This window comes from Pseudomonas sp. TSO6 (genome assembly GCF_056098905.1).
This window is the reverse complement of sequence record NZ_JBLZWV010000033.1, coordinates 397,595-454,676: the sequence shown is the minus strand read 5'-3', so window position 1 is coordinate 454,676 and position 57,082 is coordinate 397,595. Positions and strand designations below refer to the sequence as shown.

Genomic DNA, 57,082 nt, shown 5'->3' with positions numbered 1-57,082 from the left:
TGAACAAATGACGTCCTGTAGTGCACCCACCCCAAAACTTAAACCGACGCTGAGCGTCGCAGATGTAGTCGCCATCACCGTGTCATCGGTGACACCCGCAAGCTCCGTCTTCGTCATTGCGCCCTTTGCTATCGCCCAGGCAGGTACAGGTGTGATCTGGGCCTTCGTGCTAGGTGGTGTGCTGGCGCTGATGTTTGCGCTTTGCTATGCCGAACTGGGCCGCGCGCACAGTGCGGCAGGGGGTGAATACGTGTTTGCCAAGCGGGTATTTGGCGGGATGGCCGGTTACGCCACTTTCCTTACCGTGCTGGCGATGCTGGTGTTCATTCCACCGGTCTTGGCCACGGGGGCAGCCACTTACCTGAATGCAGCGCTCGGCACCCAGCTTGACGGGCAGACGGTGGCCTTGGTGATTGTGGCATTGGGCTATTTGCTTGGCATTCTCAACATCAAGCTCAATGCGTGGGTCACCGGCATTTGCCTGTTCCTTGAGGTGGCGGCACTGATGGTGATCGTGGTGTTGGGCTTTGGCCACGCCCAGCAACCGGTTAGCAGCCTTGTCAGCCCGCTGGTACTCGATAACGGGATACTGCACGCGGCGCCCTGGGCGCTGGTGATTGGTGCGGTGGGCACTGCGCTGTTCTCTTTCAACGGTTATGGCGGCGCCGTGTTGCTGGCCGAAGACATGAAATGTGGCGGGCGTGGGATCGCCAAGGCAGTGCTGTGGTCGCTGGTGCTGGTGTTGGCCATCGAAGTGGTCCCGCTGGTGGCGCTGCTGGTAGGGGCACCCTCGCTTGAGGCGATGCTGGCCAGCCCGGACCCTATCGGCTACCTGCTGACGGCCCATGGCAACGAAACACTCTCGCGCCTGGTCAGCGCCGGGATTTTCCTTTCGGTGTTCAATGCCATCATTGCCCTGGTCATCCAGAGTGGGCGGGTGATCTACAGCAGCGGGCGGGATGCGTTGTGGATGCCGACACTGAACCGCGCCTTCATCCGCATTCACCCCAAGTGGGAATCGCCCTGGCTGGCCACGCTGTTCCTCGCAGTGCCTTCCGCTGCCTTGACGTTCAGTTCCAACCTGTCGGAGCTCACGTCCTTCACCGTACTGCTGATCCTGTGCGTGTACCTGGTGGTCGGGATGTGCGCGCTGTTCAGCCGCGTGCTGCGCCGCGACCGTGAGCACCCTTACCGGATGCCGCTGTGGCCACTGCCGGCCTTGGCTGCGGTGACCGGGGCCGGGTACCTGTTGACGACCCTGTTGAGTACGGCTTCAGCCCGGGACATTTTCATCATTCTTGGCATTCTGCTTACCTCCGTGTTGCTGTACGGCACGTATGGCAAGTTGAGCCCGGCCTTCCAGAAACTTTGAGCGAGAGACAAGATGCGAGCACGCGATTTCGGTATCACGCTGGGCCTTGGTCGGCCTGGTCCTCACAACGCCATTACCGATGTGCCGGGTGTGCGGGTTGGCCACGCCACCCTGGACAAGCACCACAATGGCAAGCCTGTACGCACCGGTGTCAGTGTCATCGAGCCCCGCGAAGGCCCGGCGCGCCATCAACCGTGCTTTGCCGGCTGCCATGTGCTCAATGGCAATGGCGACGCCACAGGCCTGGAGTGGATTCGTGAAGCGGGCCTGTTGACGACAGCCATTGCCACCACCAACACGCACAGCGTGGGCGTGGTGCGCGATGCACTCATCGCCCATGAGCATGCAACCCTGGCGGACGCGTCGACCTACTGGTGCATGCCGGTGGTGATGGAAACCTACGACGGCGTGCTGAACGACATCTGGGGGCAGCATGTGAATGCGGACCTGGTCCAGCAAGCGCTGGCGGTTGCCTGTGGCGGGCCGGTGACCGAGGGTGCGGTAGGCGGCGGTACCGGCATGATCTGCCATGAATTCAAAGGCGGCATCGGTACCGCGTCGCGGGTGTTGCCGGCAGAGCAGGGTAGCTGGACGGTGGGGGCCTTTGTCCAGGCCAACCATGGCCAGCGCCGCGAGCTGCGGGTGGATGGCTATCCCGTAGGCCGGGTGTTGCTTGACCTGCCCACGCCATTTGACCAGCAGGACACCCCTGGCATGGGCTCGATCGTGGTGGTACTGGCCACCGATGCACCGTTGCTGCCGCACCAGTGCCAACGCCTGGCGCAACGTGCTGCGCTGGGTATTGCCCGCACAGGCGGCGGCACCGATGACTCCAGTGGCGATATCTTCCTGGCATTCTCGACGGGGAACATCGGGCTGGCGACTGCCGACTACAATCGCCGCGATCTGCCGATGACAGCGCAAGTGGCTATGGTCAACAACGACCATATATCGCCGCTGTTCGCGGCGGCGGCCGAGGCGGTAGAAGAGGCCATCGTCAACGCGATCCTGGCAGGCAGGACCATGCAGGCAGAGGATGGGCGAGAGGTGCCAGGCCTGCAGGGTAAGCGGCTGCTGGCGGCCCTTGAGCAAGTGGGTTGGAAGGCTCAGGGTTGACGTAGAAAGAGATTCGCTTGAAGCCGAGCCACGATCAATGGTCTCATCCCGCGCCTGAACCAACTGGTATTGAACGATGAACCGCCCGCTGTTTGTTTCCATTGATGGGCCCAAGGGTACCGGCAAGACCACGCTGCTGGAGGCCGTCACTCAAGCCTTGCGGCTGGACGGGAACAAGGTGATCCGCCTTTGTGAAAGAAAGAACGACCCTTGCCGGGGCGAGACCATGGCCCTGGTCAACCAGCTTGCCAGAAGCCCATGCCGGGACCTGGAGTTCAAGGTGTGCGAGCGCTTTGCCGAGAGCCGCGCCTGGATTTCCCGGCATGTGCTGCCCAGGCAGCCAGCTGACAGCATCATCCTGATTGATCGCTGGTACCCCTCCGATGCTGCGTTCCGCCGCACGGTGCCGTTCGACCAGATCTTGCGCCTGAACCTCGAACGTAAGGTGCAAGTGCCCGATTTGCATGTCGGGGTTGTCACAGCCGCTGAAACCTCATGGGCACGGGCCGCGGCGCGTACGCGTGGGCTGGGCAGTACGGTGATCCACAACCTGGATGAACAGGTGGCCTGTACCGAGGCGTTCGAGCGTGCCGTTGCAGCGCACGGCTGGGTGCTGTGCCGTAATGAAGGGACGATCGACGAGGCAACCCGGCAGGTGGTTGGCGAGATTCAGGGCGTGCTTGCACGCATGCGCGCTGTGCCAGCAACGTGATATGGCTGTTACAGCCCGGTGTCCTCAAGGGCCCATCGGGCTGCCAGCTGGTCAATGAAAACGCGTGTTGCCGCAGGTACATACATGCTGTTGCGGTACAACGCATGAATGGGTTGCCGTGCAAAGTGTTGTGGGTCAAGCGCGGCGCAGAGCTTACCCTTCGCGATGGCGTCGTCTACCAACCAGCTTGGCAGAAGCGCAACCCCGAGCCCGCGCAAGGCCATGTCCAGCAACGCCTCTGCGCTATCTGCCTGAAAGCGGGACGGGCGCACGAACTGGCAGCTTTCGGTCATGGACTGTGAGTTGAAGAAGCGCCAGGGCGCATCGCTCAGGTGCGTATGAGCCAGCCAGTGCACGTTGACCAGCGCCTCCGCTGAGCCAACCGGGTGCCGTAGCAGATACGCCGGGCTGGCGACCAGCTGCAAGGCATAGTCGCCAATCCTGGCGGCCTTGTAATCGGAGTCCGCCAACTCGCCTAGCCGGATTGCCACGTCGAAGCGTTCAGCAACCAGGTCACAGAGGTGCGATGACGCTACGTGCTCGATCGACAGATCGGGATGAGCTTCTGCCATGTCGGCCAGCACCGGCAGCACTGCACGCTGGGCAAAGGCGGAGGTACTGGTGATGCGTAACCGCCCGCCAAGCCCCGCGGATGACTGCTGCACGCTGGCTGTCGCGCGCTCCACCTGGTCAAGCAGCTGACGCGCTTCAAGCAGAAACCGTTCACCGCAGTCGGTCAGCACGCTGCGGCGGGTGTTACGGGCCAGCAGGCTGGCGCCCAGTTCAGCTTCCAGACGCCGTACATTGAAGCTGATCCGCGCCTTGGACTGGCCCAGCAACTGGGCAGCCTTGGTAAAGCTGCCGCTATCTGCAACGGCGACAAAGCTGGCAACGCGATTGAGGTCGAGCATGATTGTCAAAAATCAGTTAACAGTCTGGGCGATATTACAGCACTTATGTCGCTGTCGGTGCAGGGGTACAGTCACGCTCGCTGACTGGAGTTCACCGTGGCCTTACTCAACCTGCGTCGTCGTATCACGCTGTTCTACTTGCTGGGTTTCTTTGTAGACCTGATCAATACCTTCATCACCGCCGTGGTTTCACCGAAAATAGGTGAAGCACTGCACGCTGATGTCGCCACGCTGGCTTGGGTGAGTACGGCCTATCTACTTGGGCTGATGCTGGGAATGTTGCCCAGCCGATGGCTGGGGCAGCGCATGGGCGAGCGCCCGGTGCTGCTCGGCTCACTGGTGTTTTTCTCAGGCGCCACACTGCTGATCGCCTGGTCGGGGCAGATGGCAACGCTGTTACCTTTACGCGGCCTGCAGGGTTTTGCCGCCGGGCTGTTCATTCCTCTGGGCCAGGCACTGGTCTACCGCCTGTATTCGGCGCATGAGCGGCCAAGGGTGACCATGGCGATCATGGCCATAGGCTTGCTGGCGCCAGCCATATCACCCCTGGCAGGCGGTTGGTTGTCGCAACGCATGCCCTGGCAGTGGGTGCTGCTCGCCAGTCTTCCCATGGCACTGCTGGCCTTGATCCTGGGTGTTTGCTGGTTACCGCGCCCACCGGCAGCCGCGCGCAATGAACCCTTTGATGGCAAAGGCTTGCTACTGGCTGGGGGAGGGGTGGCCAGCGGCTTGCTGGGTATGACTGATGCGGGTGATGGCCAGGGTGGCATGGCTATGGCCTGGGCCGCACTGGCGGCCACCTTGCTCGGCAGCTACCTGCGTCACTCACGGCGTATCGCTGCACCCCTGTTGGACTTTTCGGTAATGCGCGAGCCCGTTTTCGCCGGATCGATGATGTTGTATCTGGCTGTGCCGGGCCTGTTCATCGGGGTGAATCTGTTGGCCATGCTTTACCTTCAGGCCGACCTTGGATGGACCGCAAGCGCAGCAGGCAGCCTGATGTTGCCCTGGACCGTGGGGGCAGCGCTGGCGATCGCGTGCACCACCTGGTGTTACAGATCATTCGGGCCCACCCCGTTACTGCTGCTGGGGCTGGCCCTGCAGGTCCCGGGTTATGCGCTGCTGGCGCTGGCTTACAGCACGTCTTCACTGATGATTGCCTACGCGCTGCTCGGTGTCGGGGGGAGCTTATGTACCAGCGTCGCGCAAAGCGCTGCCTTTTCAGCATTGGCATCATCGGAACTTGGCCAGGCCAGTACCTTGTGGGCCCTGAACCGGCAGTTGAGCTTCTGCCTTGGCGTGACAGCCGTCAGCCTGTTCTTCAGCTTGCTGACCATGCTCTTGGGGACTCGGCAAGCCTACGAAGCCACATTCATGCTGGCAGGAGGGGGGCAGGCAACCTGCCTGGCCGTCCTGTTCTGTCTGCGGATACGCTCACTTGTCAAACGAAAGGAACGCCATGAATCGGTATCTGAAAGAAGTCATTGATCTGCACGTATTGATCGAGGCGCTCTTCGCCCGGGGGGAGGGTTCTGTTGCAGCCATGGTCGAGCGGTTTCACGCGGATTTTGCGATGGTGACACCTGCCGGTGCTCAGGTAGGCCTGGGCGATGTTTCATCCCTGTTTGCTCAGCGTGCAGGGTCTCAGCCAGGGTTGAGCATTGAGGTCGCCGAACTGAAAACCATCGCACAATGGTCGGAGGGTGCAGTGGTGTGCTATCGCGAGACGCACCATTTGCCCGGCCAGAAAGCGAAGGCACGGATCTCGACCGCACTTTTCAGTGCTGTAGAGGGACGCGTGTTATGGCGCCATCTTCAGGAAACCTGGGCGGCTTGAGGCTGCGCGATGATGGGTTGGAAAAGCCGCTTTCCCTGGACCGAAAGCGGCTTTTTCTTACTTGGCAGTAAAGCCTGCAAACCGCTTGTTGAAGCCCGCCACCCGGCCCTCGGCCTTGGCTTTGCGTTCCTGGCCGGTGTAGATCGGGTGCGAGGCACTGGAAACGTCGAGGGTGACGTAGGGGTAGCTGACGCCATCGGTATGCACGTGGGTCTTGTCTGTTTCGATGGTCGAGCGGATCAGCCAGAAGGCACTGGCAGCCACATCGTGAAACAGAACGGGGCGGTAGTCGGGGTGAATGCCTGGTTTCATTGTAGAACTCCTTAGCGAATGTTATAAAGTAACAACTTAAGCCAAGTGACGAGTCATTTGCAACCTGGGCCGACCTTCGAATGCTGCCGCGAGCGTAATAGACATGACCGAACAAGACCTGCTTTGCATGCCTGCAGAGGCCTATATGGATGCTCGGCAGCAGGGGTTCTTCCGCGACCTGTTGTTGTCGCAGCGCAATGAGCTGCAAGCGCGAATATCCAGCGAGTTCGAGCTGATGCGCGCATTCGAGCCGAGCAGCGACCCATCTGACCTGGGGACCATGGAAGAGCAACGGCAATGGCAGCTGCGCCTGCTTGAACGGGAAAAGAAGCTGCTGGACAAGATCGACGAAGCCCTGGAGCGCATTGCACGGGGTGAGTACGGGTGGTGCAAGGACACCGGCGAGCCCATCGGCCTCAAGCGCTTGCTGCTACGGCCAACGGCGACACTGAACATTGAGGCCAAGGAGCGGCAGGAACGCCAGGAGCGGCATATACGCGAAACTTGATACACCCGGCGTGGATGGCACCGGTGAAGCCCGTGCCATCCTGCAGGTCGTCAGGCACCCTGGCGGTCGATATCACGGCGCAGGACTACCGACGTGGTAATGTCATCCACGGATTCGTGGCGTGCGACGTTGTCGCGTACCTGGTTGAGGTCGTCGATGGTCCGGGTCTCCACTTCAACCACCAGGTCAAGCTGACCGCTCACCGAGGAAACCCGCCGCACGCGTGCGTCAGTAGCCAGCTGGTCAAGCAGCCCCATGGCAGGGGTGCGCTGTAACGTTACCAGCAAGATCGCGCGTATGACATTGGCGTCTATCTCGCCGATATCCGCCCGATAACCGCGAATGATCCCGCTGCGTTCAAGGTTGGCAACGCGCTCGGTCGTGGCGCTTCTGGAAAGGCCTATGCGGCCGGCTAATGCCTTCAGCGCAATGCGCGCGTCCTTCGAAAGTACTTCAAGAATCTCACGATCTTTTGCATCCAGCTCACGCATTGCAGCACCCGATTAGCTCGCCGTCTTTATGCCGGTCAGAACCGGCATAATGCCTGTTGATCCCGACCGTATGCAGGGTGTCGGTTTCGGTGGTGCATGACAAGCTATTGAAAAAACAATTTGCTCGCTCGGAACGTGATGATATGACAGACCTTTCCCACCCGGCACCTCGGTTTTCGGCAAGCGATGCAGAGGGCCTCGCAAAAGATTTCTTCAATGTCTCTGGCACTGCCACGCCGCTGGACGGGGAGCGTGATCGCAATTACCGGCTGCAGACGGGCCTGGATGCGGGCTGGATACTGAAAATCGTCAATGCCAGCGAGCCCAGAGTAGAAAGCGAGTTTCAAACCGCGCTGCTCGATCACCTGGCCGTGCACGGCGGGCATCTGGGCGTGCCTCACTTGCGGGCCAGCGTGGCTGGCGACTACCTGCCGTCGGTGACCGGTGCCACAGGTGAAAAGCACGCAGTGCGCCTGGTCAGCTGGTTGGCCGGCACGCCACTTGCCGAGGCCAGGCGCTCATTTGCACTGATGAGCAACTTCGGCCAGGCACTCGGTGAACTCGACCGCGCGCTGCAGGGCTTCATGCACCCGGGCGCCGTCCGCGACCTTGACTGGGATCTGCGCCATGCTGCGCGCTCCCGTTCGCGCCTGCACTTCATCAAGAATCCTGAACGCCGGGCCATTGTCGAGCGTTTCATCACCCAGTTCGAACAGTCTGTACAGCCAAGGCTGGCTTCCCTGCGGGCCCAGGTGATCCACAACGATGCCAACGACTGGAACATTCTGGTCGATGCCGAAACTACCAGTACCGTGACTGGCTTCATCGACTTTGGCGATGCCGTGCATACCGTGCTGATAGCCGAGGTTGCGATCGCCAGTGCCTACGCCATTCTCGACATGGACGACCCAATCGGCGCCGCTGCTGCGCTGGTCGCCGGTTTCCATGAAAAGTACCCGCTGCAAGCGCAAGAGCTTGATGTGTTGTTCAACCTGATCGCCATGCGCCTGGTGATCAGCGTCACCTTTTCCGCTTCCCGGCATGACCAGACAGACGACAACCCCTACTTGGCGATCAGTGAAGCGCCTGCCTGGCGCCTGCTGGAACAGCTTGATGCGATGAACCCACGGCTGGCCACCGGCATCCTGCGCAAGGCCTGTGGTTTTGATGCCATCGAAGGCGCGGGTGATGTCCGCCGCTGGATTGCGGGCAACCACAAATCCTTCGCCGACCTGGTACGCCCGTCTGCCGCCATCCTGAACAAGGTGATTGCCCCGTTTGGCGACGCCACCCACGAGATGACCATCGCCTCGGCTGAGCAACGCCCCGCAGATGCAACCCGTTGGTGGGATGAGTTCTCTGCTGCTCACCAGGTGCCGTTGGCCATCGGGCCTTGGGGTGAGTTGCGCAGCATCTACACCGACAGCGCGTTCGAGTCCCGCTTCATCAAGGGGCAACGCCGCACACTGCATGTCGGTGTCGACCTGGTGATGCCAGCGGGTACGCCGTTGTACGCGCCGGTCGCCGGCACTGTCAGAAGTGTGGAGGTTGAACCAGACCCGCTGGGGTATGGTGGCCTGGTGATGATCGAGCACACGCCACCCGGTTGCCCGCCATTTCTGACCCTGTGGGGGCATATGGCCCATGAAGCGCTCAGCCGCCTGAAAGCCGGTGACAAGCTCGAAGCTGGCGACCTGGTCGGCTACATGGGCACCGATCATGAAAACGGCGGCTGGATTCCCCACCTGCACCTGCAGATGACCACCGATACTCGGCTGAGCGCGAGCGAGGTTATTGGCGTGGGTGAGCCAGAGTACCGCGAAGTGTGGGCCGACCTGTTCCCCGATGCTTCGACCTTGGCGGGTATCCCGCCAGAGACCTATACCCAGCAAGGGATGACCAAGGCCCAGATCATCGCCAGGCGCAAGGAACTGCTGCTACCGAACCTGTCGATTTCGTACAGCGACCCGATCAAGTTCGTGCGCGGTGATGGCGTATGGCTGATCGACAACTTCGGGCGCGCCTACCTGGACTGCTTCAACAACGTGTGCCACCTGGGCCATAGCCACCCCGACGTGGTCGAGGCCTTGACCCGCCAGGCTGCGCTACTCAACACCAACACGCGCTACCTGCACGACAACATCGTCGAATACGCCGAACGCCTGACGGGTACGCTGCCAGAGGGACTTTGCGTAGCCTCCTTTGGTTGTTCGGGCAGCGAAGCCAACAGCCTGATGCTGCGCATGGCGCGCAACTACACAGGCAGTGACCAGGCGATCGTGCTGGACTGGGCCTACCACGGCACTACGCAAGAACTCATCGACCTTAGCCCTTACAAGTACAAACGCAAGGCCGGCAAGGGCAGGGCAGCGCATGTATACGAGGCGGTGGTCCCGGACAGCTACTACGCGCCTGAGCACTGGCCAGTGGAACAGCACGGCAAGCGCTTTGCCGAGTCGGTAGCAGAGCAGCTGGATGCCATGCGCAAGGCAGGCAAGGGCCCCGGGTTCTTCCTTGCCGAGTCGATCCCCAGTGTGGCGGGCCAGGTGTTCCTGCCTGACAACTACCTCAAGGAGGTCTACGCCATGGTTCGCGCCGAGGGTGGGCTGTGCCTGGCCGATGAAGTACAGGTCGGGTTCGGCCGCGTCGGTAGCCACTGGTGGGCATTCGAGACCCAGGGCGTGGTGCCGGATGCCGTCACCATGGGCAAACCGATTGGTAACGGCCACCCGATGTCGGCGGTTGTGACCACCCGTGAGGTTGCCGATGCCTTCAACAACGGCATGGAGTATTTCAATACCTTCGCCGGCAACCCCGTGTCGTGCGCGGTAGGCCTGGCGGTGCTCAATGCAATCGAGCGCGACCATTTGAAAGAAAACGCCTTGAACGTCGGCAATTACTTGCTCGAGGGTTTCCGCAAGCTTCAGCAGCAATTTGACGTGATTGGTGATGTGCGCGGGCTGGGGCTGTTTCTCGGCATCGTCCTGGTCACCGACCGCAAGTCGAAGGCGCCGGCCACGGCCCTGGCCCGGAAAGTGGCTGATGGCGCCAGGGAACGCGGCGTGTTGATCGGCACTGAAGGCCCGCATGACAACGTGCTGAAAATGCGGCCATCGATGATTTTCAGCCGGGCCAATGCCGACTTCCTCCTCGACGTGCTGAAAGACAGCTTTACCGCAGCACTGAAGTAGCTTTTGCAGACTACGCGGTCTTTGTAGGAGCGGCCTTGTGTCGCGATAGGGCTGCGCAGCAGCCCCGGCAATTAGTGCCTCAGCACTGAAACCTGGGGCTGCTTCGCAGCCCTGTCGCGACACAAGGCCGCTCCTGCATCACGCCTTCTGCCGGTCTATGTCACGCCGCAGCACTACCGCCGTAGTAATGTCGTCTACAGAGTCGTGGCACGCCACGGCGTCCCGTACACGGTTCAAGTCATCAATCGTCCTTGCTTCGACCTCGACTATCAGGTCGAGCTGCCCGCTGACCGATGAAACCCGTTTCACTTGGGCGTTCTGTGCCAGAAGGTCCAGCAACCCAAGCGCCGGTGTACGTTTCAGCGCTACCAGGATGATTGCCCGTATGACATTGGCATCGATTTCACCGATGTCGGCGCGATATCCGCGAATGACCCCACTACGCTCCAGTTGCAAAACCCGCTCGCTGGTGGCACTTCTTGACAGGCCAACTCTTGCAGCCAGCGCTTTGAGTGCCACACGTGCTTCCTTGGAGAGTATTTCGAGGATTTCCCGATCTTTGACGTCTAATTCGCGCAATGCTGGCACTCCCGCCTGATCACCGGTAAATGACCGGCTGCCCCGGTAAAGTGCAGGGGGCAAACCAGCCGAGTACTCGCTTGTTTTTAGTGCATCGCCAGACACTACTCCAGTTATTCCAAAGCCCGAAGTAGCGCCGACACTATGTCGGCCGATTCCGGCAATGTGCCACCCGAACACGCACATTGCAGGGTGATTTCAAGGTTTCAGTGTGCAAAGCTCTCAGTGAAGGTTGGGACTTCAGCGCCCAGGACAATAAGAAATAGAAACTTTCAAGGAGTGCCTCGATGCTGGCAAGAAAAACCAGGATGCTACTGGCTTCCACCGCTGTTGCAGCGGCTGCATTATTTTCTCACGGCATGGCGCACGCCGATGATCTGCAGGCCGTTCAACATTCAAAAGTACTGCGCGTGGCAATGAGTGGCCAGTACTCCCCCTTCAGCTTTGCCAATGAAAAGAATGAAATTGTCGGTTTCGATGCCTCTATTGGTGAAGCACTCGCTCAGCGTTTGGGCGTGAATATAAAAATTATTACCACACCGTTTGACGGCATTATCGCCGGGCTGTTGGCCAAGAAATATGACGCGGTCATCGCCTCGATGACCATTACGCCTGAGCGGCTGAAAGCCGTTGACTTTGTGGGCCCTTATTACCACGCAGGCCGTACCATCGGCGTCAAGGAAGACTCTCCGATCAAGGGGCTTGATGACCTCAAGGATGTCACCGTCGGCGTCACGCTGGGCGACTCGCATGACAAATGGGCGCGTAATCGCGGCAATCTTAAAGTGCGCACCTATAAAGGCCTACCGGAAATGCTGGTGGACCTGGAAGCCGCTCGTATCGACGCGGTAGTGATGGACAGCATTCCGGTCATGGTTGCGGTAAAGGAAACCGGGCAGAAAGTACGCATCATCAGCTTGCCGGACGAGCAGGGTGGCCGTGAAGGCCTGGGCATTGCCATTCGCAGAAACAACCCTGAACTCAAGGCCCAGTTGCAGAAGGCCCTGGACGAGATCCTGGCCGATGGCACCTATAAAGAAATCTCCATGAAATGGGTGGGTAGCGACATTCGTTGATGCACGCCTGAAGTGGCCCGGCCGACAGGCTGGGCCGGGTTGGCTGAATTTTGTGAGTGGTTTTTATGGACCTGTCATTGATCCATCGCACCTACCCGTTCTTCCTGGAAGCCGCCTGGGTAACTGTGCAGATCTCGTTGCTATCACTCTTACTGGGTTTACTCCTTGCAATCGTTCTGGTGGCGTGCCGGTTATCGCCATTTATTATCTTGCGGTGGGCAGCCAAGATTTACGTCAGCGTATTTCGCGGCACACCCTGCCTGGTGCAGTTGTTCATTATCTATTTTGGTGGGCCACAGATAGGTATTGAGCTTGAGCCGTTTGCTGCTGCGGTGATCGGTTTAGGCATGAATATAGCGGCGTATATGTCGGAGTCCATTCGAGGGGCTATCGATAATGTCGACCCAGGCCAGGAGGAGGGCGCACGGTCGATTGGCTTCAGCCGCAGCCAGACGCTGTTGTTTATCATCATTCCCCAGGCAATGAAGCTGATGATCAGGCCGCTTGGCGTAAATGCTATCGGGCTGATCAAGGGTTCTGCCCTGGTGTCGGCCATTTCGGTGGTCGAACTGACTTACACCGCGCAGCGCTTCATCAGTTCAACCTACAAACCATTCGAGATATTCATGGTGTCGGCGCTGCTTTATATCGTCATGGTCTACGCGGTCAAGTACCTGGTGGAAGTGCTGGACCGGCGCTACGCAACCCAGTGAGGAGTGCCAGTGGAAGGGTTCAACCTGAGTGTTATCACGCCTTACTATGAAATGCTGGCAACCGGCCTGTGGTGGACGGTTGTCATGTTTCTCTGTTCCAGCGTCATCAGCCTGACGGTGGGTGTGCTGTTTGCCCTGATCGACCTGTATGCGCCGAAAGCCATGGCATTGCCGGTGCGTTTCGTGACCTGGCTGTTGATGGGCACGCCATTGTTGCTGCAACTGTATCTGATCTATTACGGGCTGGTTCAGGTCGGTATCGACATCCCGGCCCTGGCTGCGGGGATAATCGGGCTAAGCCTGCATTTTGCGGTGTACAACGCCGAGGTGATCAAGTCCGGGATCGAGGCGGTGGACCCAGGCCAGATAGAGGGCGCGCGCTCGATTGGCCTTAGCAGGGCCATGACCCAGCGCTACATCATTGTTCCGCAGGCGCTCAGAAAAACCATTGCGCCACTGGGGAACAACCTCATTGTGTTACTGAAGGACACTTCACTGGTATCGATCATCGGTATTGCCGAACTCGTCTACAGCGCCCAATTGGCTGTCAGCGAAACGTATAGCCCCTTTGAGTTCTATATTGCCGTCGCAGTGATCTACTACGTGGCCAATCTGGTACTCGAGGCTGGGTTGCATCTTATTGAAGCCAAGGTCGAGATGTCACGATGAACACCAACGCTATGGTAGAAGTGAAGGGCGCTCGCAAAGCCTACGGCACACTTGAGGTGCTCAAGGGCATCGACCTGTCGGTGTCGCGTGGGCAGATCTACGCTATCATCGGCCCGAGTGGCTCTGGCAAAAGTACCCTGCTGCGATCGATCAACCATCTCGAAGTGCTCAATGGCGGTGAAATCTGGCTGGATGGTGCTCAGGTCAACCGGCCCTTGAAAGGCCGCGCCTTCGAGCAGCACATCAACCGGGTGCGCCAGCAGATGGGCATGGTGTTTCAACACTTCAATCTGTTCCCGCACCTCACCGTCTGTGAAAACGTCGCGATAGGGCCTGTGAAGCTCAAAGGCTACTCGAAAAGTGCGGCCAGAGCGCTGGCCCTGGAGTACCTGCAAAAGGTCGGGCTGGAAAACAAGATTGACGAATATCCGTCGCGCTTGTCCGGTGGGCAGAAGCAGCGCGTTGCCATTGCCCGGGCGTTGGCCATGCAACCCAAGGTGATGTTGTTCGATGAAGCGACCTCAGCCCTGGACCCGGAGCTTGTGGAAGAGGTGAACCTGGTAATGAAGCAACTGGCGGCGGAGCACATGACCATGTTGATCGTCACGCATGAGATGCGCTTTGCCGGCGAGGTTGCTGACCAGATCGTATTCATGGATGGCGGGGTTGTTGTGGAACAAGGGGCTCCGGGGGAAATACTGAGGAACCCGGTGCAGGATCGTACCCGGGCTTTTTTGAAGAAGCATTTGCAAGCCGACCCTTTGTAAGAGGGCCGGACTTGTTCAAAAACCAGGCAGGCGGGTCAGGCCAGCTTTTCCAGCTCTGGAACCGCTTCGAACAGGTCGGCAACCAGGCCGTAGTCAGCCACCTGGAAGATCGGCGCTTCTTCGTCCTTGTTGATCGCAACGATCACTTTGGAGTCTTTCATGCCGGCCAGGTGCTGGATCGCGCCGGAGATACCGACGGCGATGTACAGCTGTGGCGCAACGATCTTGCCGGTCTGGCCGACCTGCATGTCGTTCGGCACGAAGCCTGCGTCGACCGCAGCGCGCGAAGCGCCGACGGCCGCGCCGAGCTTGTCGGCCAGGCTGTACAGGTGCTTGAAGTTGTCACCGTTGCCCATGCCGCGGCCGCCGGAAACGACGATCTTGGCAGCGGTCAGCTCTGGGCGGTCGGACTTGGCCAGCTCTTCACCGACAAAGGCCGAGATACCGGCGTTGTGCGCAGCGCCAACGGCCTCAACAGCGGCCGAGCCACCTTCGGCGGCCACGGCGTCGAAGCCAGTGGTACGCACGGTGATGACCTTGACCGCCGCGCTCGATTGCACGGTGGCAATGGCGTTACCGGCATAGATCGGGCGCTTGAACGTGTCGGCGGACTCGACCGAGATGATCTCGGATATCTGGTCGACGTCCAGCAGCGCGGCAACGCGCGGCAGGATGTTCTTGCCGTTGGTGGTGGCCGGGGCCAGCACGTGGCTGTAACCCTTGGCCCCGCCTTGTTCAACAAGAGCAACGATCAGCGGCGCGACGTTTTCCGGCAGCGCGTGGGCGTAGGCGGCGTTATCGGCAACCAGCACCTTGGCCACACCAGCGATCTTGGCAGCGGATTCAGCAACGCCACCGACGTTCTGGCCTGCGACCAGCACGTGCACATCACCACCGATCTTGGCGGCTGCAGCGACAGTGTTCAGGGTGGCCGGGGCTACGGCGCCGGCTTCCGGACCTTCTAGAAGGTCAGCGACAACCAGGATAGTCATATCAGATTACCTTCGCTTCGTTCTTCAGCTTCTCGACCAGTTCGGCCACCGACTTGACCTTGATGCCAGCGCTGCGGGCAGCCGGCGCTTCAACTTTCAGGGTCTTGTTGGTGGAGGCGAGGGAAACGCCCAGCGCGTCTGGAGTAACGGTCTCCAGCGGCTTCTTCTTGGCCTTCATGATGTTCGGCAGCGACGCATAGCGTGGCTCGTTCAGGCGCAGGTCGGTGGTGACGATGGCTGGCAGGTTCAGCGACACGGTCTGCAGGCCGCCATCGATTTCACGGGTGACGTTCAGCTTGTCGCCAGCAACGATGACCTTGGAGGCGAAGGTGCCCTGGGCGTAGCCGGTCAGCGCAGCCAGCATCTGGCCGGTCTGGTTGTTGTCGCTGTCGATGGCCTGCTTGCCCAGGATGACCAGCTGAGGCTGCTCTTTGTCGACAACGGCTTTCAGCGCCTTGGCCACCGCCAGGGAGTTCAGCTCGTCAGCGGCTTCTACCAGGATGGCACGGTCGGCACCCAGGGCCAGGGCGGTACGCAGTTGCTCCTGGGCAGTGGTCGGGCCGACGGAAACGACGACGATCTCGGTCGCAACACCTTTTTCCTTCAGGCGTACGGCCTCTTCCACGGCGATTTCGCAGAAGGGGTTCATGGACATCTTGACGTTAGCAAGGTCGACGCCGGAGTTGTCCGCCTTGACGCGAACCTTGACGTTGTAGTCGACCACTCGTTTGACGCTTACCAGTATCCTCATAAGCTCTCCAGTCATTGATATTGCGAACGCAGGGCAGCGGGTGTCTGACAATGACGGTAACGTAGGGAGTGTGCGGGTGGATCGTCCGTTTCAACTAGTTGATCGGCGATTCTGCGCCAAGTTCAGGTTTCAGGCATAGGCAGAAAGCCGCGAGGGCGCGGCCAGGTGTTGATAGGTCCGCCAGAGCAGCACGATCGGTATGACAATGATAAGACTCACCAACAGCAGGGCGTAGCGCAGCGACTCGTCCGCCAGAAATGGCATCAGTACATCGCTCAGTAGCCCGGTTGCCAATGGGCCGATACCGACCCCGCACAAGGTCGAGATGATGGTCTGCAGGGCGACGGCGGTAGCCCGGCGGTGGGCGGGCACCAACTGGGTCAACAACGAGAAGCACGGGCCCACCCACCATACCGAGAAAAAGCTTCCCAGCGCGCACCAGAGCATCGCGCTGGGTACCGGAACCGGACCCGCATGCAGCAGGATGTCACGTGGCCAAAGCAGGTAAATGACCAACGCGCAATTGCCGAGCACATGGCCGATGAGCGGAATGCCGATTTGCCACTGCTGGCTCCTGATCACCAGGCGGTCAGTCAGCCACCCACTGAACAACGCCCCTAGCCCGGCAAAGGTGCCGCCGACCAGGCCGGCCAGGAGGCCGGCGTAGTGCAGGGGCAGGTCATGGGATCGCACCAGGAAGCTGGCATTCCACATGGCAAAGGCGTAGGCGCTGAAGGTGGTGATGCCGCAAGCCAGTACCAGGCAACGGTAGGCCGGTTGTGCCATGAGTGCACGAGCACTGCCCAGCAGGCTTTGAATGGGCGGTGCAGCCTGGCTGGCGTGGCTATGGGGGAGGTCGAAGCGACCACGTACCGGGTCGCGCATCACAAAGGCAAACACCGCGCTGGTCAGCAGGGAAGGCAGGGCGACAGCAAAAAAAGCGCTGCGCCAGCCATATTGGTCGACCACCCAGGCGCCGGCACTGAGAGCAACGATGGTCGAAAACGTCGGCGCGGCGGTGTAGCAACTGATGGCAAAAGAACGCCGGTGTGGTGGGTAGATATCGGCAATGATCGACATCGAGGTCGAGGTGCTTGGTGACTCGAAGACTGCTACCGCCATGCGCGCGATCACCAGCATCGCAAAGCTGGTAGACAGGCCGCAGGCCACCGTTGCCAGCGCCCACAACGAGCAGGTGATGGCCAGCAGGCGTGTGCGTGGCAGGCGGTCGGCCAGGCGCCCGGCAGGCAGGCCCAGCAGCACATAGACGGCAGCGAAGGCCAGGCCCGAAACCAGGCCCATGGCGGTGTCGCTGGCACCGAACTCTTGTTTGAGCGGTTCGATCATCACGGCAATGATCTGCCGCCCGACAAAGTTATCGGCGTACATCATCGCGAGCACAAACAGCAGACCATGGCTGCGCCAGCCGATGGGTTGAGGGTGCGTACTGCTCATGGATGACTCCCGGTCAAACCGCAGAGATGGGCAATGGCCCAAGCTGTGCCTGGGCCTCGTGAAGCGGTCAGGCGCTGGCTTGGCGTTGCCTGGCCAGGGTCATCGCGGTGTCTTCGATCATGTCCTCCTGGCCGCCGACCATGCCGCGCCGGCCCATTTCGACAAGAATTTCCCGCGCCGGGATGCCGTACTTTTTCTCAGCACGCTTGGCAAACAGCAGGAACGAGCCGTAGACACCGGCATAGCCCATGGTCAGGGCATCGCGGTCGCTGCGGATCGGGAAGTCCATGATCGGCACCACCAGGTCCTCGGCAACGTCCTGGATACCAAACACACTCACGCCGGTTTCGATGCCCATGCGGTCGCAGACGGCCACCAGCACTTCCATGGGGGTATTGCCGGCACCCGCGCCCAAGCCTGCGCAAGCGGCATCGATACGGGTGGCGCCAGCGGCAATGGCCGCGATCGAGTTGGACACGCCCATCGACAGGTTGTGATGGCCATGGAAGCCGATTTCAGTCTCGGGCTTGAGCGCTGCACGCAGCGCCGCGACCCGCGCGCTGACGTCATGGGGCAGCAGGTAGCCGGCCGAGTCGGTGATGTAGATGCAATTGGCGCCGTAGCTTTCCATCAGCTGGCCCTGGGTGACCAGGCCTTGCGGGCTGTTCATATGCGCCATCATCAGGAACCCGACGCTGTCCATGCCCAGCTTGCGGGCCGCGCCAAGGTGCTGTTCGGACACGTCTGCTTCCGTGCAGTGAGTGGCGACGCGAATCGTGCTGACGCCCAGTTCGTAGGCCATCTGCAGGTGATCGACCGTGCCGATGCCCGGTAGCAGCAGGGCGGAGACCTTGGCATTTTTCATCAGCGGGATGACCGCCGACAAATACGCCTCGTCGCTGTGCGCCGGAAAACCATAGTTCAACGAACTGCCACCCAGGCCATCGCCATGGGTCACCTCGATCAACGGCACACCGGCGGCGTCGAGGCCACAGGCAATGTCTTTCATTTGCTGCAGGGTGATCTGGTGGCGTTTGGGGTGCATGCCGTCACGCAGGCACATGTCGTGGACGGTGATGGATTTGCCGTGAAGGTCCATGGTGCGCTCCTTAGGCGATGGCAGGTTGTGGGGTGCTGGCACGCAGGGTCAAATCGCCTTTGAGCATTGCTTCGGCAAACATCTCGGCGGTGCGCGCGGCGGCGGCGGTCATGATGTCGAGGTTGCCGGCATACTTGGGCAGGTAGTCGCCCAGGCCTTCGACTTCCATGAAAATCGATACCCGGTTACCGTCGAACACCGGGCCGTTGACCAGCTTGTAGCCGGGCACATAGCGCTGGACTTGCTCGATCATGTCGGCAATCGCGGCGGTGATGGCTGCCTGGTCAGGCTCGGTTTCGGTCAGGCAGTGCACGGTGTCGCGCATGATCAGCGGCGGCTCGGCGGGGTTGACGATAATGATTGCCTTGCCCTTTTTTGCGCCGCCAACCTGTTCCACGGCCGCCGCGGTGGTGCGGGTGAATTCATCGATGTTCTTGCGCGTGCCCGGGCCGACCGATTTCGAGGCCGCCGTGGCAATGATCTCGGCATAGGCCACCGGCTGCACGCTGGACACCGCGGCCACCAGCGGGATGGTCGCCTGGCCGCCGCAGGTCACCATGTTGACGTTCATCGCGCCCAGGCCAAGGTTGTGTTCCAGGTTGACCGGTGGCACGCAGTAGGGGCCGATGGCTGCCGGAGTCAGGTCGATCATCAGCACACCCAGGGCATTGAGCTTGCGGCTGTTTTCGGCATGCACATACGCGGAGGTAGCATCGAAGGCGATCTGGATGCCGTCTTCCAGTACATGTGGTAGCAGGCCGTCGACGCCCCCGCTGGTGGTTTTCAGGCCCAGCGCGGCGGCGCGGGCCAGGCCTTCGGAGGTGGCGTCGATACCCACCATCCAGACGGGCTCCAGTACTTCACTGCGCTTGAGCTTGTACAGCAGGTCGGTACCGATGTTGCCAGGCCCGATGAGGGCACATTTGATCTTTTTACTCATGGCATTGTTCTCGATCGGAAGAAGGAACGGCCGCAGGCTCAGGGCACGAAGTTCAGGTGCATCTCGCCCATGCCGCTCAGCGACAGGCTGACGAAGTCACCCGGTGCGACCGGTACCAGTGGCGCGAGGGCGCCGGACAGAATGATTTCGCCCTTGCGAAACGGGATGCCCAGTCGGCCCAGGGTGTTGGCCAGCCAGGCCACGGCGGCGCAGGGGTGGCCTTGCACCGCCGAGCCCAGGCCGCTGCCCACCGGCAGGCCGTTCTTGAACAGGTGCAACTGGACCTCGGCCAGGTCCAGTTCACGCGGATCGACGCGCTGCTGGCCCAGGGCGAAAACACCGCATGAAGCGTTGTCGGCAACGGTGTCCTGAATGCGGATCTGCCAGTTCTCGATACGCGAGTCGACAATTTCGAAGCACGGCATAACCCACTCGCTGGCCGCCAGCACATCGTTGGCGGTGATATCGGTACCTTGCAGGTCTTCGCCCAGTACAAAGGCAATCTCGCCTTCGGCCCGTGGCTGCACAAGATGGTGGGCAGCAAAGCTGATGTCGTTGCCATCGGCAACCTGCATACGGTCGGTTAGAAAACCAAAATCGGGCTGATGCACATCGAGCATTTCTTGCACGGCGCGGCTGGTCACCCCGATTTTCTTGCCGATCACTTGCTCGCCCACCGCTTGGCGACGCGCCAGAAATCGCCGGGAAATCCGGTAGGCGTCGTCAAGGCTGATGGCCGGGTAACGCTGGGTCAGCGGGGTAAGGCTCTGGCGTGCGTTCAGGGCGTGGAACAGCTCGTCGCCCAGTGTTTCAATCAGTTGCGCATCCATAGGGAGGTCGCTCTGTGGCAAGTGGATAACAGGCCGGGCCAGCTGCAGGCACGCCCGGCAAAAAGGCCTCAACCCGGCCAGACACTGGAATCGGCGCCGCCATCGACATCGATGATCTTGCCGGTGACCCAGGCCGAGGCGGGGCTTGCCAGGTAAAGGGCCGCGGCGGCGATGTCCTCTGGTTGGCCCAGGCATTTGAGCGGGGTGTTGCTTTCCATCGTCTTGCGCATGGCATCGGGCATGACCCCGGCCAGGGCGTCGGTCAGGATTGGCCCCGGCGCCACCGCATTGACCCGTATCTGCGGCGCAAACTCTTGTGCCAGCAGGCGCGTCAAGTGAGTCAGGGCAGCCTTGGCGGTGCCATAGGCGCTGAAATGGCGCTGGGCATAACGGGCGGCGACCGAGGTAATGTTGATGATGTTTCCGCCCCCGGCGTCGCGCATCAGGGGTACGCACAGCTGTGAAAGGGCATAGGCGGCGCTGACGTTGAAGCTCAATACCTGCTCGAAGTCTTGCGGGCTCATCTTCAGCGGGTCATTGGGGCCGCCGCCCCCGGCATTGTTGACCAGATGGGTGATGCGCCCCAGCTGTCCGGCGGCGTTGGCGACCAAGGCGCAGCGCTGTTGGCTGTCGGTGACATCGCAGCTCAGGGCCAGGGCGCGCCGCCCTCGGCTGCGTACCTCTTCGGCGACGGCCTCGACATCTGCCAGCGAACGGGCGCTGCAGACCACATCAGCGCCAGCATCGGCGTAGGCCAAGGCAATGGCGCGACCGATGCCGCGGCCGCTGCCGGTGACAATGGCGACACTGCCAGTGAGGTTGAAGCGGTGCAGAATGCTCATGGCTGTCCTTGTTGTTCTAAAGGTTCAGGGAAGTCACAGTGCTTAGCGCGGCGCCCACAGGTCCGGCAAGCCCGGGTCGGAGGTGGCGATCAGGCGCTTGAGCAACACCTTGAGTGCCTGGCTGTCACCGGCGCCGAGACGGGCAGCGATACCCTCCTCGACGGCTTTGGCCAGGGCCACCTCCTGCAACGAAGCCTCCCGCCCGTCGGCTGTGAGTACATAGCGGACCTGCTCATTATCAAGCTCACGGGCGACCAGGTTCTGGCGTTCCAGGAAGCGCATGCTGGTGGCGCTGACCACATGGCCGGTGTAGCCGACAAAGGCGTTGATCTCGTCCAGGGTCAGGTTGTCCCGAATGCACAGGGTGGAGAGGATGAAGAACGCGTGTTCATCGAGCTGCTGGTTCTTCAGCAGACGGCGCAGTGCAAACAGCATCTGGTAGTGCGAGCGCCCGAGCAGGTAGCCCAGCAAGTCTTCGGTATAACTGCACTCGGGCGGTGGCGGGGTGGTTGCCAGGCGCAGCTCGTTGCGCGGTTTGCGCATTGCCAGGGCGTACTGGCCACTCTGGAAGGCCAGCGGCGCGCGGTCACTATGGTCGAAGGCGAGCACTTCGCCGACGAAGATGACATGGTCGCCGCCTTCATACTGGAAGGCCGTACGGCATTGGAAGCGCGCCGTACAGTCTTGCAGCAGCGGTGCCTCGCTGATGCCGGTGTCGAGCTGGATTTCGGAGAACTTGTCTTCACCCTGGCGGGCAAAACGGCCGGACAGGGTTTCCTGTTCCGTCGACAAAACGTGCACGTTCCAGTGGCGACCACCGCTGAACACCGGCAGACTGCGGGCGTTCTTGGACAGACTCCAGAGCACCAGAGGTGGGTTGAGCGATACCGAGTTGAAGCTGTTGGCGGTGATGCCAACCGGCGAGCCGTCTTCGGCCTGGGTAGTGATGATGGTCACTCCCGTGGTAAAGGTGCCGAGCGCGGCGCGAAACGCTTGAGGGTCGAAACAGGCGGGCGTTGCCATGATGGGCCTCATGGAATGAGTGTGCGTGCTGGCAGTATTCCCAGCGTCACGGGGCTTTGCATCGTCTCAACGGACTAACGTTTTTGGCTCGATCGTCCACTTGGACGAGGCGGTCTCCGGGGCCTGGGGCTAGTTTGCGGGGCAGGGGTCGTGCAACGACGGCCATGGTGGGCACAGCGGCGACATGCTGGCCCTTGTTCAGTTGAGGAGGCACCAATGAGTTGTGCAAATTCTTCCGTCGACACGCTGTCGGCCTTGCTGCGTGAACAAAAGGCCGCGTTCAACGCTCAAGGGGCTGTCACTGCCGTGGCGCGCCGCGCGCGGATCCAGCGGGTGATCGACATGCTGGTGGCGCACCACGAAGCGCTGGCCGAGGCGATGGATGCCGACTTTGGCGGCCGCCCCCAAGGTTTCTCGTTGATGAATGATGTGCTGGGTTCGCTGGGTTCGCTCAAGCATGCGCGCGACCACCTCGAGGGATGGATGCAGGATGAGCCGCGGCCAGTCTTCAGCCCCTACGATCAGCTGGGCGCCGAGGCCTGGGTGATGTATCAGCCCAAGGGTACGGTGGGCATTCTGGGCACCTGGAACGCCCCGCTGTATACCTTGCTCAGCCCCCTGGGTTCGGCGTTGGCGGCGGGTAACCGGGCGATTCTCAAACCTTCGGAGGTAGTGCCACGCACTGCTGCGCTGGTAGCGAAGCTGTTTGCCGAGGTGTTTGATCCGCTCGAGGTGGCTGTGGTCACCGGTGGCGCCGACCTGGCCCAGGCATTTACCGCACAGCCGTTCGACCACCTGGTGTTTACCGGCAGTACCGCGGTGGCCAGGTCCGTGATGCGTAACGCGGCCGAGCACCTGGTGCCGTTGACGCTGGAACTGGGCGGGAAGTCGCCGGTCATCGTCGCCCGCAGCGCCGACCTGGGCACCGCAGCGTTTCGTATTGCGCTTTCCAAGACCACCAACAGTGGCCAGGTCTGCATCAACCCGGACCTGGTCTATGTGCCACGCGAGCAGCTGGAAACCTTTCTTGAGGCCTTTGCCAGCGCTTACCGCCAGTTCATCCCAGAGGTGAGCGACAACCCGGACGTGGTCGCGGTGGTCAATGCCCAACACCTGTCCCGTGTTGAAAACCTGGTTCAGCAGGCGCTGCAAGCCGGTGCCCGGGTAGTGAGCCTGCCCTACGTGCAAGCGCCTGATGAGCAAAACCGGCGCCGACCGCTGCAACTGGTGATCGACCCGCCCCAAGGCAGCCTGATTCTGCATGAAGAAATCTTCGGCCCGGCAATGGTGGTGCTGCCCTTTGATGAGGTTGACCAGGTCATCGCCCAGATCAACAGCCGCCCGCGGCCTCTGGCCCTTTACTACTTTGGCAGCGACGCCAAGGAGCAGCGCCAGGTGCTGGAGCACACACTGTCCGGCGGTGTCACCCTCAATGATGTGATGATGCATGCCGCCTTGCATGATGCCCCGTTCGGTGGTGTTGGCGGGTCAGGCATGGGCCACTACCACGGTCGCGAAGGCTTTATCGAATTCAGCCACCTGCGCACCGTACTCAAGGCGCCCGAGCATGACCCGCGCGGTGAGTGGGGCCTGCTGCCGCCTTACAGCGAACACTTCCTGGCCGCGATGAAAGCGCAGATCACCCCGGACTGATCGGGGAAACTGGCGCGCGCTGCGCGAATCGAACAGACACAATAAAAAAACGGAATTCTGCACATGGAAAAAAACGCATTGCCACTGGCCGACACGCTTGCCCCAGCGGGTGCCGACGCCGCTGACGGATGGCCGCGCCGCCAGGTGCTCAAGGCCGGCGCGGTGGCGCTGGGCGTCGGGCTACTGGGGCGCTTCGCCGATGCCCGGGCCGCTGGCGGCTTGTCGGCCAGCGATTACCTGGGCCTGGATGCCTGGGCCATGGCCAAGGGCTTGCAGGCCGGCCACTTCAGTGCCGAAGACTTGCTCGGCGCAGCATTTGCCCGTTGTGACCTGGTCAACCCGAAGATCAACGCAGTCAACATGCGCCATGACGAATATGCCCGCGCGTTGCTGGCGGCCAGGCAGAAGGCCGGCACCCTGACCCAGGGCTCGCTGGCGGGCGTGCCGATCCTGCTCAAGGACCTCAACACCTACTTGCAGGGCACGACCACCAGCAACGGCAGCCGGCTGTTCAAGGATGCGCCACCGTCGAGCGTTACCAGCACCTTGATCCGCCGTTATGAAGCCGCCGGGGCAGTGCCTTTCGGTAAAGCCACCAGCCCGGAGTTCGGCCTGACCACCACCACCGAGTCGTTGGCATGGGGGCAGACCCGCAACCCCTGGAATCTGGCGTTGAGCACGGGTGGCTCGTCCGGTGGTTCCGCCGCGGCGGTGGCCGCCGGTATCGTCCCGGTCGCCCATGCCACCGACGGTGGCGGCTCGATCCGGATCCCGGCGTCCTACTGCGGGCTGGTCGGCCTCAAGCCGACACGCTACCGCACGCCGAGCGGGCCGGCACGCCTGGAAGGCTCGTTTGGCGCCAGTGTCGCCAACATGGTCTCGCACAGCGTGCGCGATACCGCGTTGTTTCTTGATGCCGGTCAGGGTCACGAACCAGGGAGCCCGTACTGGAGCTCACCGCTGGTACGTCCCTACGTTGAGGAGCTGGGCCGTGACCCGGGCCGTTTACGGGTTGCGCTGGTGCGCGAATCGCTGACCGGGGCACCGCTGGACCCGGCGATTGCCAAGGTTCTGGAGGACACCATCAAGCAACTGCTGGGCCTTGGCCACGAAGTGGAAGAACTGCGCTTGCCGATTCAGGCCCAGCAGCTGTTCGGCGCCCACGGCGTTGCCATCGGCAACTCGTTGCTGGTCACGGTCAACGACCGGGAGAAAGCCCTGGGCCGCGCGATGGGGCCGCAGGACCTGGAAAGCATCACCTTTGGTGTGCTGGAGCGTGCAGCGAAGGCCACGGGTGAGGGCGTAGTGCGTGCCCGGCATGCGTTCGAAGACATCAGCATGGCCATGGAACAGCAGTTCGAGCGCTTTGATGTGATCCTCTCGCCGGTCACCGCCAGCCTGACACCGGCCTTGGGCGAGCTCTCGCTCAACCAGCCTTACGAAAGTTACGCCCGCAAGGCCATGGGCAGTGCCGCGTTCACCGTGCTGGCCAACGTCAGCGGCCAGCCGGCTATTTCCTTGCCGTTGGGCATGAGTGACAGCGGCCTGCCAGTAGGCATGATGTTCACCGCTCGCCTGGGCGGGGAAGACGTGCTGCTGCGCCTGGCCTCGCAGCTGGAGCAGGACCGCCCGTGGGCCGCCAGGCGCGCCGCGATCTGAACCTGAAAAGGCGCCAGGGACGGCGCCGTACCGTGTTTCCCTAGTCCGCTTTGACGATGAATATTCGCCTGCTGCATTCGATCATCAACCAAGACTCGCGCAACCGCGCAACGAGATTGGGAGAACGAACGGATGGACAGCATGCGAGTAAAAACGCCGGAAGAAATCGAACTGCTTGAACACGCCCGGCGCCTGGTGCCCGCCCTCAAAAGCCGCACCGCGCGCGCTGACCGTGAGTTTCGGGTGCCTGACGAAACCATCTTCGAATTGCAACAGGCCGGCTTGTTGCGGGCCTTGCAACCACGTGCGTTTGGCGGCTACGAGGTCGATCCGCGGACGTTTTTCGAAATCCAGATGATCCTCGCCGAGGGCTGCATGTCCACAGCGTGGATTTATGGCGTGATGGGCGTACACCCCTGGCAGCTGGCGCGTTACCCGATCGAGGCCCAGCGCGATGTATGGGGCCAGGACCATACCACCCTGATCTCGTCCACCTACATGCCCGTGGCCAAGGTAACCGTTGTTGAAGGCGGTTATCGCATCAGTGGTCGCTGGGGCTTTTCCAGCGGCAGCGAACACTGCCAATGGTGCTTCCTTGGTGGGGTGCTGCCCGCCGATGGCGACCGTGCAGCAGAGCACGGCACCTTCCTGATCCCGCGCAGCGACTACCGTATCGAGCACAACTGGGACGTGCTGGGCCTGCGCGGCACCGGCAGCCACGACATTGTGGTCGAAGATGCCTTCGTGCCGGCACACCGCGTGCAACGCACCAATAACTGCACGCTGGAAGCGACGCCAGGACGCCTGGTGAACACCAATCCGATTTATGCCATTCCTTTCGCCCAGGTGTTCACGCGCGCGGTGTCCTCATCGGCCATCGGTGCCTTGCAGGGGGCGATCAACGAATTTCGTGCCAATGCCGCTGCGCACATCGGCAAGCACGGCATGAAAACCGCCGATGACCCGGTGGCGCAAACCACCGTTGCCGAGGCGACGATCATCGTCGACAGCCTGAGGCTGGTGCTGGAGCGCAACTACGCGCACCTGATGGCGCTGGCTGAATCGGGTGAGTACCCGGACGTGGAAACCCGCCTGCTGTACCGCTACCAATCCTCGTATGTCACCAATATCTGCGCCGAGAAGGTCAACGAACTGCTGCGCTGCATGGCCGCTTCCGGGCTGTACAACACCAACCCTGTGGCGCGCCTGTTCCGCGACCTGCACCAGGCACGTGGGCATATCGCCAACAACTACATGGCCTTCAGCCGCAGCCTTGGCGCCGTGCAACTGGGCCTGCCCAACCCTGATCCTTACGTATGAGCCGTGCCCGGGCCTGGCTGCAGGCCCGGGTATGCGCACCCCTGGCCGGCACGCCGGGATATTTCCGATCACAGCCAAGGCACAACAACAATGACAGCTAAAGCTCAGCCTGTTTCACACTACGACGTGATCGTCGTCGGCTCCGGTGCCGGTGCAATGACCTCGGCGCTGTTTGCTGCCGAACAGGGTCTATCGGTACTGGTTGTCGAGAAAAGCGACAAGTTCGGCGGTACGTCGGCGATATCCGGCGGCGGCATCTGGATTCCCAATAACCACTACTTTGCCGCCAAAGGCGGTGGCGACAGTGTGGAGCTGGCACTGCAGTACCTCAAAGCTGCCACCGGTGAGCATGGCGATGACAAGCGCTTGCGTGCCTACGTCAAGCACGCGCCGCAGATGATCCGCGCCCTGGTGGACAACAGCCATGTGCGTTACGCCGTGGCGGCGAAGTACCCGGACTACTATCCGCAACTGCCAGGCTCGCTGGCCGGGGGGCGCACCCTCGACCCGGAACTGTTCGATACCAGCCTGCTCGGTGATGAACTGGCCAACCTGCGCACACCCTCACCCTCGACACTGCTGATGGGGCGCATCGCCTGGACCGCACGGCATGCGCACAAGGCCATGTCGCGCTCCTTTGGCTGGCGCCTGCTGATTCTCGGCCTGATGCTGCGCTACAAGCTCGACTTCAAATGGCGCCGCAAGAGCCGGCGCGACCGCCGCGCCGCCTTGGGCAGTGCGCTGGTCGCCTCGTTGCGCCGTTCGCTGATGGACCGCAACATCCCACTGTGGTTGAACACCGACTTCCAGAACCTGATCACCGACAACGGCCGGGTCATTGGCATGCAGGTTTGTCGTGACGGGCAGGCGCTGCAGCTGCATGCCCGCCATGCGGTGATCTTCGGCTCCGGGGGTTTTGAACAGAACCAGGCGTTGCGCGAGCGCTATCTACCGCAGCCGACCCTGCGTGACTGGAGCGCCACGCCACCGGGCAACAACACCGGTGCTGCGTTGCAAGCCGGTATCGAACTGGGTGCAGCGACCGCCCTGATGGATTGGGCCTGGTGGGCGCCGACCATTACCGTGCCCGGCGAAGAAAAACCCCGTGGGGTATTTGCCGAGCGGGCGTTCCCTGGTGCCATCGTAGTCAACAGCCTGGGCCGGCGCTTTGTCAATGAGGCAGCGCCGTACCTGGAATTTGTCGACGCCATGTACCGCGACAACCAGCACACCGGTGGCAAGTCGATCCCATCCTGGGTGATCTTCGATGGCCATTTTCGCTTCAACTACGCCATGGGGCCGTTGATGCCGGCCCAGGTCATGCCCGACAGCCGGCTGCGCAAGGAATGGCTCAATACCTTGTATTTCAAGGCGGACAGCCTGGCGGCGCTGGCGGCGCAGATCGGCGTCGACCGCGCAGGGCTCGAGCAGACCGTGCAGAAGATGAACGCCTACGCCCGCAGCGGCGTCGATGCCGACTTCGGCCGTGGCGGCAACGTGTTCGACCGTTACTACGGCGACAGCAACGTCAAACCCAACCCGTGCCTGGCGCCCCTGAGCAAGGGGCCGTACTACGCGATGCGCCTGGACGCTGGCGATATCGGCACAAAAGGTGGGCTATTGACCAACGAACACGCCCAGGTTGTGAGCCAGGACGGCGAGGTCATTCCTGGCCTGTATGCCATTGGCAACTGCTCGGCGTCGGTCATGGGCACCAGCTATCCCGGCGCGGGCGGCACGTTGGGGCCGGCCATGACGTTCGGCTATATCGCGGCCCATCACATTGCTGCCAACCGTTGAGGAATCGCCATGCGAGCCGCTGTCAAATCGACATGTACCGATATCCAGCCGGCGTTGCAGGTGGCCGATGCCGACGCCATGCTCTGGGATGACCACTGTGATGTGCTGGTGATCGGCTGGGGGGCGGCCGGCGCCTGCGCTGCCCTTGAGGCACGCGCCCAGGGTGCTGACGTGCTGGTCGCCGACCGTTTCACCGGTGGCGGTGCCAGTGCCAAGAGCGGTGGCGTAGTGTATGCCGGCGGTGGCACTCGCCAGCAGCAGGCCGCAGGCTTTAACGACACGCCCGAGGCGATGTTCGCCTACCTCAAGCACGAAACCCAGGGTGTGGTCGCCGATGCCACCTTGCGGCGTTTTTGCCAGGACAGTGCCACCAACCTGGCCTGGCTGGAGGGCCATGGCGTGCCTTATGCCCACAGTATGCCGCCCGGCGGCAAAACCTCGTATCCAGCCGATGGCCAGTTTCTTTATTACTCCGGCAATGAGCTGGTGCCGTCGCACCGTAGCGAGTTGCCGCCGGCCCCGCGTGGCCATCGCACGGTAGGCAAGGGCCAATGTGGCGCGGTGCTGTACGCGCACCTCAAGGCTGCTTGCCTGCGCAACGGTGTGCGGCCGCAACTTCAGTCCGCTGCCCGTCGTCTGGTGAGCGATCACACGGGCAGGGTCGTCGGCGTGGAACTGTGGTGCCTGCCGGCCGGCAGTGCCCAGGCGCGGTTGCATGCCAAATTGGCCGCACGTGCCGAACGGCTGCAGAACTTTGCCCCGCGCTACTGCGATACCTTACGCAAACGCGTGCGCCAGCTGGAACTCGACTTTGCCCGGCCGCGGCTGGTGCGCGCCCGGCGTGGCGTAGTGCTGAGCACCGGTGGCTTCATCTTCAACCGCGAGATGGTCAGCGAGCATGCCCCCAAGTTTCGCCGCAACTTCAAAGTCGGCGCGACCGGCTGCGATGGCAGTGGCGTACGCCTGGGCGTGAGTGTCGGTGGGGTCAGCGACCGACTGCAGCGGGTGTCGGCCTGGCGGTTTATCAACCCACCGTTGTGCTGGCCCAAGGGAATTGTGGTCAACACCCTCGGGCAGCGCTTCGTCAACGAAGAAGTCTATGGCGCCACCTTGGGCCAGCCCCTGTGTGAAGAGCAGGGCGGCAAGGCCTGGCTGGTGCTGGACGCACGCCTGCGCAAGCAATCGATCAAGCAAGCGCTGTTCGACGGTTACTGGTGGTTCCAGAGCTTGCCGGCATTGCTGCTGATGCTTCGCGGTGTGCGAAAGGGCCAGAGCATCGAGCAGTTGGCCCAGGCCACGGGCATGCGTGCTGATGTATTGCGCAGCGCATTGCACGCCTACAACGCAGCCGCCCGGGGGGACGCCGAGGATGCCTTCGGCAAGTCGCAAAGCAGCCGTCAGGTACTCGATCAGGGCCCTTACTATGCCTGTGACATTTCTGTCAGCAACCCGCTGTTCCCCCTCGGGGCGTTGACCCTGGGCGGCCTCAAGGTCAATGAAGACAGCGGCGCGGTGCTTGGCCCTCAAGGCCTGCCGATACCCGGTTTGTACGCCGCCGGCCGTACCGCCATCGGCATTCCTTGCCATTTGTACGTCAGCGGCCTGTCGCTGGCCGATTGTGTGTTTTCCGGGCGACGTGCCGGGCGGTCGTTGACCGCGGCCACGGCTGACGTCGAAATCGAACCCAGCGAGCAATTGATATGAGCCTGGATTACCTGTCAGTACGTGTAACCCGCGTGATTGAAGAGACCGCCGACAGCCGCTCCCTGGAGTTCGAGCTGCCAGAAGCGCTTGCCGAGCGCTTGCGCTATCGACCTGGGCAGTTCCTGACCCTGCGCGTGCCTTACCAGGGGGGGTGGTTGCCGCGCTGTTACTCACTGTCGAGCACGCCGCTGCTCGATGAGCCATTGCGGGTCACGATCAAACGGGTGCGCGACGGACGCGCCTCGAACTGGCTCTGTGACGCCGTGCAGGCGGGCGATACCTTGCAGGTGCTGGCGCCGGCCGGGGTGTTTGTGCCGCGCCAGCTGGACACCGACCTGCTGCTGTTCGGCGGCGGCAGTGGCATCACCCCGGTGCTGTCCATCCTGCGCTCGGCGCTGTTGGCGGGCACTGGCCGCATTCTGCTGATCTACGCCAACCGGGACGAAGCGTCGGTGATATTCCGTGACTCGCTCAAGGCCCTGGCCAGCGCGCACCCACAGCGCCTGCAAGTGATCCACTGGCTCGACTCGGTGCAGGGCATTGCGTCGGTGAGCCAGTTGGCCGAGCTGGCGCGCCCGTTCGTCAGTGCCGAGGCGTTCATCTGCGGTCCTGGACCGTTCATGGATGCTGCCGTCGCTGCCTTGCAGGCGTTAGGCATGCCGAGTGCGCAGGTCCATGTCGAGCGCTTTGTCTCGCTGCCCGAAGAGGGCGAAGTCGCAGTACCGGCTGCCGTCGATACCCGCCACCCGAGCATCCAGCTTTCGGTGCGCCTGGACGGTGAAGAGTTCGAGGTGCCCTGCGTCGAAGGCGAAACCCTGCTCAACGCCATGCGCCGGGCCGGCCTGAACCCGCCAAGTTCTTGTCTGGTCGGCTCCTGTGCCACCTGCATGTGCACGGTTGAACGGGGTGAGGTGCAGATGTTGCGCAACGATGCCCTTGACCAGCAGGAGATAGACCAGGGCTGGACACTGGCTTGCCAGTCCCTGGCCCGCAGCGAGCACCTGCGGGTGCTCTTTCCCGAATAACCCGATGGCGAGTTTGTCACTATGACTGCATGTTCAGCATTACCGGGCAGCGTGCATGCCTGGAACTTGTTGCCTTTATCGATTCCTGCCTTGTTGTTCGCCAGTGCCGAACGCTTTGCCGGTCGGGCAGCGATCGAGGAAGACGGCAGTGTCACTGATTACCGGGATTTGCCGGGGTTGGCACTGGGTGTCTGCCGCAGCCTGATGGCACTGGGGATCGAGGCGGGCGACCGCGTGGCGATCTGGGCACCCAATTGCCGCGACTGGGTGATCGCCGCCTTGGGCGTGCATTGCGCAGGGGCTGTGCTGGTACCGATCAATACCCGCATGAAAGGCGCCGAGGCGGCCGATATCCTGGCGCGCAGCCAGGCGCGGGTGCTGTTGACGCAAGGGGTATTTCTGGGGCTGGACTACCCGGCCATGCTGGCGCCGCTACGTCCGGCCAGCCTGGAACAGCTGGTGGTGTTCGGTACACAGCCGCCGCAGTTGGCCAGCGACCTGGATTGGGCCGGTTTTCTCGCCAGGGGCGAGTCTGTCAGTGAGCTGCAAGCCCGCCAGCGTGCGGTGGCGGTGGGGCCGCGGGATTTGTCCGACTTGCTGTTCACCTCCGGCACCACCGGCAAACCCAAGGGTGTGATGAGTGCCCATGGGCAGAACCTGCGGGCGTACAACGAATATGTGCGGGTCATTGGCCTGCAGCCGGGTGACCGTTACCTGATCATCAACCCGTTTTTTCATGCCTTTGGCTACAAGGCCGGTTGGCTGACCTGCCTGCTGGCTGGCGCGACTATCCTGCCGCATGCGGTGTTCGATGCCGAAGCGGTGTTCCAGCGCATCGCCGCCGAGCGCATCAGCGTGCTGCCAGGGCCGCCCACGCTGTACTTGTCGATGCTGGCCCACCCGCGTCTGGCCCAGACTGATCTGTCCAGCTTGCGCATCGCTGTGACCGGTTCATCGACGATCCCGCCGGTGCTGATCGAGCGCATGCGTCGGGAGCTCGGGGTAGATGTGGTGACCACCGCCTATGGGCTGACTGAGTGTGGGGGCCTGGCGACCATCTGCAACCCGGGTGACCCCGCCGACATTGTTGCCGGCACCAGTGGCCGGGCTATCGATGGTACCGAGGTGTGCATTCGTTCGGCAGATAACCAACCGGTCGCCACGGGCGTGTCGGGGGAGATCTGCCTGCGCGGTTTTCATGTGATGCGGGGTTATTTCAATGACCCGCAAGCGACGGCCCAGGCCATTGATGCCGAGGGTTGGCTACACACCGGCGATATTGGCAATCTGGATGTGCATGGCAACCTGCAAATTACCGACCGCCTCAAGGATATGTTCATTGTCGGTGGCTTCAACTGCTATCCGGCAGAGATAGAGGCTGGTTTGATCCAGCATCCGGCCATCGCGCAGGTAGCGGTGATCGGGGTTGCGGATGAGCGCATGGGGGAGGTGGGGTGTGCCTGCGTGGTATTGCGTGCAGGCCAGCAGCTGGATGAGCCATCTCTGATCGCCTGGGCCAGAGAGCGGATGGCCAACTACAAAGTGCCGCGACAGGTTCGGTTCTTCGAATCATTGCCGGTGAATGCCTCGAACAAGGTAGTCAAACCTGAGCTGCGTCAGGCGGTTCTGCAGGCTGAGGGCGGGCGGGCCTCGCGATGAGGCCCTCATTGAACAACCGCGCAAGGTGTAGCGATATCGCGTAGCGCCGCAGCAGCGAGGGGGCCCGAAGCTAATCGCAGGGCCCCTGGAGCGTTGCTTGGCGCTGGTCCGCCACCCCCATCAGTGCCCTTCAAACCGGGCAGGCCGCTTATCAATAAACGCCTGCATGCCTTCCTTCTGGTCACGTGAGGCAAACAACAAGGCATTGGCCTTGCGCTCCAGCGCCAAACCCGCTTCCAGCGGCGCATCCATCCCCGCAAGAATCACCTCTTTGATCTGCTCGGCAGCCAACGGCGGCATTGCCGCAACCACCTGGGCCAACTTCAAGCCGTGCGCGAGCACCTGATCGTCGGCCACCACCTCACTGACCAGCCCCGCAATCCAGGCCTCCTCAGCCGTGATCGGCTGACCGGCCAGCGCCATCCGCATCGCCTTGGCCTTGCCGACCGCCCGCACCAACCGTTGGGTGCCGCCGATCCCGGGCATGATCCCGATCTTGATCTCCGGCTGGCAGAAGCGTGCACTTTGCCCGGCAACAATGATATCGGCGAGCATCGCCAGCTCGCAGCCACCGCCATAGGCGTAACCGCATACTGCCGCGATCACAGGCTTGGGGCAGTGTTGGATCGGCGCCCAGACCCGCTCGGTGTGGCGCTGATAGATATCAATCGGGCCCACACCGGCCAGGCTGTTGATATCGCCCCCGGCGGCGAACACCTTGTCGCCACCGGTCAGCAGAATGCAGCGCACATCAGCATTGCTCCCCAGCTCAATGAAGTAGTGCGACAGCAGCGCCTGCAGCTCCAGGCTCAGGGCATTGGTGGCGTGCGGGCGGTTGAGCCGCACCAGGGCAACCCCTGGGGCCGGGTACTCCAGCAGCACCGGCGCGGTAAGTGAATCGGACATGATCAACCTCTGGCAGTAGGCACCGCAGAGCGGGCGCCATTGCGCGGATTGTTGCCAGCGCGGCGCCACGCTTCATCGTCCGTTCAGACGACGTGGTGGAGCGGTTTTGCCCCTAGAGTGGCCCTCAACACAAGCATGAGGAGCGTGCCATGAGTGGTCACTCGGGGCTGGATTACAACGGCAAGGTGGTAGTGGTAACCGGCGGAACCAAAGGCATTGGCGCTGGCATTGCCCGCAGCTTTCTGGCCGCCGGGGCCAAGGTGATCGTGTGTGGGCGCAACCTGCCCGAGCAATTGCCGAGCGTTGCTCAGGGCCAGGCGGACTTCATCGCCGCCGACGTGCGCGACCAGGCCTCCTTGCAAGGCCTGTTTGACAGCATCCGCAGCAAATACGGCCGCCTCGATGTGCTGGTCAACAACGCCGGCGGCAGCCCCTCGGCCGACGCGGCTAGCGCCTCGCCGCGTTTTCATGAGGGGATTATCCGCCTCAACCTGATTGCACCGCTCAATGTCGCCCAGCAAGCCAACCTGCTGATGCAGGCCCAGCCCGACGGCGGTTGCATCGTGTTTATTGGCAGCATCAGCGGCCTGCGTGCCTCGCCAGGCACAGCAGCGTACGGCGCGGCCAAGGCCGGCGTGTTGGCCCTGGTGCAGTCGCTGGCAGCGGAATGGGCGCCAAAGGTGCGGGTGGTGGCGATAAGCCCAGGCCTGGTGCGCACCGAGCTTGCCCATCTGCACTATGGCGACGAGCAAGGTATCGCTGCGGTCAGCGCCGGTATCCCGGCCGGGCGCATGGCGGTGCCCGAGGACATCGGCAACGCCTGCCTCTATATCGCTTCACCGCTGGCCACTTACGCCAGCGGTTGCAACCTGTTGCTGCATGGCGGTGGTGAACGCCCGGCTTATCTCGGTGCGGCGCAGGCTACCCCGCACTGATCGACCCACGTCGGCGTTGCGTTGCGGGCGCCGCTTTGAACACGCAGGAGACGAACTTGGCTGATCCAGAATTGCTATCCAAAGTGCGCGCCCTGGTTGGGCGCCAATACGGTCGTGTGAACGCCTGGGACGACGTCAACGCGCCCATGATTCGCCAGTGGTGCGAAGTCATCGGCCTTGAAAACCCGCTCTACACCGACCCCGTGGCAGCTGCCAACAGCAGCAATGACGGCATCATCGCGCCGCCACCCATGCTGCAGATCTGGTGCATGGAAGGCTTTCACATCAATAACTACGCACCAGGCTCGACCACCGAAAACCCCTATGAAGTGCTCGGTGTGATCGAAAGCTATGGCTACCCGTCGGTGGTGGCGGTGAACTCTGAGCTGACCTTCGAGCGCAACCTGCGCCTGGGCGAAAAGCTCTACTACACCACGCGCCTGGACTCGGTCGGCGAGGAAAAGACCACCGGCCTTGGCACTGGCTTTTTTGTCACCCTGGTCATGAGCTACTTCTCGCAGCAGGCCACGGGCGACGAAAAGGTCGGCGAGCTGTTGTTCCGGGTGTTCAAGTTCCGCCCGGCCAACGCGCACAAGGTCCAGGCGCAGCCCCAGGCCGTGGCCGAGCAGGCGCAGGCGAAGCGTCCGGCGCCCGGTGTCAGCGACGACACACGGTTTTTCTGGGACGGCTGCAAGGAAGGCAAGCTGTTGATCCAGCGGTGTACGCAGTGCAGCACCTTGCGCCATCCGCCGGCACCGGTGTGCATCGAGTGCCATTGCTTCGACTGGGATACCCAGCAGGCCAGCGGCAAGGGCCGGTTGTACTCCTTCGTGGTGATGCACTACCCGCAGGTGGCCCCGTTCGATCACCCCAACCCGATCGGTCTGATCGAACTGGACGAGGGCGTACGCCTGATCGCCGGCCTGGTTGGCGTCAAACGTGAAGACATCAGCATTGGCCAGCGTGTGGAGGTCGAGTTTCAGACCTTCGATGACGACCTGGCGCTGCCGATGTTCCGTCCATCGGCAGAGTAGGGGGGTACCATGGATTTTGAACTCAGCGAAGACCAGCGTGCCATTGCCGAAATGGCGGGCAGCCTGATGAGCGACTACTGCACCGACGAGCGCCTGCGGGACTGGGACCTCTGCGGGCAACCCTATATGCAAGACCTGTGGCACAGCTGCGTCCAAACCGGCCTGCATGCCCTGGCCATCCCCGAAGCTGCTGGTGGCAGCGGGCTGGGCATGACCGAGCTGGTGCAGATCCTCGATGCTCAGGGCGGTGCCCTGGCGCAAGTGCCGTTGTGGCGTCACCAATTGGCCGCGACCACCCTCGCCGAGTTCGGCGACAAGGCCCTGGCACCTTGGGTGGAACAGGCTGTGGCGGGCTCAGGCTTGCTGACCCTGAGCCTCGATGGCCTGAACACGGTGCGCGGCATCGAGCTCGAGGCCAGCGCCGAAGAGGGCGGGTGGCGCCTCGATGGCCGGGTTGCGGCGCTCGCCTTGGCCGAGCAGTCGGTGGCAGCGCTGGTACTGGCCCGGGTGATGGGGCAGCCCCGGCTGGTCCTGGTGGACCTCAGCCAGTCGGGCATCAGCCGTGTAGCGGGCGTCATGACCCACGGCGAAGCCATTGCCGACCTGGACTTGCGCGGCGTCAACCTGAGCAATCAGCAAGTGCTGCCCGCCGCGGCCCTGGATTGGCTGGCACCGCGTGCAGTTGCCTCCCTGGCGGCCTTGCAGTTGGGCGTCAGCGCCGAGCAGGTGCACCGCACCGTGGCCTACGTCAGTGAGCGTCAACAGTTCGGCCGCTGCATCGGCAGTTTCCAGGCGGTGCAAATGAGCATGGCCGACACCCATGTGCACCTGGAGGTGTTGCGCAGTGCCCTGTGGCAATTGTGCTACCGCCTCGACGCCGGTCTGCCGGCCCCTTCGCAAGCCTTGGCCACCGCGTACCTGGCGTGCGAAGCCGGGCACCGCATCGGCCACACCGCACAGCATGTGCATGGCGGCATCGGGGTCGACCTGACGTATCCGATCCATCGCTTTCTCTATTGGAGCCGCGCCCTGAGCAGCGCATTGGGAGGGTCGTCGATGATCCTGGAGCGTCTGGGCGACTGGTTGAGCGATAACACTACCTTGGGATGGAAATATGACCTCGATGAACACCAAGCGCTTTGAAGACGTGCGCCCTGGCGAGCAACTGCCCGAGCTGACGATCCCGATCACGGTTGGCCTGATTGCCGGTGGTGCGATAGCCACCCGCGACTACTTTCCCGGTCACCATGACCTGGACGCGGCGCGCGAGCTGGGTTCGCCCCATATCTTCATGAACATCCTGACCACCAACGGCCTGGTGCAACGCTTCATCGAGCAGTGGAGCGGCCCGCAGGTGCAGTTCCGTACGCTGAAAATAAAACTGGGCGCGCCAAACTACCCCGGCGACAGCATGACCTTCAGCGGCGAAGTGACCCATCAGGATGCCGCTACGCGCAGCCTGGAAGTGACCCTCAAGGGCAAAAACTCCATGGGCAATCACGTGACCGGCACGGTCGCGCTGGTTCTGCCTTGATCCGCGGGAGACAACACAGATGACGAATTCGTCGATTTCCGGGCGCGCCGCCATTGCAGGGCTGGGCGCAACCGAGTTTTCCAAGAATTCCGGGCGCACCGAACTGCGCCTGGCCATGGAAGCGACCCTGGCAGCGCTCGAGGACGCCGGAATTGACCCTGGCGAAGTCGAGGGTTTCAGTTCCTATTCGGTGGATAAGGTACCGGAGTACGAAATTGCCCGCCTGCTGGGCTGCAAGGACGTCAAGTTCTTCTCCCAGGTGCCCCACGGTGGCGGCGCCGCCTGCGGGCCGGTGATGCATGCGGCGATGGCGGTGGCCACCGGGGTGGCCAAGGTGGTGGTGGTCTATCGGGCGATGAACGAACGCTCCTGGTACCGCTTCGGTACCGGCAGCTATGGCTTTGCCTCGACGCCGACCTTCGAGAACGTGAACTACGGCTGGTACATGCCGCACGGCTTTCACACCCCGGCGGCCTGGGTCGGCATGTTTGCCCAGCGCTACATGCACACCTACGGTGCTACCTCCGAGGACTTTGGCCGGGTGGCGGTGGCAGTGCGCGATTTTGCCGCCACCAACCCCCAGGCATTTTTCTACGGCAAGCCCATCACCCTTGAAGAACACCAGGCCTCGCGCTGGATCTGCGAGCCGTTGCACCTGCTGGACTGTTGCCAGGAGTCCGATGGCGCGGTGGCCATGGTGATCACCTCGGCCGAGCGGGCCAGAGACCTCAAGCAAAAGCCTGTGATCATCAAGGCCGGCTCCCAGGGCATCAGCGCCGGGCAACAAGTGATGACCTCCTACTACCGCGACGACATTACCGGGCTGCCGGAAATGGGTGTGGTCGCCAAAGAGCTTTACAGCCAGTCGGGCCTGGGCCCGGAGGCGTTGCAGACTGCCGTGATCTACGACCACTTCACGCCATTCGTACTGCCGCAACTGGAAGAATTCGGCTTTGCAAGGCGCGGTGAGGCCAAGGAATTCATCCGTGCCGGGCACCACGCCCGTGGCGGCAAACTGCCAATCAATACCCACGGCGGGCAGTTGGGCGAAGCCTACATCCACGGCATGAACGGCATCGCCGAAGCCGTGCGGCAGGTACGGGGTACGGCGGCCAACCAGGTGGACAGTGTCGAAAACGTGTTGGTGACCGCCGGAACCGGCGTGCCCACCAGCGGCCTGATTCTCGGCGCGGTATAAGGAGCGTCCCATGTTCGTCGATCTCACCCCCGAACAGCATGCCCTGAGGCTGAAGGTCCGGGACTATTTCCAGAACCTGATGACCCCCGAGCTTCGCCAGCAGATGCGCGGCACCGAAGGCGGCGAGCTGTTTCGCCGCACCATCGCCCAGATCGGCCGTGACGGCTGGCTGGCGGTTGGCTGGCCGAAGGCCTATGGCGGCCAGGGCTACGCGGCCACCGAGCAATTGATCTTCTTCGAAGAAGCCAACATTGCTGGCGCACCGCTGCCGTTCGTGACCATCAGCACGGTTGGCCCGGCCCTCATGGCCCACGGCTCGGCGCTGCAAAAAGAAAAATTCCTGCCCGGTATCGCCGCCGGCGAGATCAACTTTGCCATCGGCTACTCCGAAGCCAGTGCCGGCAGCGACCTGGCCGTGTTGAAAACCACCGCGCGCGAAGACGCCGACGGCTTCTTGGTCAACGGCAGCAAACTGTGGACCTCGGGCGCCGACTCGGCCGACTACATCTGGCTGGCGGCACGTACTGATCCTGAGCAGGCGCGGCACAGGGGCATCTCGATCCTGATTCTCGATACCCAGGCCGAAGGCTTCTCCAGTACGCTGATTCCGACCTCCGGAAACCCCACGGCCGCCACGTATTACGATAACGTGCGGGTGCCGAGGGATATGCTGGTGGGCGAACTGCACGGTGGCTGGAAACTCATCACCGCACAGCTCAACCACGAGCGCCTGGGCCTGGGGGCCTGGTCAGACAAGGTCGTCAGCCTGTTCAGCCGGGTGTACCTATGGGCTCGGTGTGCTGATGAGCAGGGCCAGCGTGCTACCGACCATGCCTGGGTGCGGCGCGATCTGGCCGAGTGTTATGCCCGGCTCGAAGCCATGCGCCTGATCAACTTCCGTATTGCCGCCGACCTTGAGCGTGATCGCGTCGATGTCGCGCTGGCCTCGACCACCAAGGTCTACGGCTCGGAATCGGCGATCGAGATCCTGCGCAAGCTGTCGGCCATCGTCGGTGCCAGCGGCCTGACGCGGGCGGGTTCTGCGGCGGCTTATCTGCTCGGCGAGCTGGAGTATGAAGTGCGCGCCTCGGTGAACCTGACCTTCGGCGGTGGTACCAATGAAATCCAGCGCGAGTTGATTGCCCAATTCGGCCTGGGCATGCCGCGCACGCAACGCTGAGTCACCGTTGTACCCTTGAAGCGAATAACAATAACGTCCCTTTCAGGTGAACGAATGAGCGCAATCGAGCAGTTCAGGCAAGCGACGCGCCAATGGCTGGAGGCCAATTGCCCGCCATCGCTGCGCACGCCCACCCCCGACGGCGAAATCGTCTGGGGTGGCCGTCAAGTAGACTTTCCCAGCGAAGACGCCCGGCTCTGGTTCGAGCGTATGCGTGACAAAGGCTGGTTCTGCCCGCAATGGCCCAGCGAATACGGCGGTGGCGGGCTGAGCGCCGAGTACAACGCGGTGCTGGAAAGCGAGCTGCGCCGGCTAAAGTGTCGGCCGGCGCAGATCAACCTGGGCATCTGGATGCTCGGCCCGGTGCTGCTGGAGTTCGGTAGCGAAGCGCAGAAGCAGGCGCTGCTGCCACCGATGTGTCGCGGCGAAGTGCGCTGGTGCCAGGGCTTCTCCGAGCCCAATGCCGGTTCCGACCTTGCCAGCCTGAAAACCTCGGCGGTGGCCGATGGCGATGACTTCGTGATCAACGGCACCAAGATCTGGACCTCGTATGGCGACAAGTCCGACTGGATGTATGCCCTGGTGCGCACTGATCCGAAAGCGCCCAAGCACCAGGGGATCAGCCTGATCGTGCTGGACATGAAAAGCCCCGGGGTGAGTGTTTCACCGATTGACCTGATCAGCGGCAAATCGGCTTTCTGCCAAGTGTTCTTCGATAACGTACGCGTTCCGCAAAGCCAGTTGATCGGGCCGCTCAACGGTGGCTGGAACCTGGGCAAGAGCCTGCTGCAGCACGAGCGCAAGGCCATGTCCAAGTTCGGCGAGTTCAGCCTGCCCACGCACTTCCACCTGCTGCCGTTGATCGAACGCTACCTGCCCGACAGCCAGGCGCCTGCCGACCAGGCCCTGCGTGCTCGGGCCCAGGCCTGCGCGATGAATGAACATGCCTACAACCTCACCGTGCAGCGCATGGGCGAGGAGGCCCGGGCTGGCCTGGATATCAGCGCGATCATGGCCATCATGAAACTGGTGCATACCGAGCAGGAGCGCGACAAGTTCGAGATTCTCCTCGATGCCCTTGGCTACCGCGCGCTGGGCGTTGAAGGCGAGCCGTTCAGCAGCCAGGAACTGGCGATTACCCGAGGCTGGCTCAACAGCTATGCCCTGACCATTTCCGGCGGTTCGTCGGAGGTGCAGTTGAATGTCATCGCCAAGCGGGTCTTGAACCTGCCCAGTGCTTGAGGGGAGTTTGAACATGAGTCTGGTGTATAGCGAAGAGCAACGCCTGTTGGCCGACAGCGCCTGCGAATTCCTCGCGGCGCGCAGCCCGGTGGCGGCGCAGCGGCGTCTGCGCGATGAGGCAAGCGTGCCAGGGTATGACCCGCAGCTGTGGCAAGAAGCCGTGGGCCTGGGCTGGAGTGGCATTCCATTTCCCGAGGCGTTGGGCGGGCTTGAATTCGGCTGCATGGGCCTGGGGCCGATTTTCGAGGCCATGGGCAGAAACCTCTCGGCTTCACCCTTGTTGTCCAGTGTGGTACTCGGTGGCTCGCTGATCCATCTGGCTGGCGGCGCGGCGCAACAGGACCAGTGGCTGACGGCGGTGATCAGTGGCGAGCGGCGCCTGGCCCTGGCACTGGATGAAAAGCCGCGCCATGCCCCTGAGCACACGGCACTGACGGCGATGGCCGAGGCTGGTGGTTATCGTCTGGATGGCGAGAAATTCTTCGTCATCGATGGCCTGGGCGCCGATGCCTACCTGGTAGCGGCGCGCACCAGTGGCCGCGCGGGTGAGAAGCAGGGCATCAGTGCATTCCTGATCCCGGCGAACACCCCGGGCTTGCAGGTCAGCGCATTGACGCTGATCGACTCGCGCAATTGCGCGCGGCTGCGTCTGAGTGCCGTGCAAGTGGGCAGCGAAGCTTTGCTCGGTACGCTCGGTGGGGCTTGGTCGGTGCTGGACGAGGCGCTGGACCGGGGACGTGCTTGCCTGGCCGCCGAGTTGCTCGGCGCTGCCGAGCAACTGTTTGCCATGACCCTGGAATACCTCAAGACCCGCGTGCAGTTCGATGTGCCCATCGGTTCGTTTCAGGCACTGCAACATCGGGCCGCGCGCTTGCATGTGGAGTTGCAGCTGGCCCGCAGCGCGGTGATGGCGGCGTTGGCCGCACTCGATGACAACGCGTTGAGCGCGGCCGAGCGCGGGCGGCTGGTGAGCCTGGGCAAATGGAAGGCCGGCGAGGTGGCCGCCCAGGTCAGCAATGAGGCGGTACAGATGCACGGTGGCATCGGTGTCACCGATGAGCTGGACGTCGGCCTTTACCTCAAGCGGATTCGCGTAGCCCAGGCGTGCCTGGGTGACAGTGACTTCCAGTGCGCGCGCTACGCCGCTTTTGCGTCTTTGGAGAGCTAAGAACATGAAGCTGGAACAGTGGCGCAACGCCTGGCAGCAATTGATTGGCCCTGGTTCGCCGTTCGAGGTGGTGTCTTCGCCCAACGACGGCCTGCGGTATTTTCGCCATGCACCTGCGAACTTGCTCGAAGCCATCGATGCAGGCCGTGCGCACGGTGAGCGTGAGTTTCTGGTGTGGGAGCAGCAACGGCTGACGTTCGCCGGGTTTTTCGATCAGGTCGACCGCCTGGCTGCGCAACTGGCGCAGCGCTTCGGGGTAAAGCAGGGTGATCGAGTGGCCATTGCCATGCGCAATCAGCCTGCCTGGCTGGTGGCCTTTGTCGCGGTGCAGCGTTGTGGCGCGGTGTGCGTGCCGTTGAACAGCTGGGGCCTGCGTGACGAATTGTTCCATGGCCTGCAAGACAGCGGTGCACAGGTGCTGGTCTGTGATGAACAGCGCCTGCAATTGCTGACCAGCGACCTGCTTGCACAGCGACTGGTCAGCATTGTGGTTGGCATGCCGGCGGGGCAAGCATTAGCGGCCAACTGCCAGCGTTTCGAAGAGCTGATCCAGGGGCCGCTGCTGGCGCTGCCGGCCATCGAGATCAATCCGGCTGACCCGGCGCTTATCCTTTATACCTCTGGCACCACCAGCCGGGCCAAGGGCGTGCTGTCCAGCCATCGGGCCATTTGCCAGGCGCTGGCAGCACTGGAGTTCCAGTCGGCGTTCTGCGCCGTGAGTTCGCCCGAGCGGATCCAGGCGGTGATCGCCAGTGGCTTGGCACCGACCAACCTGATGGCGGTGCCGCTGTTCCATGTCAGTGGCCTGCACGCGCAGTTTTTGCTGGGGCTGCGCAGCGGCAGGCGCTTGTTGCTGATGTACAAATGGGACGTGGACAAAGCGTTCGACCTGATTCGCGACGAGCGCTGCACCCAGTTCAATGGCGCACCGGTAATGATGCAGCAATTGCTTGGCTCGCCGCGGTTTGCCAGCACCGACAGCGACAGCCTGTACGGCCTCGGCCTGGGCGGGGCGGTGGCCTCCAGTCGGCTGCTGGCGCATATCAGCAAGCGCAAGCCCCATGCAATTGGTGGCAGTGGCTATGGCTTGACCGAAAGCAACGGCATCGGTGCCGCAGTGGGCGGCGATCAGTTCGTCTACAAACCCGACTCGGTGGGCTGGCCGCTGCCGATCGTGGATGTATGCATTGGGCCGGACCCGTCTTCACCGCTACCGGCGGGGCGCAGCGGTTTGATCTGGCTACGTTCGCCGACCCTGATGAACGCTTACTGGCGGCTGCCTGAAGCCAGTGCCGAGACCTTGCGCGACGGTTGGCTCGACACCGGTGATATTGGCCATCTGGACGACGAGGGTTTCCTGTACATCACCGACCGTGCCAAGGACCTGATCAACCGGGCGGGCGAGAAGATATCCGCCAGTGAAGTGGAGTCGTGTATCTGCGAAATGCCTGGAGTGACCGAGGCGGCCGCCTTTGCCCTGGACGATGAGGAACTGGGCGAGCGCCTGGCCCTGGTGTTGCGCATAGACCTGCAGCCAGCGCCGACCCACGAGCAGGTGTGCGCCTTTATCGGCCAGCGCCTGGCGGCCTACAAGGTGCCAGCCGAGGTACACCTGCGCCGCGATCCGCTGCCGCGTAATGCGTCGGGCAAGGTGATCAAGGCGCAACTGAAGGAATCATTGGTCGGCGCCTGACTGATTAGTCTTTCCGGACGATGTACTCCCCCGCAGATCAGGAACAATGGAGGTACCCCAGTAGTCCTGGTCTGCGAAGGAGTCAACCGATGAAAATAACAACAAAAGGCGTGATGTTCGTAGCTGCAGTGGCCGCCAATGTCGGCCTGCAAGGCAACGCACTTGCGCAAGTGTCGCCTGAAGAGGCTGCCAAACTCGGCAAGGAACTGACCTGTGTCGGTGCCGAGAAAGCCGGTAATGCGGAGGGCACCATTCCGCCCTACACCGGCAAGTACCTTGGCGAAGTGCCGGGCTGGAACCATGTGAAGTTTTCCGGCGGTCAACCGGTCGATCCCTACGCCAACGAGAAGCCCATCCTGGTGATCACCGCGCAGAACATGGGCCAGTACGAGAGCCATTTGACCGAAGGCCAGAAGGCCCTGCTCAAGCGCTACCCCACCACCTACAAAATGAACATCTACCCGGGCCACCGGGACTTCCGTTACCCGGACTACGTCTGCGAGCGGGCGATGAAGAACGCCTTGAGCGCCAAGCTGGTCGACGACGGCATGGGCATCGAGGGGATTGGCCAAGTCCCGTTCCCGATTCCGAAAAACGGCATGGAGCTGCTGTGGAACCACCAGTTGCCGGCACGGGCCTACACCGAAGAAAAGGTCAGCGACCTGGCTTCGGTGTTGCCAAACGGCAGCATCGGCTGGGGCCGCGCCTATGCACGCAACCTCTCTCAAGCCAACTCACCGACCGTCGAGCCAAAAACTGAAGGCCAGATACAGGCCATGAGCTGGAACACCACCTTGAAGCCAGTGCGCGACAACGGTGTGGTGAGTATTTCGCAAGAGCCCTATAACTTCCTCGCCAACCCTCGCCAGGCCTGGAGCTACAGCCCGTCCACCCGGCGTGTGCGGCAACTGCCTGGCTACGGGTACGATCAGCCGATGATCGGCACCAACGGCACCATGACGGTTGACGAAGACCGCCTTTACAACGGTTCGCCCGAGCGCTTCAACTGGACGCTGATCGGCAAGCGCGAAGTCTACGTGCCGGCCAACGCCTTCAAACCCAATACCGGTGACATCAAGTACGCCGACATGCTTACCCCCAACCACCCCAACCCCGACTACATGCGCTACGAGCTGCGCCGTGTGTGGGTGCTTGAGGCCAAGTTGAAAGAAGGCTACCGCCATGTATACGGCAAGCGTGTGCTGTTTATTGACGAAGATACCTGGAACGCAGTGGTTGCGGACAACTATGACAGCCGTGGAGCGTTGTGGAAGCACGCGATGATCAACTACTACTACCACCCGGACATGAGCGCCTGGCAGGCCGGTTCGCAGTTCTTCATGGACCTGAACTCGGGCCAGTACACTGGCTACGCCATGACCAACGAATCGAAGAAAGGACCGATTCTCAACGAAGCCAAATTCACCCCGGACATGTACACTGCCGATGCGGCGAGGGCGATGGGGCGGTAACGACAAAGCCAAAAAAACCCCAGGTAGAACCTGGGGTTTTTTTTGGCTTCAGGCTTCTCGCCCAGCGCGATTGCCGGCGGCGATGGCGCCTTCGATGTAACCCAGGCTCTGACAGTCACCAATGCTGACGACCTTCAACCCGGCACTGCTCAGTGCATCGCTCAGGCGGGTATCAGGCGTCGCACCACTGGCCAGCACCACCGAATCACCGCGCACCTCGGCAGCTTCACCTTCGGCTGTCTGATAGCGCACGCGGTTACCGTCGATGGCGGTAACGCTCACCCCGGTCAGCAGCTGGCCACCGTGCACCCGGATACCATGCAGCACCCGCCAACGCCGCACAATCGCCAATTCCCGGCCCAGATGGCCGCTGCTTTCCAGCACACACACCTGACGCCCACGTGCAATCAGGAACTCTGCCAGCTCCAGCCCCACCAGCCCACCGCCGACAATGATCACGCGTTTGCCCAGGGGCATCCACACGCGTGACAGCTTTTGCATGGCTTCGGTGCTGTCGGTGACGCCGATCAGGTTGCCGGCCTTCATCAGGGTGCGTTGCGTCAGCGACAGCTTGCGCCGGGCGATCTCTTCGGCACGGTCGCCGGTCATCAGCCGGCGCAGTTCATCACCACTCCAGACATGATCCTGCTCGGCACCTGGGATGCCCGGTGCGGCGCGCTGTGCGCCGGTGGCAACAATCACTTGATCGACGCCCAGGTCGCGCAGCAAGGCTGCATCCACCGTACTGCCCATGCGTACATCGATGGGCAGTTGCCGCACCTGGTACAGCAGGTTGTCGAGCAGGCGTCCGTTTTCGGGGTAGGCGAGGGCAGCAAAGAACAGGGTGCCGCCCAGGCGGTCACTGCGCTCGAGCAGCGTCACGCGATGGCCGCGCAAGGCCGCCACGCGCGCGGCTTCCAGGCCCGCCGGGCCACCGCCGATCACCGCAACATGTTGCGGGGCTGCAACCGGCGCGATGATGCGCTCGCTTTCATGGCCGGTTTGCGGGTTGACCGCGCATTTGACCCGCTCGTTGATAAAGATCTGGCTGACACACACGTAGCAGTAAATGCACGGTCGAATGGCCTGCAGCTCACCGGCCTGCAGTTTGTTGGGCAATTGTGGGTCGGCCAGCAACTTGCGGCCCATGGCGATGAAATCACACTGGCCGGCGGCAATCGCGGCGTCGCCGGTTTCTGGTTCGATACGCCCGACGGCAATAACCGGAATGCTCACGCATTGCTTGATGGCCGCTGTCCATTCGAGAAAAGCCCCGGGCTTTTGCACCAGCGGCGCTTCGGTAAAGGCCACGCCGCTACTGGTCATGGCGTAGGCCGAGACACTGACTGCATCGGCGCCGGCGCCCTCAGCCAGGCGGGCAACCGCCTTGGCATCGTCGAGGGTGATGCCACCGGGGGTGAGCAGTTCTTCGGCATCCAGCCGCAGCCAGACGCCAAAGCCGGTGCCAACCCGCGCGCGTATGGCGGCCAGGACCTCAAGCAGCAAGCGTGCACGGTTTTCCACTGTGCCACCGTATGCGTCTTCACGGCGGTTGTAATACGGCGATAAAAAGCCGGCGATGATGTAGTTGTGCGCGGCATGGATTTCCACACCGTCGAACCCGGCGCGCTGTGCACGCTCGGCAGCGGCTGCGAACCACTCGACCATCTGTGCGATGTCGTCCTGGTCCATCACCCGCATCTCGATCCCGCCTTTGCGACCGCGTACGGCGCTGACAAAGGAGGCGAGTTCTTCCGGGGTCAAGGCCTGCATCATGTCGGAGGTACTGGCCGGGGGCAACGACGGCACCCACAGCGGCCGGCCCGCAGCCATGTCCCGTATGGCGTTCTTGCCGGCGTGCTGCAGCTGCATGGCGATCTTTGCGCCGTGCCTGTGCACGCGTTCAGCCAGTTGGGCAAGGCCCGGGATAAATTCATCAGAAGAGACACCGACCTGGTAAGGCTCGGCGGTACCGGCGGGGAAGGCGACGGCGCACACGCCCATGATCAACAGCCCGGCACCGCCTTCGGCACGTGCTTCGTAGTAGGCCTGGATACGTTCGCCGCAGTGCCCGTCGGCTTCGGCGAAGTTGGAGCCCATGGGCGCCATGATGATGCGATTACGCAGTTGAAGGGGGCCGATGCGGCCAGGCGCAAGCAAGTGGGAGAGTTTTGTCATTGTTATGTCAGCCCTTGGTAGAAGCCAGTCGATACGACAGCGGCCAGGTTGCTGCTGTCGCAAGGTACGTTGCGTACGACGACTAGGCTTGGCGCAGGAACTCGAGGCAGGAACGGTTGAACAACTCGCGGTGCTCCACCTGAACCCAATGTCCACAGCGATTGAGCAGAATAAAGCGGGCGTCAGGGGCGTTGTCGAGCACTTTCATCGCGCCACCGACCGGGTTGAAGTTGTCGTTGGTGCCCCAGAACCCCAGAATCGGTACGCGCAGCTCCTCCAGGCGCTCGGTCATGTTCGGCACCATCATGGTCGAGAACAGGCAGTGCGGCTGATATTGGGCTACGGCGACGCGTTCGGCCAGCAGGCTGTCGGGCAGTTGCGAGGCATCGAACAGCTGCAGGCTCATGATCTGGCGCATTTTGTCGATGTCGAGCGGGCCGGCATTGAACAGCTCGACCATGCGCTGAATGCCGATTTTCTTGAAGTAGGTTTCGCGCTCTTCGACACCGCCCGGGGCCATGAGGATCAGCTTGTCGAGCAATTGCGGCTCGGCCAGCCCCAGGCCAATGGCGATGGCGCCACCCAGGGAGTTGCCGAGTAGCGTGCAACGTTGCACTTCAAGGGCCTTGAGCAAGCCGGACACGGCGTTGACGAAGAAATCCAGGTTGTACTGGACGTTGTCGGGCTTGTCCGAACGGCCGAAGCCGGGCAGGTCGATCACCAGGTTACGAAAGCCGGCCGCAACGAAGTCGGGGTAGTTGCCCTTGAAGTTGCTGTAGCCACTGGCGCCCGGGCCACTGCCATGCAACCACACCACGACGGGGCCACTGCCTTCGTCGAGGTAATGCAGGCGCAGGCCGTTGTCGAGGGTGACGAAGTGGCCGATAGGCAACGGTAGGTCTTGTTCTGACATCTTCGAATCTCCATTGATCAGGCAGTTACGGCATTTTCAGGGGTGGCAGTCGGTGCAGCCGATCGCTGCAGTTGGGCGCGGTAGCGGGGCAGGGCCATGCCCAGGAATAGGGTCGAGAGCATCAGCATCGAAATGGAGCTGGCCAGCGCGTAGCGCAGCGCTTCGGTGCCGAGGGCCGGGGCGAACAGATCGCTGAGTACCCCGATCAGCAGCGGGCCAACGCCGACACCCAGCAGGGTCATGGCCATGACGAAGATTGAAGTTGCCTGGGCCAGGCGCGCTGCCGGGAACAAATGCGTGACGGCGCCCAGGCACGGGGTCGCCCACCAGGTACCAAAGAAGGCAAAACCTGCATAGAAGAGAAACGCGGTCGGTACCGGGGTGCTACCCAGGTGGAACAGAATGCCGGTTGGCCAGAGGAAGTACGCCAACGCGAACGGGATACTGACCAGGGTGGCAAGCAGCGGTACGCCGATCTGCCAGCCGGCATCACGGCGGGCCATGCGGTCGGAAATGATGCCGCAGGCCAAGGTGCCGAAGGTGGCACCGCTGCCGCCCACCACGCCGACCAGAAAGCCTGCATCCTGCAGGTTCAAACCGTGGGAGCGGATCAGGAAACTCGGGCTCCAGGTGCCAATCGCATAGCCGGCGATGGCGCTGGACGCGCCGGTCAGCACCAGCCAAAGGAACGATGGGGTCTCCATAAGCTTGGCCACTGTCTTTGCCCAGCCTTCCTGAACGACCTGGACCTTGGTCTGCACTTCGCTGGCAATTTTCGGCGCACGGACCGTAAGCCACAGCAGCAGCCCCAGCAGGATGCCCGGTACGCCAATGATCAGGAACGCCGAGCGCCAGCCGTAATGCTGGGCGATCCAGCCACCAAAACCGAGGCCGAATATGGCGCCGAAGCTTGAGCCAAGCATCAGGATGGACAGCGCAGTGGAGCGATTTTTTGCTGGGTAAAGCTGCGAAATCATCGCCACCGAAGGCGCCGTGCCGCCCGCTTCACCAACGGCTACGCCGATCCGCGCCAACACCAGCAGCCAGAAGCTGGTGGCCAGGCCACAGGCCATAGTCATCACACTCCAGGCAATGCAGCAGGCGGCAATCACCGGTTTCGGCCCGATACGGTCGGAAAGCCGGCCCAACGGGAAGCCGAACAGGGTATAGAACACCGCAAATGTCACCCCCGAGAGCAGGCCGATGCCCGTGTCGGAAATGCCGAACTCCGCCTTGACCGGCTCGATCAGGATCGCCATCAACTGCCGGTCGATGTAGTTGAAGATGTAAATCACGGCCAGCACGAACAGTGCGTAGTGGCTACGCCAGGTGACGCGGTTGGAAGAGTTCACGACGGGTGCTCCCGGTTTTGTTCTAGTGAGCAGGAGCGTGGCGCCGATCACGCTCGGGCACATCGTCCATTCAGACCACTTGCTTGCGGCACAGCGGGCAAGCGGGGCTGCGTAGTCTTATCGGACGATGTTGCGGTTTTGTACAGGGTTAATGATTTGTCCCGTGCTCGATCATCCAGCGCGTTGTGCCGGTGATCGGGGAAGCCAAGGCTTGCGGGAGATCAACGATGAGGTTAGCGAACAAAGTGGCCCTGATCACGGGCGCCGGGCAAGGCATGGGGCGGGCGATTGCCCAGCGCTTTGCCGAGGCCGGCGCACGGGTGGTGGCGGCCGACATCAACCTGCAGGCTGCCGAGCAGACGATCGAAGGGCTCGGTGACCACGCCCTGGCGCTGGCGTGCAACGTCGCCGACAGCGACTCGGTGGCGGCGGCGATGCACAGGCTGGAAGCCCGTTTCGGCGCCCTCGACATCCTGGTGAATAACGCCGGTGTCGGTTCAGTCGACAGCTTTGTCGACACCCCGGACGCGCATTGGCAGCGGGTCATTGAGGTCAACCTCACGGGCACCTTCCTGTGCAGCCGTGAAGCGGTGCGGCTGATGCAAAAGCACGCCATTCAGGGCGTGGTGATCAATATTTCCAGCACCGCCGCGATGACTGGCGAAGGCCCGAGCCATTACTGCGCAGCCAAAGCCGGCGTCATGGGGCTGACCCGCAGCATGGCGCGGGAGCTGGCCGCCAGCGGCATCCGCGTCAACACCTTGGTGCCCGGCCCGACCAACACCCCGATGATGGCCGACATCCCCGATGAGTGGCTGCAGGGCATGCTCAAGGCAATCCCCCTGGGCCGTATGGGCGAGGTCGATGAGATCGCCCGCGCCGCCGTGTTTCTGGCCAGTTCCGACGCCAGCTTCATCACCGGTCAGAACCTCGCCGTAAACGGCGGCATGGCCTTCATTTGAACCGGGAGCAGGCAATGAGCAGACGACTTCAAGGCAAGATCGCATTCATTACCGGTGCCAGCTCCGGGATTGGTGCCGCCACCGCCCGACGCTTTGCCCAGGAGGGCGCCACGGTGGTGCTCTGCGGGCGTAATCAGGCGCCATTGGAAACTGTGGCCAGCGCCATTCGCGAAGCCGGTGGCAAGGCCCATTGGCAGATCGCCGATGTCAGCGACGAGCAAGCCTTTGTCGGCGCAATCGAGGCCGCGGCGCAGCAGCATGGCCGCCTGGACATCCTGGTCAACAACGCCATGGCCTACACCTGGGGTGCCATCGACAGCACCAGCACGGGCGACTGGCACGCCAACTTCCGCACCACCGTGGACGGCACGTTCTGGGGCACGCGCACGGCCATGGCGCTGATGAAAGCCCAAGGCGGCGGGGCCATCGTCAACATCGCCTCGATCTGCGGGTTGTTCGGTACGCCCTGGATGGCCGGCTACTCGGCAGCCAAGGCCGCGGTGATCAACTTCAGCCGCGCTGCAGCCAGCGAAGGGGCGGCCAACAGGATCCGCTGCAACGTGGTGGTCCCGGGCGTCATTGAAACCCCGGCAACCGCGGGCATGCTGGCCGACGCCAAGGCCCGTGGCAACACCGAGAAACTGATCCCGCTGCGCCGTATCGGCCAGGCGCAGGAGGTAGCCAACGCGATTCTGTTCCTGGCCAGCGACGAAGCGTCCTATATCACCGGCGCGTGTGTGCCGGTGGATGGCGGGCGCAGCTCGGAACTCTACACGGTGCTGGAGTGATGAGCATGGAACCGAACATGTTGTTGGCACGCATCGACCGGCTTGAGTCCATTGAGGAAATTCGTCAATTGGCGGCCAAGTACTCGCTGTCGCTGGACATGCGCGACCTCGATGCCCACGTCAATCTGTTTGCCGAAGACATCCGCGTTGGCCGCGACAAGACCGGCCGCGCGCACCTGAAAGCATGGGTCGATGCCACCTTGCGCGATCAGTTCAGCGGCACCTCGCATCACCTGGGCCAGCACATCATCGAACTGCTTGACGCCGACAATGCCGTTGGCGTGGTGTATTCCAAGAACGAGCATGAGACCGGCCCCGAGTGGGTGACCATGCAAATGCTTTATTGGGATGACTACCAGCGCATCGATGGCCGTTGGTACTTCCGTCGCCGCCTGCCGTGCTACTGGTACGCCAGCGACCTCAACAAGCCGCCGATCGGCGAGCGAAAGATGCGCTGGCCAGGGCGTGAACCCTATGCCGGCAGCTTCCACGACCTGTTCCCGTCGTGGGCCGAGTTCTGGGCGCAGCGCCCGGACAAGGACCAACTGCCCGATGTCGCCCCGGCCGCGCCCCTGGAACACTTTCTAGCCACCCTGCGACGTGGTGCTGCGGCACCGAAGATTCGTGTGCGCTGAGGAATCGCGATGAGCATTTTGTTTGAGCCCCTGCGCCTGGGCGAGCTGGAGCTGAGTAACCGCATTGTCATGGCGCCGATGACCCGCAGCCGCGCCACCGCACAGGCGGTGCCGACGGCTGAAATGGTCGACTACTACCGCCAGCGCGCCAGTGCCGGGCTGATCATTGCCGAAGGCACTGCACCGTCCGCCGACGGACTGGGCTATTGCCGCACGCCGGCCATCTACGACAGCGCGCAGATCGAGGGTTGGCGCCAGATCACCCGGGCGGTGAGTAATGCGGGCGGGCGCATGGTGTTGCAGTTGATGCACGTGGGCCGCGCCGCCAGTTGGCAAAACAAACCGGTCGGGGCACGGACCGTCGCCCCCTCGGCGATACGTGCCCGCACCCAGGTGTTCTGCGACGGAGCTGGCCTGGTCGATACCGATGAGCCTCAGGCGTTGAGCCTGGAGGACATTGACCGCGTGATCGCGCAATACCGGCGCGCGGCCCTGAACGCCCGCGAAGCCGGCTTCGAAGGGGTCGAGCTGCATTGCACCAGTGGTTACCTGCCAATGCAGTTCATGGCGTCCGGCAGCAACCAGCGCAGCGATGGCTATGGCGGCGCGGTAGCCAACCGCGTGCGGTTTCCGGCCCAGGTGCTGGCCGCGATGGCAGCTGCAATCGGCTCGGGGCGTGTGGGTTTCCGCCTGTGCCCGGGTAACCCTTACAACGACATCAGCGATGCCGACCCGGCCGCCACTGCACAAGCCTTGTGTGAGCAGGTCGAGCCGCTTGGCCTGGCTTACCTGCACATCATGCGCTCGCCGCTGGCCGCACTGGATGCCTTTGCCTTGGCCCGCAGCCATAGCAGCAGCGGGTTGATCCTCAATGACGGTTTCGACGGGCCTTCGGCCGCTGCGGCAATAGAAGCCGGGCAGGGCGCCGCAGTGTCGTTTGCCCGCCACTTTATCGGCAACCCGGACCTGGTCGAACGCCTGCGCGCCGGCCTGCCGCTGGCCGGCTTCGACCGCAAGACACTTTATACGAAAGGCTCGCCTGGCTATTCGGACTATCCGACCCACGCCCAGACGACTGCATGAACAGCCGGTTTTATCGGAGGTAGGGATGAACAATTTCAATAACAACGCAAGCCTGCTGTCCAGTGTTGATCGCGGGGTTGTGCCACGCGAACAAACCCAGGCCATCCTTGATCGCCGGGCCGAAGCCGCCGCGCGGATCAAACCTGCGGATCGCTATACCCTGGCTGATCGCCTCGAAGAACAGGCGCAACGCCACGGCGAGCGGCCTTTCGTCATTTATGGCGATCAGCGTTTGAGCTACGCCCAGGTCAACGCCCGGGCCGACCAACTGGCCCACGTGTTTCATGCCCGAGGCCTGCGCCCCGGCGATGTCTGCGCGCTGGCCATGGAGAACCGCCCGGCGTTTTTCTGCTGCTGGTTCGGCCTGGTCAAGCTCGGTGTGGTGGTGGGTTTCGTCAATACCCAGGTCAGTGGCCGGCCGCTGGTGCACGCGCTGGAGGCCATCGAGGCCAAGGCGATGCTCGTCGGCGAAGAGGTGCTGGGCAACGTGCTGGCCACCGAAGGCCTGCCGCCGCTGCCGCTGTGGCTGGTCGAAGATGCCGAGCAACCGTGGGCCCGGGCAATGCCTGCACAGGTTGACACCGGCCTGGCCGAAGCATTGGCCAATGCCCCGTGCACGCCATTCCCGCGTGACCTGCGTGCCGACCTGCGCGCCGAGTCGCCGAGCTTGCTGATTTTTACCTCGGGCACCACGGGTTTGCCAAAAGCGGCGCGTTACAGCCACATGCGCTGGATGTCGACGGGGGACATCATGGAAGTCACCCTGCAGACCACGCCCAGCGACGTGTTTTATTGCTGCCTGCCGCTGTACCACGGCGCTGCGGCCACTTCAGTGACGTCAACCGCGCTGAAAACCGGTGCGGCGATCGTGGTGCGGCGCAAGTTCAGCGTCCGCGAATTCTGGAAGGACGTGCGCGAGCACCGCATCAGCGTGTTCCAGTACATCGGCGAGATTTGCCGCTACCTGCTCAACCAGCCCGCGGCGGCCGGCGAACGCGAGCATGGCCTGCGCTGCATGCTCGGCGCCGGGTTGACGCGTGAAACCTGGCAGAACTGGGTGCAGCGTTTCGGGCCGATCCAGGTGTTCGAGGGCTGGGGTTCTACCGAGTCCAATACCAACGTGGTCAACGTCGACAACTATGTGGGCGCCTGCGGGCGCATACCGTTCTGGGACAAGAGCAACCTGCGCCTGGTGCGCTATGACGTTGAAACCGACAGCCACCCACGCGACGAGCACGGCTTTTACCAGCTTTGCGAAGTGGGTGAAGTGGGTGAAGCCCTGGGCTTGATCATCGACCACCCGCAGATCGGCGGCGGCCGCTTCGAGGGTTACTCCTCGGCCGAGGCAACCGACAGCAAGATCCGCCGCAATGTCTTGCGCCAAGGGGATGCCTATTGGAGTTCGGGCGACCTGCTGCGTTATGACGAAGACGGCTACCTGTACTTCATCGACCGCATCGGCGACACCTTCCGCTGGAAAAGCGAGAACGTCTCTACCCTGGAGGTGGCGGCTGCGCTGGGCGATTTTGCCGGGCTCGAGCTGATCAACATCTACGGTGTGCAGGTGCCCGGGCAAGAGGGGCGCGCCGGCATGGCGGCGGTGCTGATGCAGCCAGGGCAGCCTTTTGACCCTGAAGCGTTCTACGCGCTGACCGAAGCGCGTTTGCCACGCTATGCGGCGCCTGTGTTCGTGCGGGTATCGGCGGCGGCCGACCTGACCAGCACCTTCAAATTGCGCAAGGTCGACCTGCAGCGCCAGGGCTACGCGCCGACGGCGTTCAGCGACCCGCTGTTCATCCGTGACGAAAGCAGCCGCAGCTATGTGCCGTACAGCACCCACGTGCTGGAGCGCATTGGCCTGGCCGCTTTTGCGGGTGACGTCAGTGAGTAGCCTGGATGCCCAGGGGCACGAATGGCGCGCAGGCCTGCGCTTCCCCTGGCCGCAGCCACCGGCCAATGGCGAGGTTCAACAGGTCGCTGAAGGGCTGTTGTGGCTGCGCATGCCGCTGCCGTTCGGGCTTGACCACATCAACCTGTACCTGTTGCGCCACGGCGAGGGCTGGGTGGCGGTCGATACCGGGCTCAACAACACGCAGACCCGCGACATCTGGGAAGCGCTGTTTGCCACGGTGTTGGGTGGTTTACCGCTGCTGGCGGTGATCTGCACGCACTTTCACTCGGACCATGTCGGGGTGCTCGGCTGGTTGACCGAGCGCTTCCGCTGCCCGGTGTTCATGAGCGCCAGTGAATATCAGGCGATGCACCAGTTGGGCGCGCCAGGCGACACCGGCGCTAGCTGGGCGTTTTACCAGCATTACCAGCGCGCAGGCTTCAACCAGGAGCAGACCGCAGCATTGTTCCCGTTGCTGGGCTCCGCGCACTTCCGGCCAGAGGTGCCCACCAGCTTCCGCCGCCTGCGTGAAGGCACCCGACTGATGATTGGCGGGCGCCGTTGGCAGGTCCTGATCGGCCGCGGCCATTCGCCGGAACATGCCTGCCTGTACTGCGCCGAGGACGGCCTGTTGATTTCCGGTGACCAGGTGCTGCCGCGCATCACCTCCAGTGTCTGCGTGCAGGTCACCGAGCCCGATGCCGACCCATTGCGCGACTGGCTGGATTCGGTGGAGCGCTTGCGGGAGGTGCCCGACAGCGTGCTGGTGCTGCCGGCGCATGAACGGCCGTTTTACAACCTGCATCTGCGCCTTGATCAACTGCGCGCACACCACCAAGGGCACTTGCAGCAACTGTTGGCCGCCTGCACCGCGCCGCGCAGTGCCGTGGAGCTGATGGCCGAGCTGTTTCCGAAGGTGAAGGGGCGCTTCGATGAATTGATGGCGATTGGCGAGACCCTGGCGCATGTCAATTACCTGATTGCGCAGGGGCAACTGGTGCGTGAAGAAACAGCCGGCGTGTTCCGCTACGGGCGCACGCCAGAGGGTGTGAACGTTCAGTCGGTGCTAGGGCAGCTGTGAGTGGGCTGAGGCTAACGAGTGGTGTTCTTGCACTTTTGCGCGACCGTCAGGTCGTTAATCGGAGAGGCAGTGTGACTAATAAAAACAACAAATATGGTGCTGGCCCAGCTGTATCGGGTTTCGAATTATCGGGTCTGGTGGTGGCAACCGCATTGGTTTGCACACCCGCATGGTCCGGTGAAACCATCGAGTTCGACAACGGCACGACCATCGACTGGACGGTGACCACCAGCTACGGCCTGGGGGTTCGCCTGTCGAACCCGTCAAGCAAGCTGTTGACACCCAACGCCGATGATGGCGACCGCAACTTCGACAAGGGCAGCCTGGTGACCAACCGCATCGGCGCCCTGGCCGAGATGATCGTGCGCAAGGACAACTACGGCGGGGTGCTGCGCGCCAGTACCTTCTACGATGATGTTTACCATCGTTCCAACGACAACGACTCACCGGGCACGGTCAACAAGGCTGGCGACCATAACGAGTTCACCAGCGACACCAAGTATTACAGCGGCGGGCGCAGCAAGTTCCTCGATGCTTATGTGTTCAGCGGCTGGCGCTTTGACAATGGTTCGATGCTCGATGTGAAGGCCGGTCGGCATATCGAGTCGTGGGGCGAAAGCTTGTTCTACCCCGGCGTCAGTGGTGTACAGAACCCGTCCGATGCGGTCAAGGCCGCGCAGCCCGGGGTCGAGGTCAAGGAAGTGCTGTTGCCGGTCGGCCAGGTGTCGGCGTCGTATCGCTTGAACCCGCAGTGGACCTTGGGCGCTTACGTGCAATACGAATGGATGGGCACGGAACTGCCGCCGGTGGGCAGCTACCTGTCCACCAGCG

Annotated in this window: 51 protein-coding genes (1 of these 51 only partly in view); 35 read left to right on the top strand and 16 right to left on the bottom strand. The window is 62.5% G+C overall.

All coding sequences use genetic code 11. The annotated features are described in order from the left end of the window. Window positions 1-7: 7 nt before the first annotated feature. The 3 genes from ACN6NG_RS15015 (at window position 8) to ACN6NG_RS15005 (ending at window position 3,200) form a co-directional block, all read left to right on the top strand. Window positions 8-1,372: an APC family permease gene (locus ACN6NG_RS15015; protein WP_474314786.1), complete on the top strand. Its 1,365-nt coding sequence runs from the start codon at window positions 8-10 to the stop codon at window positions 1,370-1,372. 12 nt (window positions 1,373-1,384) lie between these two features. Further along, entirely contained in the window at window positions 1,385-2,488 is a 1,104-nt protein-coding gene (locus ACN6NG_RS15010) for a DmpA family aminopeptidase (RefSeq protein WP_474314784.1), read from the top strand. 76 nt (window positions 2,489-2,564) lie between these two features. Next, window positions 2,565-3,200, top strand: a complete 636-nt coding sequence (locus tag ACN6NG_RS15005; protein ID WP_474314782.1) for a dTMP kinase — start codon at window positions 2,565-2,567, stop codon at window positions 3,198-3,200. A gap of 8 nt (window positions 3,201-3,208) precedes the next feature. Here the strand turns inward: ACN6NG_RS15005 and ACN6NG_RS15000 are convergent, their stop codons facing one another. Beyond that, a complete protein-coding gene (locus tag ACN6NG_RS15000) occupies window positions 3,209-4,111 on the bottom strand; it encodes a LysR family transcriptional regulator (RefSeq protein ID WP_353457450.1) in 903 nt (300 codons plus the stop codon). Between the two features lie 96 nt (window positions 4,112-4,207). Here ACN6NG_RS15000 and ACN6NG_RS14995 point away from each other — a divergent pair, with 96 nt between their 5' ends. Together ACN6NG_RS14995 and ACN6NG_RS14990 are read left to right on the top strand one after the other, a co-directional pair. Next, the gene (locus ACN6NG_RS14995; protein ID WP_474314779.1) at window positions 4,208-5,599 is read left to right on the top strand and encodes an MFS transporter; all 1,392 of its coding nucleotides are present in this window, start codon (window positions 4,208-4,210) and stop codon (window positions 5,597-5,599) included. Then, window positions 5,571-5,948, top strand: a complete 378-nt coding sequence (locus ACN6NG_RS14990) for a DUF4440 domain-containing protein (RefSeq protein ID WP_197899506.1) — start codon at window positions 5,571-5,573, stop codon at window positions 5,946-5,948. The genes ACN6NG_RS14995 and ACN6NG_RS14990 overlap by 29 nt, the downstream gene beginning before the upstream one ends. A gap of 57 nt (window positions 5,949-6,005) precedes the next feature. Here the strand turns inward: ACN6NG_RS14990 and ACN6NG_RS14985 are convergent, their stop codons facing one another. Beyond that, a complete protein-coding gene (locus tag ACN6NG_RS14985) occupies window positions 6,006-6,260 on the bottom strand; it encodes a type B 50S ribosomal protein L31 (RefSeq protein ID WP_019473563.1) in 255 nt (84 codons plus the stop codon). 103 nt (window positions 6,261-6,363) lie between these two features. On the opposite strand from ACN6NG_RS14985, the gene dksA reads away from it, so the two are divergent. After that, complete coding sequence (dksA, locus tag ACN6NG_RS14980; RefSeq protein ID WP_197899507.1) at window positions 6,364-6,768, top strand: RNA polymerase-binding protein DksA; 405 nt, start codon at window positions 6,364-6,366, stop codon at window positions 6,766-6,768. Window positions 6,769-6,818: 50 nt separating this feature from the next. On the opposite strand, the gene ACN6NG_RS14975 is transcribed toward dksA, so the two are convergent. Continuing rightward, window positions 6,819-7,259, bottom strand: a complete 441-nt coding sequence (locus tag ACN6NG_RS14975) for an Lrp/AsnC family transcriptional regulator (protein WP_016714074.1) — start codon at window positions 7,257-7,259, stop codon at window positions 6,819-6,821. 143 nt (window positions 7,260-7,402) lie between these two features. Here ACN6NG_RS14975 and ACN6NG_RS14970 point away from each other — a divergent pair, with 143 nt between their 5' ends. Next, window positions 7,403-10,450: an aminotransferase class III-fold pyridoxal phosphate-dependent enzyme gene (locus ACN6NG_RS14970; protein ID WP_474314776.1), complete on the top strand. Its 3,048-nt coding sequence runs from the start codon at window positions 7,403-7,405 to the stop codon at window positions 10,448-10,450. A gap of 138 nt (window positions 10,451-10,588) precedes the next feature. On the opposite strand, the gene ACN6NG_RS14965 is transcribed toward ACN6NG_RS14970, so the two are convergent. Beyond that, on the bottom strand, window positions 10,589-11,029 hold the full coding sequence (locus ACN6NG_RS14965; RefSeq protein WP_024717903.1) for an Lrp/AsnC family transcriptional regulator: 441 nt from the start codon (window positions 11,027-11,029) through the stop codon (window positions 10,589-10,591). 287 nt (window positions 11,030-11,316) lie between these two features. On the opposite strand from ACN6NG_RS14965, the gene ACN6NG_RS14960 reads away from it, so the two are divergent. The 4 genes from ACN6NG_RS14960 to ACN6NG_RS14945 all read left to right on the top strand — a co-directional run bounded on the left by ACN6NG_RS14960 (window position 11,317) and on the right by ACN6NG_RS14945 (window position 14,254). After that, the gene (locus ACN6NG_RS14960; protein WP_353457457.1) at window positions 11,317-12,105 is read left to right on the top strand and encodes an ABC transporter substrate-binding protein; all 789 of its coding nucleotides are present in this window, start codon (window positions 11,317-11,319) and stop codon (window positions 12,103-12,105) included. A gap of 65 nt (window positions 12,106-12,170) precedes the next feature. Next, entirely contained in the window at window positions 12,171-12,818 is a 648-nt protein-coding gene (locus ACN6NG_RS14955) for an amino acid ABC transporter permease (protein ID WP_019473559.1), read from the top strand. Between the two features lie 51 nt (window positions 12,819-12,869). Continuing rightward, entirely contained in the window at window positions 12,870-13,487 is a 618-nt protein-coding gene (locus tag ACN6NG_RS14950; RefSeq protein WP_232099930.1) for an amino acid ABC transporter permease, read from the top strand. A gap of 11 nt (window positions 13,488-13,498) precedes the next feature. Then, on the top strand, window positions 13,499-14,254 hold the full coding sequence (locus tag ACN6NG_RS14945; RefSeq protein ID WP_353457464.1) for an amino acid ABC transporter ATP-binding protein: 756 nt from the start codon (window positions 13,499-13,501) through the stop codon (window positions 14,252-14,254). A 35-nt stretch (window positions 14,255-14,289) separates the two neighbouring features. Here the strand turns inward: ACN6NG_RS14945 and ACN6NG_RS14940 are convergent, their stop codons facing one another. From ACN6NG_RS14940 to ACN6NG_RS14905, 8 genes are all read right to left on the bottom strand, one after another. Continuing rightward, the gene (locus ACN6NG_RS14940) at window positions 14,290-15,246 is read right to left on the bottom strand and encodes an electron transfer flavoprotein subunit alpha/FixB family protein (RefSeq protein WP_474314772.1); all 957 of its coding nucleotides are present in this window, start codon (window positions 15,244-15,246) and stop codon (window positions 14,290-14,292) included. A 1-nt stretch (window position 15,247) separates the two neighbouring features. Further along, window positions 15,248-15,997, bottom strand: a complete 750-nt coding sequence (locus ACN6NG_RS14935) for an electron transfer flavoprotein subunit beta/FixA family protein (RefSeq protein ID WP_474314770.1) — start codon at window positions 15,995-15,997, stop codon at window positions 15,248-15,250. 129 nt (window positions 15,998-16,126) lie between these two features. Beyond that, window positions 16,127-17,452 carry a spinster family MFS transporter gene (locus tag ACN6NG_RS14930; RefSeq protein ID WP_474314768.1) on the bottom strand — a complete coding sequence of 442 codons (1,326 nt, stop codon included), beginning with the start codon at window positions 17,450-17,452 and terminating at the stop codon, window positions 16,127-16,129. A 67-nt stretch (window positions 17,453-17,519) separates the two neighbouring features. After that, a complete protein-coding gene (gene dmpG / locus ACN6NG_RS14925; RefSeq protein ID WP_063424364.1) occupies window positions 17,520-18,551 on the bottom strand; it encodes a 4-hydroxy-2-oxovalerate aldolase in 1,032 nt (343 codons plus the stop codon). Between the two features lie 10 nt (window positions 18,552-18,561). Continuing rightward, window positions 18,562-19,491, bottom strand: a complete 930-nt coding sequence (locus ACN6NG_RS14920; protein ID WP_474314765.1) for an acetaldehyde dehydrogenase (acetylating) — start codon at window positions 19,489-19,491, stop codon at window positions 18,562-18,564. 38 nt (window positions 19,492-19,529) lie between these two features. Then, a complete protein-coding gene (locus ACN6NG_RS14915) occupies window positions 19,530-20,321 on the bottom strand; it encodes a fumarylacetoacetate hydrolase family protein (RefSeq protein ID WP_474314764.1) in 792 nt (263 codons plus the stop codon). A 68-nt stretch (window positions 20,322-20,389) separates the two neighbouring features. Further along, window positions 20,390-21,163 (bottom strand): glucose 1-dehydrogenase, encoded by a 774-nt coding sequence (locus tag ACN6NG_RS14910; protein WP_474314762.1) that lies wholly within the window; start codon window positions 21,161-21,163, stop codon window positions 20,390-20,392. Between the two features lie 42 nt (window positions 21,164-21,205). Continuing rightward, entirely contained in the window at window positions 21,206-22,186 is a 981-nt protein-coding gene (locus ACN6NG_RS14905; RefSeq protein ID WP_474314757.1) for a flavin reductase, read from the bottom strand. A 216-nt stretch (window positions 22,187-22,402) separates the two neighbouring features. On the opposite strand from ACN6NG_RS14905, the gene ACN6NG_RS14900 reads away from it, so the two are divergent. From ACN6NG_RS14900 to ACN6NG_RS14870, 7 genes are all read left to right on the top strand, one after another. After that, window positions 22,403-23,839 carry an aldehyde dehydrogenase family protein gene (locus ACN6NG_RS14900; protein ID WP_474314752.1) on the top strand — a complete coding sequence of 479 codons (1,437 nt, stop codon included), beginning with the start codon at window positions 22,403-22,405 and terminating at the stop codon, window positions 23,837-23,839. Between the two features lie 63 nt (window positions 23,840-23,902). Continuing rightward, window positions 23,903-25,498 (top strand): amidase, encoded by a 1,596-nt coding sequence (locus ACN6NG_RS14895; protein ID WP_474314751.1) that lies wholly within the window; start codon window positions 23,903-23,905, stop codon window positions 25,496-25,498. Window positions 25,499-25,630: 132 nt separating this feature from the next. After that, window positions 25,631-26,818 carry an acyl-CoA dehydrogenase family protein gene (locus ACN6NG_RS14890; protein ID WP_474314749.1) on the top strand — a complete coding sequence of 396 codons (1,188 nt, stop codon included), beginning with the start codon at window positions 25,631-25,633 and terminating at the stop codon, window positions 26,816-26,818. A gap of 90 nt (window positions 26,819-26,908) precedes the next feature. Further along, a complete protein-coding gene (locus ACN6NG_RS14885) occupies window positions 26,909-28,618 on the top strand; it encodes an FAD-dependent oxidoreductase (RefSeq protein ID WP_063424357.1) in 1,710 nt (569 codons plus the stop codon). A gap of 9 nt (window positions 28,619-28,627) precedes the next feature. After that, entirely contained in the window at window positions 28,628-30,322 is a 1,695-nt protein-coding gene (locus ACN6NG_RS14880) for an FAD-binding protein (RefSeq protein WP_081237953.1), read from the top strand. Beyond that, window positions 30,319-31,347 carry a 2Fe-2S iron-sulfur cluster-binding protein gene (locus tag ACN6NG_RS14875; RefSeq protein ID WP_474314746.1) on the top strand — a complete coding sequence of 343 codons (1,029 nt, stop codon included), beginning with the start codon at window positions 30,319-30,321 and terminating at the stop codon, window positions 31,345-31,347. The genes ACN6NG_RS14880 and ACN6NG_RS14875 overlap by 4 nt, the downstream gene beginning before the upstream one ends. A 21-nt stretch (window positions 31,348-31,368) precedes the next feature. Next, entirely contained in the window at window positions 31,369-33,006 is a 1,638-nt protein-coding gene (locus ACN6NG_RS14870; RefSeq protein WP_474314744.1) for a FadD3 family acyl-CoA ligase, read from the top strand. A gap of 120 nt (window positions 33,007-33,126) precedes the next feature. On the opposite strand, the gene ACN6NG_RS14865 is transcribed toward ACN6NG_RS14870, so the two are convergent. Continuing rightward, window positions 33,127-33,912 carry an enoyl-CoA hydratase gene (locus tag ACN6NG_RS14865; RefSeq protein WP_138736446.1) on the bottom strand — a complete coding sequence of 262 codons (786 nt, stop codon included), beginning with the start codon at window positions 33,910-33,912 and terminating at the stop codon, window positions 33,127-33,129. A gap of 149 nt (window positions 33,913-34,061) precedes the next feature. Here ACN6NG_RS14865 and ACN6NG_RS14860 point away from each other — a divergent pair, with 149 nt between their 5' ends. The 10 genes from ACN6NG_RS14860 to ACN6NG_RS14815 all read left to right on the top strand — a co-directional run bounded on the left by ACN6NG_RS14860 (window position 34,062) and on the right by ACN6NG_RS14815 (window position 45,368). Continuing rightward, window positions 34,062-34,847: an SDR family oxidoreductase gene (locus ACN6NG_RS14860; RefSeq protein ID WP_063424353.1), complete on the top strand. Its 786-nt coding sequence runs from the start codon at window positions 34,062-34,064 to the stop codon at window positions 34,845-34,847. Window positions 34,848-34,903: 56 nt separating this feature from the next. Then, window positions 34,904-35,881 carry a bifunctional MaoC family dehydratase N-terminal/OB-fold nucleic acid binding domain-containing protein gene (locus ACN6NG_RS14855; RefSeq protein ID WP_474314741.1) on the top strand — a complete coding sequence of 326 codons (978 nt, stop codon included), beginning with the start codon at window positions 34,904-34,906 and terminating at the stop codon, window positions 35,879-35,881. A 9-nt stretch (window positions 35,882-35,890) separates the two neighbouring features. Then, window positions 35,891-37,024, top strand: coding sequence for an acyl-CoA dehydrogenase family protein (locus ACN6NG_RS14850; RefSeq protein ID WP_474314738.1), 1,134 nt, complete (start codon window positions 35,891-35,893; stop codon window positions 37,022-37,024). Continuing rightward, window positions 36,996-37,415: a MaoC family dehydratase gene (locus ACN6NG_RS14845; protein ID WP_016499783.1), complete on the top strand. Its 420-nt coding sequence runs from the start codon at window positions 36,996-36,998 to the stop codon at window positions 37,413-37,415. Before ACN6NG_RS14850 ends, ACN6NG_RS14845 begins: the two co-directional genes overlap by 29 nt. A gap of 19 nt (window positions 37,416-37,434) precedes the next feature. Further along, on the top strand, window positions 37,435-38,613 hold the full coding sequence (locus ACN6NG_RS14840; RefSeq protein ID WP_174369584.1) for a lipid-transfer protein: 1,179 nt from the start codon (window positions 37,435-37,437) through the stop codon (window positions 38,611-38,613). A 10-nt stretch (window positions 38,614-38,623) separates the two neighbouring features. After that, the gene (locus ACN6NG_RS14835; RefSeq protein ID WP_474314735.1) at window positions 38,624-39,793 is read left to right on the top strand and encodes an acyl-CoA dehydrogenase family protein; all 1,170 of its coding nucleotides are present in this window, start codon (window positions 38,624-38,626) and stop codon (window positions 39,791-39,793) included. A gap of 54 nt (window positions 39,794-39,847) precedes the next feature. Further along, on the top strand, window positions 39,848-41,035 hold the full coding sequence (locus tag ACN6NG_RS14830) for an acyl-CoA dehydrogenase family protein (protein WP_063424349.1): 1,188 nt from the start codon (window positions 39,848-39,850) through the stop codon (window positions 41,033-41,035). A gap of 13 nt (window positions 41,036-41,048) precedes the next feature. Continuing rightward, entirely contained in the window at window positions 41,049-42,203 is a 1,155-nt protein-coding gene (locus tag ACN6NG_RS14825) for an acyl-CoA dehydrogenase family protein (RefSeq protein WP_063424348.1), read from the top strand. Window positions 42,204-42,207: 4 nt separating this feature from the next. Then, window positions 42,208-43,896, top strand: a complete 1,689-nt coding sequence (locus tag ACN6NG_RS14820) for a class I adenylate-forming enzyme family protein (protein ID WP_474314733.1) — start codon at window positions 42,208-42,210, stop codon at window positions 43,894-43,896. A gap of 89 nt (window positions 43,897-43,985) precedes the next feature. Then, complete coding sequence (locus tag ACN6NG_RS14815; protein WP_240979214.1) at window positions 43,986-45,368, top strand: DUF1329 domain-containing protein; 1,383 nt, start codon at window positions 43,986-43,988, stop codon at window positions 45,366-45,368. A 48-nt stretch (window positions 45,369-45,416) separates the two neighbouring features. Here the strand turns inward: ACN6NG_RS14815 and ACN6NG_RS14810 are convergent, their stop codons facing one another. The 3 genes from ACN6NG_RS14810 to ACN6NG_RS14800 form a co-directional block, all read right to left on the bottom strand. Continuing rightward, window positions 45,417-47,546 (bottom strand): oxidoreductase, encoded by a 2,130-nt coding sequence (locus tag ACN6NG_RS14810; RefSeq protein WP_353457219.1) that lies wholly within the window; start codon window positions 47,544-47,546, stop codon window positions 45,417-45,419. A gap of 82 nt (window positions 47,547-47,628) precedes the next feature. Next, entirely contained in the window at window positions 47,629-48,459 is an 831-nt protein-coding gene (locus ACN6NG_RS14805; RefSeq protein WP_132845723.1) for an alpha/beta fold hydrolase, read from the bottom strand. A 17-nt stretch (window positions 48,460-48,476) separates the two neighbouring features. After that, complete coding sequence (locus tag ACN6NG_RS14800; protein ID WP_063424344.1) at window positions 48,477-49,811, bottom strand: spinster family MFS transporter; 1,335 nt, start codon at window positions 49,809-49,811, stop codon at window positions 48,477-48,479. A gap of 227 nt (window positions 49,812-50,038) precedes the next feature. On the opposite strand from ACN6NG_RS14800, the gene ACN6NG_RS14795 reads away from it, so the two are divergent. The 7 genes from ACN6NG_RS14795 to ACN6NG_RS14765 all read left to right on the top strand — a co-directional run. Beyond that, entirely contained in the window at window positions 50,039-50,773 is a 735-nt protein-coding gene (locus ACN6NG_RS14795; RefSeq protein ID WP_474314729.1) for an SDR family NAD(P)-dependent oxidoreductase, read from the top strand. Between the two features lie 14 nt (window positions 50,774-50,787). Further along, window positions 50,788-51,561 carry an SDR family NAD(P)-dependent oxidoreductase gene (locus ACN6NG_RS14790; protein ID WP_474314726.1) on the top strand — a complete coding sequence of 258 codons (774 nt, stop codon included), beginning with the start codon at window positions 50,788-50,790 and terminating at the stop codon, window positions 51,559-51,561. A gap of 5 nt (window positions 51,562-51,566) precedes the next feature. Then, complete coding sequence (locus ACN6NG_RS14785) at window positions 51,567-52,196, top strand: nuclear transport factor 2 family protein (protein WP_353457223.1); 630 nt, start codon at window positions 51,567-51,569, stop codon at window positions 52,194-52,196. A gap of 9 nt (window positions 52,197-52,205) precedes the next feature. Continuing rightward, window positions 52,206-53,279, top strand: coding sequence for an alkene reductase (locus tag ACN6NG_RS14780; RefSeq protein WP_474314725.1), 1,074 nt, complete (start codon window positions 52,206-52,208; stop codon window positions 53,277-53,279). Between the two features lie 25 nt (window positions 53,280-53,304). Beyond that, the gene (locus tag ACN6NG_RS14775; RefSeq protein ID WP_474314723.1) at window positions 53,305-55,170 is read left to right on the top strand and encodes a long-chain-acyl-CoA synthetase; all 1,866 of its coding nucleotides are present in this window, start codon (window positions 53,305-53,307) and stop codon (window positions 55,168-55,170) included. Further along, a complete protein-coding gene (locus ACN6NG_RS14770; protein ID WP_474314721.1) occupies window positions 55,163-56,251 on the top strand; it encodes an MBL fold metallo-hydrolase in 1,089 nt (362 codons plus the stop codon). The genes ACN6NG_RS14775 and ACN6NG_RS14770 overlap by 8 nt, the downstream gene beginning before the upstream one ends. 71 nt (window positions 56,252-56,322) lie before the next feature. Next, on the top strand, window positions 56,323-57,082 hold the start of the coding sequence (locus ACN6NG_RS14765) for a DUF1302 domain-containing protein (protein WP_063424338.1). The gene runs 917 nt beyond the window's last position; 760 of the gene's 1,677 nt are visible here — the first part of the coding sequence; the start codon lies at window positions 56,323-56,325; the stop codon falls past the right edge of the window.

Coding starts and splice junctions, on each gene's coding strand:
- ACN6NG_RS15015 (WP_474314786.1), top strand. CDS start 8: ATGACGTCCTGTAGTGCACCCACCCCAAAACTTAAACCGACGCTGAGC.
- ACN6NG_RS15010 (WP_474314784.1), top strand. CDS start 1,385: ATGCGAGCACGCGATTTCGGTATCACGCTGGGCCTTGGTCGGCCTGGT.
- ACN6NG_RS15005 (WP_474314782.1), top strand. CDS start 2,565: ATGAACCGCCCGCTGTTTGTTTCCATTGATGGGCCCAAGGGTACCGGC.
- ACN6NG_RS15000 (WP_353457450.1), bottom strand. CDS start 4,111: ATGCTCGACCTCAATCGCGTTGCCAGCTTTGTCGCCGTTGCAGATAGC.
- ACN6NG_RS14990 (WP_197899506.1), top strand. CDS start 5,571: ATGAATCGGTATCTGAAAGAAGTCATTGATCTGCACGTATTGATCGAG.
- ACN6NG_RS14985 (WP_019473563.1), bottom strand. CDS start 6,260: ATGAAACCAGGCATTCACCCCGACTACCGCCCCGTTCTGTTTCACGAT.
- dksA (WP_197899507.1), top strand. CDS start 6,364: ATGACCGAACAAGACCTGCTTTGCATGCCTGCAGAGGCCTATATGGAT.
- ACN6NG_RS14975 (WP_016714074.1), bottom strand. CDS start 7,259: ATGCGTGAGCTGGATGCAAAAGATCGTGAGATTCTTGAAGTACTTTCG.
- ACN6NG_RS14970 (WP_474314776.1), top strand. CDS start 7,403: ATGACAGACCTTTCCCACCCGGCACCTCGGTTTTCGGCAAGCGATGCA.
- ACN6NG_RS14960 (WP_353457457.1), top strand. CDS start 11,317: ATGCTGGCAAGAAAAACCAGGATGCTACTGGCTTCCACCGCTGTTGCA.
- ACN6NG_RS14955 (WP_019473559.1), top strand. CDS start 12,171: ATGGACCTGTCATTGATCCATCGCACCTACCCGTTCTTCCTGGAAGCC.
- ACN6NG_RS14950 (WP_232099930.1), top strand. CDS start 12,870: ATGCTGGCAACCGGCCTGTGGTGGACGGTTGTCATGTTTCTCTGTTCC.
- ACN6NG_RS14945 (WP_353457464.1), top strand. CDS start 13,499: ATGGTAGAAGTGAAGGGCGCTCGCAAAGCCTACGGCACACTTGAGGTG.
- ACN6NG_RS14940 (WP_474314772.1), bottom strand. CDS start 15,246: ATGACTATCCTGGTTGTCGCTGACCTTCTAGAAGGTCCGGAAGCCGGC.
- ACN6NG_RS14935 (WP_474314770.1), bottom strand. CDS start 15,997: ATGAGGATACTGGTAAGCGTCAAACGAGTGGTCGACTACAACGTCAAG.
- ACN6NG_RS14930 (WP_474314768.1), bottom strand. CDS start 17,452: ATGAGCAGTACGCACCCTCAACCCATCGGCTGGCGCAGCCATGGTCTG.
- dmpG (WP_063424364.1), bottom strand. CDS start 18,551: ATGGACCTTCACGGCAAATCCATCACCGTCCACGACATGTGCCTGCGT.
- ACN6NG_RS14920 (WP_474314765.1), bottom strand. CDS start 19,491: ATGAGTAAAAAGATCAAATGTGCCCTCATCGGGCCTGGCAACATCGGT.
- ACN6NG_RS14915 (WP_474314764.1), bottom strand. CDS start 20,321: ATGGATGCGCAACTGATTGAAACACTGGGCGACGAGCTGTTCCACGCC.
- ACN6NG_RS14910 (WP_474314762.1), bottom strand. CDS start 21,163: ATGAGCATTCTGCACCGCTTCAACCTCACTGGCAGTGTCGCCATTGTC.
- ACN6NG_RS14905 (WP_474314757.1), bottom strand. CDS start 22,186: ATGGCAACGCCCGCCTGTTTCGACCCTCAAGCGTTTCGCGCCGCGCTC.
- ACN6NG_RS14900 (WP_474314752.1), top strand. CDS start 22,403: ATGAGTTGTGCAAATTCTTCCGTCGACACGCTGTCGGCCTTGCTGCGT.
- ACN6NG_RS14895 (WP_474314751.1), top strand. CDS start 23,903: ATGGAAAAAAACGCATTGCCACTGGCCGACACGCTTGCCCCAGCGGGT.
- ACN6NG_RS14890 (WP_474314749.1), top strand. CDS start 25,631: ATGGACAGCATGCGAGTAAAAACGCCGGAAGAAATCGAACTGCTTGAA.
- ACN6NG_RS14885 (WP_063424357.1), top strand. CDS start 26,909: ATGACAGCTAAAGCTCAGCCTGTTTCACACTACGACGTGATCGTCGTC.
- ACN6NG_RS14880 (WP_081237953.1), top strand. CDS start 28,628: ATGCGAGCCGCTGTCAAATCGACATGTACCGATATCCAGCCGGCGTTG.
- ACN6NG_RS14875 (WP_474314746.1), top strand. CDS start 30,319: ATGAGCCTGGATTACCTGTCAGTACGTGTAACCCGCGTGATTGAAGAG.
- ACN6NG_RS14870 (WP_474314744.1), top strand. CDS start 31,369: ATGACTGCATGTTCAGCATTACCGGGCAGCGTGCATGCCTGGAACTTG.
- ACN6NG_RS14865 (WP_138736446.1), bottom strand. CDS start 33,912: ATGTCCGATTCACTTACCGCGCCGGTGCTGCTGGAGTACCCGGCCCCA.
- ACN6NG_RS14860 (WP_063424353.1), top strand. CDS start 34,062: ATGAGTGGTCACTCGGGGCTGGATTACAACGGCAAGGTGGTAGTGGTA.
- ACN6NG_RS14850 (WP_474314738.1), top strand. CDS start 35,891: ATGGATTTTGAACTCAGCGAAGACCAGCGTGCCATTGCCGAAATGGCG.
- ACN6NG_RS14845 (WP_016499783.1), top strand. CDS start 36,996: ATGACCTCGATGAACACCAAGCGCTTTGAAGACGTGCGCCCTGGCGAG.
- ACN6NG_RS14840 (WP_174369584.1), top strand. CDS start 37,435: ATGACGAATTCGTCGATTTCCGGGCGCGCCGCCATTGCAGGGCTGGGC.
- ACN6NG_RS14835 (WP_474314735.1), top strand. CDS start 38,624: ATGTTCGTCGATCTCACCCCCGAACAGCATGCCCTGAGGCTGAAGGTC.
- ACN6NG_RS14830 (WP_063424349.1), top strand. CDS start 39,848: ATGAGCGCAATCGAGCAGTTCAGGCAAGCGACGCGCCAATGGCTGGAG.
- ACN6NG_RS14825 (WP_063424348.1), top strand. CDS start 41,049: ATGAGTCTGGTGTATAGCGAAGAGCAACGCCTGTTGGCCGACAGCGCC.
- ACN6NG_RS14820 (WP_474314733.1), top strand. CDS start 42,208: ATGAAGCTGGAACAGTGGCGCAACGCCTGGCAGCAATTGATTGGCCCT.
- ACN6NG_RS14815 (WP_240979214.1), top strand. CDS start 43,986: ATGAAAATAACAACAAAAGGCGTGATGTTCGTAGCTGCAGTGGCCGCC.
- ACN6NG_RS14810 (WP_353457219.1), bottom strand. CDS start 47,546: ATGACAAAACTCTCCCACTTGCTTGCGCCTGGCCGCATCGGCCCCCTT.
- ACN6NG_RS14805 (WP_132845723.1), bottom strand. CDS start 48,459: ATGTCAGAACAAGACCTACCGTTGCCTATCGGCCACTTCGTCACCCTC.
- ACN6NG_RS14795 (WP_474314729.1), top strand. CDS start 50,039: ATGAGGTTAGCGAACAAAGTGGCCCTGATCACGGGCGCCGGGCAAGGC.
- ACN6NG_RS14790 (WP_474314726.1), top strand. CDS start 50,788: ATGAGCAGACGACTTCAAGGCAAGATCGCATTCATTACCGGTGCCAGC.
- ACN6NG_RS14785 (WP_353457223.1), top strand. CDS start 51,567: ATGGAACCGAACATGTTGTTGGCACGCATCGACCGGCTTGAGTCCATT.
- ACN6NG_RS14780 (WP_474314725.1), top strand. CDS start 52,206: ATGAGCATTTTGTTTGAGCCCCTGCGCCTGGGCGAGCTGGAGCTGAGT.
- ACN6NG_RS14775 (WP_474314723.1), top strand. CDS start 53,305: ATGAACAATTTCAATAACAACGCAAGCCTGCTGTCCAGTGTTGATCGC.